Origin of the sequence: Sinomonas atrocyanea (genome assembly GCF_030812675.1) — a bacterium.
GTDB classification, from domain to species: Bacteria; Actinomycetota; Actinomycetes; order Actinomycetales; family Micrococcaceae; genus Sinomonas; species Sinomonas atrocyanea_B.
The window spans coordinates 1-57,161 of record NZ_JAUSTE010000007.1; the positions used below are offsets into that span (position 1 = coordinate 1).

The 57,161-nt window shown below is 71.4% G+C and carries 49 protein-coding genes and 1 pseudogene (1 of these 50 running past the window's edge); 30 read left to right on the plus strand and 20 right to left on the minus strand.

All coding sequences use genetic code 11. The features are described from left to right. Positions 1-142 precede the first annotated feature (142 nt). The 4 genes from J2W20_RS10955 (at position 143) to J2W20_RS10970 (ending at position 4,015) form a co-directional block, all read left to right on the plus strand. Entirely contained in the window at positions 143-1,054 is a 912-nt protein-coding gene (locus J2W20_RS10955; RefSeq protein WP_307006628.1) for a sugar phosphate isomerase/epimerase family protein, read from the plus strand. 15 nt (positions 1,055-1,069) lie between these two features. Continuing rightward, positions 1,070-2,095: a Gfo/Idh/MocA family protein gene (locus tag J2W20_RS10960; protein WP_307006629.1), complete on the plus strand. Its 1,026-nt coding sequence runs from the start codon at positions 1,070-1,072 to the stop codon at positions 2,093-2,095. Further along, on the plus strand, positions 2,092-3,000 hold the full coding sequence (locus J2W20_RS10965) for a sugar phosphate isomerase/epimerase family protein (protein WP_307006630.1): 909 nt from the start codon (positions 2,092-2,094) through the stop codon (positions 2,998-3,000). The genes J2W20_RS10960 and J2W20_RS10965 overlap by 4 nt, the downstream gene beginning before the upstream one ends. A 139-nt stretch (positions 3,001-3,139) precedes the next feature. Further along, positions 3,140-4,015, plus strand: a complete 876-nt coding sequence (locus tag J2W20_RS10970) for a hypothetical protein (RefSeq protein WP_307006631.1) — start codon at positions 3,140-3,142, stop codon at positions 4,013-4,015. Positions 4,016-4,027: 12 nt separating this feature from the next. On the opposite strand, the gene iolB is transcribed toward J2W20_RS10970, so the two are convergent. Both iolB and J2W20_RS10980 read right to left on the minus strand, forming a co-directional pair. Further along, the gene (iolB, locus tag J2W20_RS10975) at positions 4,028-4,933 is read right to left on the minus strand and encodes a 5-deoxy-glucuronate isomerase (RefSeq protein ID WP_307006632.1); all 906 of its coding nucleotides are present in this window, start codon (positions 4,931-4,933) and stop codon (positions 4,028-4,030) included. Positions 4,934-4,962: 29 nt separating this feature from the next. Further along, on the minus strand, positions 4,963-5,703 hold the full coding sequence (locus tag J2W20_RS10980; RefSeq protein ID WP_307006633.1) for a GntR family transcriptional regulator: 741 nt from the start codon (positions 5,701-5,703) through the stop codon (positions 4,963-4,965). A 324-nt stretch (positions 5,704-6,027) separates the two neighbouring features. Here J2W20_RS10980 and J2W20_RS10985 point away from each other — a divergent pair, with 324 nt between their 5' ends. The 5 genes from J2W20_RS10985 (at position 6,028) to J2W20_RS11005 (ending at position 11,201) form a co-directional block, all read left to right on the plus strand. Then, positions 6,028-7,020 carry a substrate-binding domain-containing protein gene (locus J2W20_RS10985; RefSeq protein ID WP_307006634.1) on the plus strand — a complete coding sequence of 331 codons (993 nt, stop codon included), beginning with the start codon at positions 6,028-6,030 and terminating at the stop codon, positions 7,018-7,020. 66 nt (positions 7,021-7,086) lie between these two features. Continuing rightward, a complete protein-coding gene (locus tag J2W20_RS10990) occupies positions 7,087-8,145 on the plus strand; it encodes an ABC transporter permease (protein ID WP_307006635.1) in 1,059 nt (352 codons plus the stop codon). Positions 8,146-8,151: 6 nt separating this feature from the next. Further along, the gene (locus J2W20_RS10995) at positions 8,152-9,066 is read left to right on the plus strand and encodes an ATP-binding cassette domain-containing protein (protein WP_307006637.1); all 915 of its coding nucleotides are present in this window, start codon (positions 8,152-8,154) and stop codon (positions 9,064-9,066) included. 108 nt (positions 9,067-9,174) lie between these two features. Further along, the gene (locus J2W20_RS11000) at positions 9,175-10,179 is read left to right on the plus strand and encodes a Gfo/Idh/MocA family oxidoreductase (RefSeq protein WP_307006638.1); all 1,005 of its coding nucleotides are present in this window, start codon (positions 9,175-9,177) and stop codon (positions 10,177-10,179) included. After that, a complete protein-coding gene (locus tag J2W20_RS11005; RefSeq protein ID WP_307006639.1) occupies positions 10,176-11,201 on the plus strand; it encodes a Gfo/Idh/MocA family protein in 1,026 nt (341 codons plus the stop codon). The genes J2W20_RS11000 and J2W20_RS11005 overlap by 4 nt, the downstream gene beginning before the upstream one ends. A 32-nt stretch (positions 11,202-11,233) precedes the next feature. Here the strand turns inward: J2W20_RS11005 and J2W20_RS11010 are convergent, their stop codons facing one another. After that, positions 11,234-12,253 (minus strand): LacI family DNA-binding transcriptional regulator, encoded by a 1,020-nt coding sequence (locus tag J2W20_RS11010; protein ID WP_307006641.1) that lies wholly within the window; start codon positions 12,251-12,253, stop codon positions 11,234-11,236. 131 nt (positions 12,254-12,384) lie between these two features. Between J2W20_RS11010 and J2W20_RS11015 the strand changes: the two genes are divergently transcribed. Both J2W20_RS11015 and J2W20_RS11020 read left to right on the plus strand, forming a co-directional pair. After that, the gene (locus J2W20_RS11015) at positions 12,385-13,605 is read left to right on the plus strand and encodes a Gfo/Idh/MocA family protein (protein WP_307006642.1); all 1,221 of its coding nucleotides are present in this window, start codon (positions 12,385-12,387) and stop codon (positions 13,603-13,605) included. 25 nt (positions 13,606-13,630) lie between these two features. Continuing rightward, positions 13,631-14,650: a sugar phosphate isomerase/epimerase family protein gene (locus J2W20_RS11020; protein WP_307006644.1), complete on the plus strand. Its 1,020-nt coding sequence runs from the start codon at positions 13,631-13,633 to the stop codon at positions 14,648-14,650. Here J2W20_RS11020 and J2W20_RS11025 read toward each other — a convergent pair. After that, positions 14,647-15,645, minus strand: a complete 999-nt coding sequence (locus tag J2W20_RS11025) for a LacI family DNA-binding transcriptional regulator (RefSeq protein WP_307006646.1) — start codon at positions 15,643-15,645, stop codon at positions 14,647-14,649. The two genes, J2W20_RS11020 and J2W20_RS11025, sit on opposite strands and share 4 nt — an antisense overlap. Positions 15,646-15,799: 154 nt before the next feature. Here J2W20_RS11025 and J2W20_RS11030 point away from each other — a divergent pair, with 154 nt between their 5' ends. The 4 genes from J2W20_RS11030 (at position 15,800) to J2W20_RS11045 (ending at position 19,135) form a co-directional block, all read left to right on the plus strand. Beyond that, a complete protein-coding gene (locus J2W20_RS11030) occupies positions 15,800-16,918 on the plus strand; it encodes a Gfo/Idh/MocA family oxidoreductase (RefSeq protein WP_307006647.1) in 1,119 nt (372 codons plus the stop codon). Beyond that, the gene (locus J2W20_RS11035) at positions 16,915-17,682 is read left to right on the plus strand and encodes a TIM barrel protein (RefSeq protein ID WP_307006648.1); all 768 of its coding nucleotides are present in this window, start codon (positions 16,915-16,917) and stop codon (positions 17,680-17,682) included. Before J2W20_RS11030 ends, J2W20_RS11035 begins: the two co-directional genes overlap by 4 nt. Before the next feature lie 40 nt (positions 17,683-17,722). After that, a complete protein-coding gene (locus J2W20_RS11040) occupies positions 17,723-18,298 on the plus strand; it encodes an HhH-GPD-type base excision DNA repair protein (protein WP_307006649.1) in 576 nt (191 codons plus the stop codon). 342 nt (positions 18,299-18,640) lie between these two features. Continuing rightward, positions 18,641-19,135, plus strand: a complete 495-nt coding sequence (locus tag J2W20_RS11045) for an FBP domain-containing protein (protein ID WP_307006651.1) — start codon at positions 18,641-18,643, stop codon at positions 19,133-19,135. A 50-nt stretch (positions 19,136-19,185) separates the two neighbouring features. On the opposite strand, the gene J2W20_RS11050 is transcribed toward J2W20_RS11045, so the two are convergent. Both J2W20_RS11050 and J2W20_RS11055 read right to left on the minus strand, forming a co-directional pair. Continuing rightward, the gene (locus J2W20_RS11050) at positions 19,186-20,625 is read right to left on the minus strand and encodes an amino acid permease (RefSeq protein ID WP_307006652.1); all 1,440 of its coding nucleotides are present in this window, start codon (positions 20,623-20,625) and stop codon (positions 19,186-19,188) included. 99 nt (positions 20,626-20,724) lie between these two features. Beyond that, entirely contained in the window at positions 20,725-21,768 is a 1,044-nt protein-coding gene (locus J2W20_RS11055) for a LacI family DNA-binding transcriptional regulator (protein ID WP_307006653.1), read from the minus strand. A 106-nt stretch (positions 21,769-21,874) separates the two neighbouring features. On the opposite strand from J2W20_RS11055, the gene J2W20_RS11060 reads away from it, so the two are divergent. Next, on the plus strand, positions 21,875-22,912 hold the full coding sequence (locus J2W20_RS11060) for a Gfo/Idh/MocA family oxidoreductase (RefSeq protein ID WP_307006654.1): 1,038 nt from the start codon (positions 21,875-21,877) through the stop codon (positions 22,910-22,912). Between the two features lie 79 nt (positions 22,913-22,991). Here J2W20_RS11060 and J2W20_RS11065 read toward each other — a convergent pair whose 3' ends face one another. After that, entirely contained in the window at positions 22,992-24,557 is a 1,566-nt protein-coding gene (locus tag J2W20_RS11065; protein ID WP_307006655.1) for a CehA/McbA family metallohydrolase, read from the minus strand. Between the two features lie 86 nt (positions 24,558-24,643). Between J2W20_RS11065 and J2W20_RS11070 the strand changes: the two genes are divergently transcribed. Then, a complete protein-coding gene (locus J2W20_RS11070; RefSeq protein ID WP_307006656.1) occupies positions 24,644-25,768 on the plus strand; it encodes an LOG family protein in 1,125 nt (374 codons plus the stop codon). Between the two features lie 115 nt (positions 25,769-25,883). Here J2W20_RS11070 and J2W20_RS11075 read toward each other — a convergent pair whose 3' ends face one another. Together J2W20_RS11075 and J2W20_RS11080 are read right to left on the minus strand one after the other, a co-directional pair. After that, positions 25,884-27,209: an MFS transporter gene (locus J2W20_RS11075; RefSeq protein ID WP_307006657.1), complete on the minus strand. Its 1,326-nt coding sequence runs from the start codon at positions 27,207-27,209 to the stop codon at positions 25,884-25,886. Positions 27,210-27,247: 38 nt separating this feature from the next. Next, positions 27,248-28,273: an MBL fold metallo-hydrolase gene (locus J2W20_RS11080; protein ID WP_307006658.1), complete on the minus strand. Its 1,026-nt coding sequence runs from the start codon at positions 28,271-28,273 to the stop codon at positions 27,248-27,250. 105 nt (positions 28,274-28,378) lie between these two features. Here J2W20_RS11080 and J2W20_RS11085 point away from each other — a divergent pair, with 105 nt between their 5' ends. Next, positions 28,379-29,311 (plus strand): LysR family transcriptional regulator, encoded by a 933-nt coding sequence (locus tag J2W20_RS11085; RefSeq protein ID WP_307006659.1) that lies wholly within the window; start codon positions 28,379-28,381, stop codon positions 29,309-29,311. Positions 29,312-29,393: 82 nt separating this feature from the next. On the opposite strand, the gene J2W20_RS11090 is transcribed toward J2W20_RS11085, so the two are convergent. Continuing rightward, the gene (locus J2W20_RS11090; RefSeq protein WP_307006660.1) at positions 29,394-30,512 is read right to left on the minus strand and encodes a VIT1/CCC1 transporter family protein; all 1,119 of its coding nucleotides are present in this window, start codon (positions 30,510-30,512) and stop codon (positions 29,394-29,396) included. A 289-nt stretch (positions 30,513-30,801) separates the two neighbouring features. Here J2W20_RS11090 and J2W20_RS11095 point away from each other — a divergent pair, with 289 nt between their 5' ends. The 3 genes from J2W20_RS11095 to J2W20_RS11105 all read left to right on the plus strand — a co-directional run bounded on the left by J2W20_RS11095 (position 30,802) and on the right by J2W20_RS11105 (position 33,549). Next, the gene (locus tag J2W20_RS11095) at positions 30,802-31,377 is read left to right on the plus strand and encodes a cupin domain-containing protein (protein WP_307006661.1); all 576 of its coding nucleotides are present in this window, start codon (positions 30,802-30,804) and stop codon (positions 31,375-31,377) included. Positions 31,378-31,958: 581 nt separating this feature from the next. Continuing rightward, positions 31,959-32,693: a hypothetical protein gene (locus J2W20_RS11100; protein ID WP_307006662.1), complete on the plus strand. Its 735-nt coding sequence runs from the start codon at positions 31,959-31,961 to the stop codon at positions 32,691-32,693. 115 nt (positions 32,694-32,808) lie between these two features. After that, positions 32,809-33,549 (plus strand): hypothetical protein, encoded by a 741-nt coding sequence (locus J2W20_RS11105; protein WP_307006663.1) that lies wholly within the window; start codon positions 32,809-32,811, stop codon positions 33,547-33,549. A 29-nt stretch (positions 33,550-33,578) separates the two neighbouring features. On the opposite strand, the gene J2W20_RS11110 is transcribed toward J2W20_RS11105, so the two are convergent. Continuing rightward, the gene (locus J2W20_RS11110; protein WP_307006664.1) at positions 33,579-35,309 is read right to left on the minus strand and encodes an LssY C-terminal domain-containing protein; all 1,731 of its coding nucleotides are present in this window, start codon (positions 35,307-35,309) and stop codon (positions 33,579-33,581) included. 170 nt (positions 35,310-35,479) lie between these two features. On the opposite strand from J2W20_RS11110, the gene speB reads away from it, so the two are divergent. The 6 genes from speB to J2W20_RS11140 all read left to right on the plus strand — a co-directional run bounded on the left by speB (position 35,480) and on the right by J2W20_RS11140 (position 45,048). Continuing rightward, on the plus strand, positions 35,480-36,460 hold the full coding sequence (speB, locus tag J2W20_RS11115; RefSeq protein ID WP_307006666.1) for an agmatinase: 981 nt from the start codon (positions 35,480-35,482) through the stop codon (positions 36,458-36,460). Between the two features lie 119 nt (positions 36,461-36,579). Further along, a complete protein-coding gene (locus tag J2W20_RS11120; RefSeq protein WP_307006829.1) occupies positions 36,580-38,259 on the plus strand; it encodes a thiamine pyrophosphate-binding protein in 1,680 nt (559 codons plus the stop codon). Positions 38,260-38,505: 246 nt separating this feature from the next. Beyond that, a complete protein-coding gene (locus J2W20_RS11125) occupies positions 38,506-39,003 on the plus strand; it encodes a MarR family winged helix-turn-helix transcriptional regulator (protein ID WP_307006667.1) in 498 nt (165 codons plus the stop codon). 16 nt (positions 39,004-39,019) lie between these two features. Beyond that, positions 39,020-41,086 carry an MDR family MFS transporter gene (locus J2W20_RS11130; RefSeq protein WP_307006830.1) on the plus strand — a complete coding sequence of 689 codons (2,067 nt, stop codon included), beginning with the start codon at positions 39,020-39,022 and terminating at the stop codon, positions 41,084-41,086. 150 nt (positions 41,087-41,236) lie between these two features. Beyond that, positions 41,237-43,009, plus strand: a complete 1,773-nt coding sequence (locus tag J2W20_RS11135) for an ABC transporter ATP-binding protein (RefSeq protein WP_307006668.1) — start codon at positions 41,237-41,239, stop codon at positions 43,007-43,009. After that, complete coding sequence (locus J2W20_RS11140; protein WP_373458004.1) at positions 43,006-45,048, plus strand: ABC transporter ATP-binding protein; 2,043 nt, start codon at positions 43,006-43,008, stop codon at positions 45,046-45,048. The genes J2W20_RS11135 and J2W20_RS11140 overlap by 4 nt, the downstream gene beginning before the upstream one ends. A 325-nt stretch (positions 45,049-45,373) precedes the next feature. Here the strand turns inward: J2W20_RS11140 and J2W20_RS11145 are convergent, their stop codons facing one another. From J2W20_RS11145 to J2W20_RS11185, 9 genes and pseudogenes are all read right to left on the minus strand, one after another. Next, positions 45,374-46,123: an SDR family NAD(P)-dependent oxidoreductase gene (locus J2W20_RS11145; protein WP_307006669.1), complete on the minus strand. Its 750-nt coding sequence runs from the start codon at positions 46,121-46,123 to the stop codon at positions 45,374-45,376. Next, positions 46,124-46,903 carry an SDR family oxidoreductase gene (locus tag J2W20_RS11150; RefSeq protein WP_307006670.1) on the minus strand — a complete coding sequence of 260 codons (780 nt, stop codon included), beginning with the start codon at positions 46,901-46,903 and terminating at the stop codon, positions 46,124-46,126. Beyond that, complete coding sequence (locus J2W20_RS11155; protein ID WP_307006671.1) at positions 46,900-48,642, minus strand: FAD-dependent oxidoreductase; 1,743 nt, start codon at positions 48,640-48,642, stop codon at positions 46,900-46,902. Before J2W20_RS11155 ends, J2W20_RS11150 begins: the two co-directional genes overlap by 4 nt. Positions 48,643-48,660: 18 nt before the next feature. Continuing rightward, positions 48,661-50,040, minus strand: a pseudogene (locus J2W20_RS11160) (MFS transporter). Next, the gene (locus J2W20_RS11165) at positions 50,037-50,342 is read right to left on the minus strand and encodes a Dabb family protein (protein ID WP_307006672.1); all 306 of its coding nucleotides are present in this window, start codon (positions 50,340-50,342) and stop codon (positions 50,037-50,039) included. Before J2W20_RS11165 ends, J2W20_RS11160 begins: the two are co-directional and overlap by 4 nt. Next, positions 50,339-52,036: an FAD-dependent oxidoreductase gene (locus J2W20_RS11170; RefSeq protein ID WP_307006673.1), complete on the minus strand. Its 1,698-nt coding sequence runs from the start codon at positions 52,034-52,036 to the stop codon at positions 50,339-50,341. The genes J2W20_RS11165 and J2W20_RS11170 overlap by 4 nt, the downstream gene beginning before the upstream one ends. 102 nt (positions 52,037-52,138) lie before the next feature. After that, positions 52,139-52,918, minus strand: coding sequence for an IclR family transcriptional regulator (locus J2W20_RS11175; protein WP_307006674.1), 780 nt, complete (start codon positions 52,916-52,918; stop codon positions 52,139-52,141). A gap of 25 nt (positions 52,919-52,943) precedes the next feature. After that, the gene (locus tag J2W20_RS11180) at positions 52,944-53,390 is read right to left on the minus strand and encodes a pyridoxamine 5'-phosphate oxidase family protein (RefSeq protein ID WP_307006675.1); all 447 of its coding nucleotides are present in this window, start codon (positions 53,388-53,390) and stop codon (positions 52,944-52,946) included. A gap of 48 nt (positions 53,391-53,438) precedes the next feature. Continuing rightward, positions 53,439-54,860, minus strand: a complete 1,422-nt coding sequence (locus J2W20_RS11185; RefSeq protein WP_307006676.1) for an FAD-dependent oxidoreductase — start codon at positions 54,858-54,860, stop codon at positions 53,439-53,441. 245 nt (positions 54,861-55,105) lie between these two features. Between J2W20_RS11185 and J2W20_RS11190 the strand changes: the two genes are divergently transcribed. The 3 genes from J2W20_RS11190 to J2W20_RS11200 form a co-directional block, all read left to right on the plus strand. Continuing rightward, positions 55,106-55,570 (plus strand): acyl-CoA thioesterase, encoded by a 465-nt coding sequence (locus tag J2W20_RS11190; protein ID WP_307006677.1) that lies wholly within the window; start codon positions 55,106-55,108, stop codon positions 55,568-55,570. Between the two features lie 157 nt (positions 55,571-55,727). Beyond that, positions 55,728-56,555, plus strand: coding sequence for a DUF4190 domain-containing protein (locus tag J2W20_RS11195; RefSeq protein WP_307006678.1), 828 nt, complete (start codon positions 55,728-55,730; stop codon positions 56,553-56,555). A gap of 263 nt (positions 56,556-56,818) precedes the next feature. Further along, positions 56,819-57,161 carry the start of a pullulanase X25 domain-containing protein gene (locus J2W20_RS11200; protein WP_307006679.1) on the plus strand. The gene runs 485 nt beyond the window's last position, so the window shows 343 of its 828 coding nt (coding positions 1-343); its start codon is at positions 56,819-56,821; its stop codon lies beyond the right edge, outside the window.

The window sequence follows — 57,161 nt, forward strand, 5'->3', positions numbered from 1 at the left end:
ACAAGCACATCTACGGCGAAGAAGGCGTCGCCTTCTACACCCGCGCCAAAGTCATCACCCAGCGCTGGCCCGAACCCACCCACGCCTCCGACGCCACCTACAACTTCCCCTCCAACTGAGCGCAGCCGCGAGGAGCAGAGACATGACTGAGAACACGCTCATCATCGGCACGGCCCCCGACTCCTGGGGCGTCTGGTTCGCCGACGACCCGAAGCAGACCCCGTGGGAGCGCTTCCTCGACGAGGTGGCCGAGGCCGGCTACCAGTGGATCGAGCTCGGACCCTACGGCTACCTCCCCACCGACCCGTCCCGGCTCGCCGACGAGCTCAAGGCCCGCAACCTGAAGGTCTCCGCCGGCACGGTGTTCACCGCCTTCCACCGGGGACGGGACCAGTGGGAGGAGGCCTGGCAGCCTGCCCGCCAGGTCGCAGAGCTCACGGCCGCGATGGGCGGCGAGCACATCGTCGTCATCCCGGCCATGTGGCGCGACGACGTCACCGGCGAGGCCGTCGAGAACGAGGTCCTCACTCCCGAGCAGTGGGACTCCCTGTTCACAGGCCACGACGAGCTGGGCCGCCGCCTCGCCGAGCAGTTCGGCCTCAGGCAGCAGTTCCACTCGCACGCGGACTCCCACGTCCAGGCGCAGGCGGACATCGAGAGGCTGCTCGAGAACACCGACCCCGAGCTGCTCACCCTGTGCCTCGACACGGGACACGCGGAGTACGGCGGGGCGAGCAGCGTAGACCTCATCCGCAAGTACCCGGAGCGCATCGGCTACCTCCACCTGAAGCAGATCGATCCGGACGTCCTGGCGAAGGTGCGCGCCGAGAACATGACCTGGGCCGCCGCCAACACCGCCGGCGTCATGGCGGAGCCGCCGTCGGGCCTGCCCGACCTCCGCGAGGTCATCGAGGCCGTCGAGGCGCTCGACCGCCCGATCTTCGGCATCGTCGAGCAGGACATGTACCCCGTCGCGTTCGACGTCCCGCTCCCGATCGCCAAGCGCACCCGCAACTACCTCCTCTCGTGCGGCTCCCGCACGCGGGTTTCCTGAGAAAGGCACACCATCATGGCTGAGAACCTGCGCGTCGCCGTCATCGGCGCCGGCCGTATGGGCGCGGACCACATCCAGCGCCTGCACACGCGCATCCACGGCGCCGACGTGGCCGCCGTCGTCGACATCGACCTTGAGCGCGCGAACGCGGCGGTCGCCCACATTCCCGGTGCCCGCGCCTACGCCACCGCCGCGGAGGCCTACGAGGCCGGCGACGTGAACGCCGTCCTCATCGCCACGCCGGGCTTCCTCCACGAGCAGGCCCTCCTCGAAGCGCTCGAGCGGGACATCCCGATCCTGTGCGAGAAGCCGCTCACCCCTGACGCCGCGTCCGCGTGGAAGATCGTCGAGGCCGAGCAGAAGCTGGGCCGCCAGCGCATCCAGGTCGGCTTCATGCGCCGCTTCGACACCGAGTACGCCCAGCTCGGCGGCCTGGTCCGCTCGGAGGAGCTCGGCGAGCTGCTCATGCTCCACTGCCGGCACCGCAACCCCGACACCCCGCCGGGGTTCACCAACGAGATGCTCATCAACGACTCCGTGGTGCACGAGTTCGACGTGATCCGCTACCTCACCGGGGAGGAGATCACCTCCGTCCAGGTGCGTCTCGGCAAGGCCACGTCGAAGGCGCCCGCTGGCCAGCACGATCCGCAGCACGTCCTCATCGAGACCTCGTCCGGCGTGCTGGCCGACGTCGAGATCTACGTCAACGCCCAGTTCGGCTACCAGGTGGCCACCGAGGCGGCGTTCGAGGACGGAATCGTGGACATCGGCGGCGACTCCGGCCCCTACCTCCGGCGTTCGGGCCGGTGGGGCGGGCAGGTCACCCCGAGCTTCATCGAGCGCTTCGGCACGGCCTACGACGTCGAGGTCCAGTCTTGGGTCGACGCCGCGCTCCGGGGCGAGATCGGCGGTCCCTCGGCCTGGGACGGCTACGCGACGGCCGCCTGCTGCGAGGCGGGGGTCGAGGCACAGAAGAGCGGCGAGCGGGTCGCCGTCGTCCTCAACGAGAAGCCGGCGCTCTACGCGGGGGCCGCGCAGTGAAGCTCGCGCTCGACCCCACGCCGTTCCACTCGACGCACTCGCTGCTCGAGTTCCCGGCCCTCGCCGCCGAGCTCGGCTACGAGTACCTCCAGATGACCCCGCACCGGGACTTCATCCCGTTCTTCACCCACCCGAAGGCCGACGACGAGCTCGTCCGGCAGTTCCGCAAGGCCTGCGCCGACGCGGGCGTGCAGGTGGCCTCGGTCCTGCCGGTGCTGCGCTGGTCCGGCCCGGACGAGACGCTGCGCGAGGCGGCCGTGCGGTACTGGAAGCGCGCCATCCGGATCGCCGCGGACCTGGGCTGCACCCAGATGAACACCGAGTTCTCCGGGCGGCCGGAGAAGCCCGAGGAGTCCGAGGCCTGCTTCTACAAGTCCATGGAGGAGCTCCTTCCGGTCTTCGAGCGCGAGGGCGTCCACGTGGCGATCGATCCGCACCCGGACGACTTCGTCGAGGAGGGGCTGGCTGCGCTGCGCGTGATCCGCGGGCTCAACTCGCCGAACGTGGGCATGGTGTACGTCGCCTCGCACACCTTCCACATGAAGGACGAACCGCTGGAGATCATGCGCGCGGCCGGCGAGCGCCTGCGCGTGGTGCACGTCTCCGACACGATGGACCACCACGCCTCCCACGGCCTGCGCTACATCACGAACCCGCCGGGCAACGCCGTGCGCGTGCACCAGCACCTCAAGATCGGCGACGGCGACGTCAACTGGGACGGGTTCTTCGACGGCCTGGCCGAGGTCGGCTTCCTGGACCGGGAGGACACCGTCATGGTCTCGAGCGTCTTCGCTGAGAACGAGAACGCCGCCGAGGTCTCCCGCTACCAGCTCGCGCAGATGGCCGAGCGTTCCGCGCGGGCCCGCGCCGCGCGCACGGGGGAGCCGGCGCACGCGCGCGGGTAGTCCGCGCACACCCACTCGAAGGGCCAGGCCCGGGGCATCATCCCGGACCTGGCCCTTCTGCTGTCCCCGTCGTGGTTTGGGGGAGGCGCGGTATCGGGTAACGGCGCTGCCAAGGAACCGTATCGAGCGGAGGATGACCATGAACGGCATGAAGAAGAAGGCTCTGGGCACGGGGCTCGTGGGTGTGACGGCGCTGGCGCTGGCTGCCTGCACGGGCGGCGGAGGGACGTCGGCGAGCCCGAGCACGAGTGCGAGCGCCTCCGCGAGCCCGAGCGCGAAGGTCTACAGCGACTCGGACCTCCAGTCCCTGGTGTCGGGGCTGAAGGACTCGGACGGGAACGACCTCAAGCCCTACTCCAAGGACCAGGTCAACACGGGCAAGGACCTCGGGAAGGTGCTGCTCAGCACGGCGACGGTGGATCCGAGCGACTGCAAGTCCATCGCGACGGCCGGCCTGGTCAACAGCGTGGACAACGGCTCCGTGGCGGTGGCCATCTCTGACAGCCAGAAGCCGCGGACGGTCTCGGCGCAGTCCGGCTCGGAGGGCCCCGACTCGCAGCAGGTCCTGAAGGACATCGAAGGCAAGATGGGCACCTGCGCGAAGTTCACCGTCTCGGCGCTGGGCCAGAAGGTCACGGTCTCGAGCAAGCAGCTCCAGGCCACGACGGACGCCGCGGAGACGTTCGGCACGGTCAGCACCCGCGGCGACAACAGCTCGGACATGCTCATGCAGGTCTCGGGCGCCCAGGGCAGGCTCCTGGTCGTCGCGACCAAGAGCGGCGGCAACCTCGGCGACACCGACCAGCACGAGCTCGAGGGGCTCGTGAACGACGTCCTGCACAAGGCCACCGGGTCCTCGACGTCTTCGACGTCGAGCCCGTCCTCGAGCATGACGAGCTCCTCGTCGACGTCCACCGAGACCAGCAGCCCGAGCTCCTCGAGCACGTCCAGCAGCTCGGAGACCTCGGGCATGTCGTCGAGCCCGTCGTCGAGCGCGAGCCCCTCGGCGTCGTAGGCGGGCCGCTGCCTAGGACGTGAACGGCAGGCGCGGGTCCACCTGCTGGCCCTCCCACGTCGAGCGCACCCAGCCGTGGTGCGGGTCGTCGCTGATGAGCCAGTCGCGGACGCGGCCCGGGCCTGCCATCACGTTGAGGTAGTACAGGTCGTAGCCGGGGGCCGCCATCGCGGGCCCGTGCCAGCCGTAGGGGACGAGCACCACATCGCCGGTGCGCACCTCCGCCTGGACGTCGATGGGCCGCTCGTCGGAGGCATACACACGGGCGTACCCGACCGGGTCTTGGCCGGCGCCGTCCTGGTCGGCGGTGTCGGAGCCGGGAGCGAGGCGGGTCTCGAAGTAGTAGATCTCCTCGAGCGCCGTCTCGCCGTCCTTCTCCTCGTCGTGCTTGTGCGGGGGATAGGAGGACCAGTTGCCGGCGGGGGTGATGACCTCGCACACGATGAACCGGTCCGCCTCGAGCGCCGCCGGGGTCCCGAAGTTGTGCACCTGGCGCGAGCAGTTTCCGGCGCCGCGCAGCTCTACGGGGGTCTCCTCGGCGCGGACCAGCCGGGTCGGGTACTCCGCCTTGGCGGGGGCGAGCGCGACGGCGACCCTGCCGCCGTCGGCCGACGTAATGGTGACGGCTGTCCCGATCCCCGTGTAGAGCACGTCGCTGGGGCCCGCGAAGACCGAGGGGCGGCCGCGCAGGAGGTGGGGCTCGCCGTCGACCCTGACGTCGAAGGCGCCGGTGAGCGGGACCACGATCCGCTCCTCGTCGGCAGCGTCGAGGGCCACGCTCGCGCCGGGTGCGAGCTCTGCGACCTTGAGGCCTGTGTGCGCCCAGCCGCTGACGGCCGTGGAGGAGTCGTGCGCGCCGAGCGAGACCTGCCAGTCGCCGTCCTCCGCCGCGCCGAGGGGATAGACCCACTGTGCCATCTGGTTCCTTCCGTCGTGCCGGCCGCGCGTTACCGCTGGACCAGCGTCATCTCGAAGCTGTAGGAGTCGGCACGGTAGACGTGCCGGCCGGTCTCGACGCTGCGGCCCGTGTCGTCGACCGCGGTGCGCTCCATGGTCACGAGCGCCGAGCCGGGTGCCACCTCAAGCAGTTCGGCCTGGTGTTCGTCGGCCACCGCCGCGCCGATGCGCTGGTTGGCGAGCCGGAAGTTGACGCCCGCGTCCCGGAGGATCTGGTACATGCCGTGCTCCCGCAGGCCGACCTCGGTGAGCTCCGCGACGTCGTCCCGCACCCAGTTCTCCATGAGCGCGAGCGGCTTGTCGTCGACCGAGCGCAACCGGGTGAAGTGGTAGACGCCCACGCCCGCGGGCAGCTGCAGCGTCTCCTTGAGGTCCGGTTCGGCAGGCCCGTGGCGGAAGCTGAGCACCCTGGTAGCAGGTGACTTGCCGCCTCGGGACAGATCGTCCCAGAGGCTCGACAGCTCGAGGTGGCGCCTCACCTGGTTGGCGACCACCTGGGTCCCCACTCCGCGCTTGCGGACGAGCAGGCCCGCCCGGACGAGCTCGTCCATGGCCTTGCGCATGGTGGGACGGGACAGGTTGAGCTGGGACGCGAGCTCGATCTCGTTCTCGAGCTTCGAGCCGGGCTCCAGGGTCCCGCTGCGGATCATGGCCTCGATGCCCTGGACCACCTGGTGGTACAGCGGGACGGGCGATGACCGGTCGATGGCGATATTGAGCGTCGTTGCCATGACCCCTCCTTGGGTCCGGGCTCCCGGGGCCTCCCGTGGGAGAAAGGACTCCGGTCCGCATGTTTGTTTGATAGGACAAAATATCCACCCTGATCGTAGCACCCCGATCTGCGGAATGTCAGGCAAATCACGCCGTCTCTGTGGAAAGTCTCGCGATCCAGCTGAGCTGACAAAGGCGCTCGGAGCGGTCGTCGCGTGTGAGGAATTAGTGCATATGTGTGGACAAAGTATTGACATGGGTGATTTCCGTCACCCAAGATCGTCCCAAGCCCGGTCGCCGCGACGGAGTGTCAGCGGCGGGGCACGGATCGAAGGAGATTCCCTGTGACGAAGTACTCGTGGCGGCGCGCAGCACTCGCCGCCCTCGCCGTTCCCCTGCTCGCCCTCTCCGCCTGCTCCGGCGGCGGCAAGGCCCAGGACGCGAGCGGCAGCGGCGGCGGAGGCCAAGTTGCCTCGACGCCGAAGATCAAGGTCGCGCTCATCACACATGCTGCGGCGGGCGACACGTTCTGGGACATCGTGCGCAAGGGCGCCGAGGAGGCTGCTGCGAAGGACAACGTTGACCTGCAGTACCTCAACGACCCGGAGGCGGGCCGCCAGGCGCAGCTAGTCCAGCAGGCCATCGACCAGAAGGTCGATGGCATCGCGGTAACGCTCGCCACCCCGGATGCGCTCAAGGACGTCGTCAAGAAGGCGACGGACGCCGGCATCCCGGTCGTGAGCCTCAACGCCGGCGAGGACGTCTCAGCCCAGCTCGGCGCCTTCACGCACTTCGGCTCCAACGAGAAGCTCGCGGGCGAGGCCGTCGGTGCCAAGCTCGCCTCCGAGGGCTTCAAGCACCCCATCTGCGTCATCCAGCAGCAGGGTCATGTGGGCCTCGAGAACCGCTGCGCGGGCGTCAAGTCCAAGGTCGCCGGTACCGAGATCCTCTACGTCAACGGCCAGGACATGACCTCGGTCCAGTCCACGGCGACCGCGAAGCTCCAGGCCACGAAGGACGCCGATGTGATCATCGGCCTCGGCGCCCCGATCACCATCACGCTGCTGAAGTCCGTCTCGGACGCCGGCAGCTCCGCGAAGGTCGCCAGCTTCGACCTCAACGCGGAGCTCGCCCAGGACATTGTGGACGGCAAGGTCATCTTCACCGTTGACCAGCAGCCGTGGCTGCAGGGCTACATGTCGGTCGATGCGCTCTGGCAGAACAAGCGGGGCGGCTTCAAGATCGGAGGCGGACAGCCCGTGCTGACCGGTCCGACCATCGTGGACAAGTCCAACGCGTCCGACGTCCTCAAGTTCGCCCAGCAGGGCGTCCGCTAGAACCGGTACTGGGCCGCGCGGCGTGCGTACGGACGCCGCGCGGCCCGCCCACAAGGAGTCATTCCCATGGCAACAGCAACAGTGCCCTCGGCCCCGGCACCCGTGCCGGCAGCCGACGAGCGGCTTGGGCGCCGCAGTCCCTTCCAGAAGCTTCTGGGACGTCCAGAGGTCGGCGCGCTCGTCGGCGCCATCGTCCTGTTCATCTTCTTCTCCGCCGTCTCGAGCACGTTCCTCCAGCCCAACGCCTTCGCGACCGTGCTGTACGGGTCCTCCACCATCGGGATCATGGCTGTGGGCGTGTCACTGCTCATGATCGGCGGCGAGTTCGACCTCTCCGCCGGCGTCGCGGTGATCTCCTCGGCCCTGACCGCGTCGCTGTTCTCGTGGAACTTCGGCGTGAACGTCTGGGTGGGAGTGGTGCTGGCCCTGGTCGTCTCGCTCGGTATCGGGTTCATCAACGGGTGGATCCTGGTCAAGACCAAGCTGCCGTCCTTCATCGTCACCCTGGCGACGTTCCTGATGCTCACCGGTCTCAACCTGGCGCTCACCCGTGCCATCGGCGGAGCTGTGTCGTCTCCCTCCATCGCCCAGATGGACGGCTTCGGCGCGGCCAAGGCGATCTTCGCCTCGTCCGTCAGCATCGCGGGCGTGGACGTGAAGATCACCGTCTTCTATTGGGTGGTCCTGGTCGTCGTCGCCTCGTGGATCCTGCTGCGCACCCGCGTGGGGAACTGGATCTTCGCCGCGGGCGGGGACGCCAACGCCGCCCGCGCCGTCGGCGTGCCGGTCACGGCCACGAAGATCGGCCTCTTCATGGGAGTCGGATTCTGCGGCTGGATGCTGGGCATGCACAACCTCTTCGCCTTCGACGCGGTGCAGTCCGGCGAGGGCGTGGGCAACGAGTTCCTCTACATCATCGCGGCGGTGATCGGCGGATGCCTGCTCACGGGCGGATACGGCTCGGCCGTCGGCGGGGCCATCGGGGCCTTCATCTTCGGCATGGCCAACAAGGGCATCGTGTACGCGCAGTGGAACCCCGACTGGTTCAAGTTCTTCCTTGGCCTCATGCTCCTGCTGGCCACCATCGTGAACCTCATCGTCAAGCGCCGCGCAGAACTGAAGTAGGCAACCATGGCACAGCACGTCAGCAACAAGGAACTCCTCGCCGCTTCGGGGGAGACCGACCCGCTCACCGACAGAGCCGTGCACCTGCTGCGGCTGGACAAGATCGGCAAGCACTACGGCAACGTCATCGCACTGCGGGACGTGACCATGGCCGTGGACAACGGGCGCGTGACCTGCGTCCTGGGCGACAACGGCGCGGGCAAGTCCACGCTGATCAAGATCATCGCCGGCCTGCACCAGCACGATGAGGGCACCTTCACCATCATGGGCGAGGAGCGGAAGCTGAGCAGCCCGCGGGCGGCCCTGGACGCCGGAATCGCGGCGGTCTACCAGGACCTCGCCGTCGTCTCGCTCATGCCCATCTGGCGCAACTTCTTCCTCGGATCCGAGCTGACCACCGGGTTCGGCCCGTTCAAGCGCATGGACGTGAACCGGATGAAGGAGATCACCAAGAAGGAACTGGCGGACATGGGCATCGACCTGCGCGACGTCGAACAGCCCATCGGCCAGCTCTCCGGCGGCGAGCGCCAGTGCGTGGCCATCGCCAGGGCTGTCTACTTCGGCGCCAAGGTCCTCATCCTCGACGAGCCGACGGCCGCCCTCGGGGTGAAGCAGTCCGGCGTCGTCCTGCGCTACATCCTCCAGGCCCGCGACCGCGGGCTCGGAGTCATCTTCATCACCCACAACCCCCACCACGCCTACCCGGTCGGCGACCGGTTCCTGCTCCTCAAGCGCGGCCGCTCGATCGGCTACTACGACAAGAAGGACATCACGCTCGAGGAGCTCACCGCCCAGATGGCCGGCGGCGCCGAGCTCGCCGAGCTGGCCCACGAGCTCGAACAGCTCGGCGGCCACACTCAGGCGTTGAAGGAAGTCAAAGCCGAGGCCGCTGCCGTCGAGGCAGAGGCGCCCAAATCCTAGCCAGCTGAACGGCGCACGACGGCGCGGTGGGCACCCAGCCCGCCGCGCCGGCGTCGTGCGCTCGGCGAGCGGGCAGCCGGAGTACGCATGGACACCGAGAGGACCACTATGACCATCAGAGTTGGCGTCATCGGCGCCGGAATCATGGGCGCGGACCACGTGCGCAATCTCGCCGGCAGGATCGGCGGTGCCTCCGTTGCCCTCGTCGCGGACCTGGATGCTGGCCGTGCCGCGGCCGCGGCAGGCCCCGCGGGCGCGCGGACCACGGCCGACCCGAAGGCCCTCATCAAGGACCCGGACGTGGATGCCGTGGTGATCGCCTCCCACGACTCGACCCACGCCGAGCTCATCCTCGCGTGCCTCGACGCCCGCAAGCCCGTGCTGTGCGAGAAGCCGCTCGCGCCCACGGTCGAGGAAGGCCGCGCGGTGGTCGCGGCCGAGGAAGCCATGGCGGCAGAGCTCGGCCTGAGCCTTGTCTCCCTCGGCTTCATGCGCCGCTTCGACCCCGCCCACACCGAGCTCAGGCGCCGCCTCGCCGCCGGGGAACTCGGGGAGGTGCTCACGGCGCACTGCGTGAGCCGCAACGTCCGCTCCGCGCCGGATGCGACCGACGTCTCCGCCATCACGAACTCCGCGATCCACGAGCTGGACTCGATGCCGTGGCTCCTCGGCACCGACGTGGCCGAGGCGGCCTGGGTCAGCGGGCGCAAGGCCTCCGCCCTCGCGCCCGCTGGCCTCCAGGACCCGGCCTTCATGCTCCTGCGGATGGCAGACGGCGCCCTCGTGACCCTCGAGCTGTTCCTCAACGCCCAGTACGGCTACTCGACGCGGCTCGAGGTGGTGGGCGAGCGCGGCACGGCGAGCTTCACCGAGGCCCCGCTCCTCGAGCTCAGCCTCGACCGGCGCCGCGCCGCCGAGTACCCGGCCGACTGGCGGCCGCGCTTCGCCGACGCCTACCGGATCGAGCTCCAGGCGTGGATCGACTCCCTCCGGACGGCCGCGCCGTCGCCCCTCGCGAGCGCCCGCGACGGACTGCGCGCCTCCGAGATCGCTGCGGCCCTCGCGGCCTCGATCGACGCCGGCGGCGCGTTCGTCCCGGTGGTGTACGAGTGAGCGCCTTCGAGTTCCCTGCGCCCCGCGTGCCCGACCCAGCCGATGCGCCCTCGCTGCGGTGGGGCATTGCCGGGCCCGGCTGGATCGGTGAGCGCTTCACCGAGTCCCTCGCGCGCCACGGCTCGCAGCGCGTCACAGCGGTCGGCTCCCGCTCGCTCGGCCGCGCCGAGGCCTTCGCCGCCCCGCGCGGGCTGCGGGCACACGGCTCCTACGAGTCCCTTGCCGCGGATCCCGAGGTCGACGTCGTCTACGTCGCCGTCCCGCACACGGCCCACTTCGAGGTGGCCCTCGCCGCGCTCGAGGCCGGCAAGCACGTCCTCGTCGAGAAGCCCTTCGGGATCAACGCGGCAGAGGCCGAGAAGATCGCCGGCGCGGCGCGGGCACGCGGACTCTTCGCTGCCGAGGCGCTCTGGACCGTCTTCCTGCCCTCGTACGACGTGGCACGGCAGCTCATCCGCGAAGGCCGCCTGGGGTCGCTGACCGCCGTCATGGGCGACTACGGCGAGTACCTCCCGCCGAGCCACCGCGCGCACAGCCCCGCGCTCGCCGGCGGCCCCCTGCTGGACCTGGGCATCTACCTCATCGCCCTCGCGACCGACATCCTGGGCGAACCGGACCGGGTGCTCGGCATCGGCCAGGCCCTTCCGAACGGGGTCAACGGCCAGCTCTCCGCGATGCTCGGCTTCTCCGGCGGCGCGCAGGCCACGCTCGCCACGACGATGCTCGGGTACACGCCCGCCCAGCTGACGGTGCTCGGGGCCGAGGCTGCGATGACGTTCGACGGGCCGTTCAACTCGCCGGGCGGACTCACGGTGCGGACCGCCGATGGGGAATCCCACCGCTGGGACGGGGCTCCGGGGGACCACGTGGCCGGGCTGCACTCCCAGGCCGCCGCCGCGGCCCGGGCGATCGCGGCAGGGCAGACCGAGGTCGCCGAACGCCCGCACGAGGCGAGCATCCTCGCCCTCCGGGTGGCCGATGAACTCCGCCGTCAGACCGGGATCGTGTACCCCGGGGAGTAGCAGGAGGTTCGGAGCTGCACTGCTGACGGCCGTCAACGCGTCGTCGGGGGCCGGGCCGTGGAGCCGCGCACCACGAGGTCGGGGGCGAGGAGCTCGCGGTGCGGCGGTGCCGCGCGGTCGGCGAGGCGCGCCAGGAGAGCCCCGCCGGCGGCGGCCCCCACCTCGCGGGAGTGTCCGTCCACGCTCGTGAGCGCGAGGTACCTGTAGGCGGCCAAGGGCGAGTCGTCGTGGCCGACCACGGACACATCGTCCGGTACCGAGAGTCCCCGCTCGCGCAGCGCCGCGAGCGCGCCCACGGCCATGACGTCGTTTGCGGCGACGATTCCGGTCACCTCGGGACGCGCATCCAGGAGCGCACACGCCGCGGCGTAGCCGGCCGCCTCGGAGGTCGCGCCCCCGCCTGCGGCCGTCGGCTCGAGCCCCGCGGCCCGCATCGCCGCCTCGTACCCCCGGCGACGGGCCTCCCCGGGGCCGCCACGCCCGGCGAGGTGGGCGACCCGCCGGTGTCCCAGGCCGAGGAGGTGCTCCGTTGCCAGCCGCGCACCCAGCTCGTCGTCGCCCGCGACGACATCGAGGGCCGTTTCCAGCCCGAGGGCTCCGAGCTCTCGGGTCCCGGCAACGACGATCGGCACCTCCACGCCGTCGAGCATCCCGGCTGGCGGGTCCGCCGCGATGACGAGCGCGTCGACGTGCTGGGCCAGGAAACCCTCCACGGGGTTGCGCCCCGCGGCGTCGAGCTGGAGATCGGCGGCGCTCGCGGTGTACCCGGCCGGGTCGAGGACCGAGCGCAGGCCCGCGAGCAGCTCGACGAACCAGGGGTTGTGGAAATCGTCGATGAGGACTCCGACTGTCAGCGTGCGCTGGCTTGCGAGCGCGCTCGCGGCGCGGGACGGACGGTAGCCGAGCTCGTCGATGGCGGCCTCGACGGCCTCCCGGCGTGCATCGCTGACGTGGGGCGCCCCCCGCAGGACGAGCGAGACGAGCGACTTGGACACGCCTGCCCGCTGGGCCACGTCGTAGATCGTGGGGCGCTGGCTGGCATCTGTGGGCACGGCACCATCATGGCACCCCGCCGTCAGCAGAGGATCCCCATTGACAGGACAAAGTCGGGTTCCGTACTGTGATTTGGAGCGCTCCAATTTCCCGACTCCCGGCGCCGCCGGGCCCCTCGAAGGAGAGAACCATGAGCAAGCCCCTCGGCGTCGCCGTCATCGGCGCAGGCATGGCCGGCAAGGCCCACGCCGCCGCCTACCGCACCGCGAGCACCCTCTACAAGCCCACCCTCCCCGGGATCCGCCTCGTCTCGATCGGCGACGTGAATGCCGAGTTCGGCCAGGCCGCCGCAACCCGCTTCGGGTACGGCCGCCACGACTCCTCGTGGCAGGCCATCGCCGAGGCCGACGACATCGACGTGGTGAGCGTGGTCATCGCCAACTCGCTGCACCGCGAGGTGGTCGAGGGCCTCCTCGCGGCCGGCAAGCACGTCCTGTGCGAGAAGCCGCTGTCCGATTCCCTCGCCGACGCCCGCGCCATGGCTGACGCCGCCCGCGCCGCCGAGGAGCGTGGGGTCCTGGGCCGCATCGGCTTCACCTACCGGCGCACGCCCGGTATCGCGGCCATCCGCCAGCTCATCCAGGACGGCACCCTCGGCCGGCCGCTGCACTTCTCCGGCCGCTACTGGACCGACTACGGCTGCAGCCCGCAGGCCCCGATGAGCTGGCGCTACAAGGGCGGCCCGGGCTCGGGCGCGCTCGCGGACGTCGGCAGCCACCTCGCCTACGTGGGCGAGTTCCTCTGCGGGGACATCCGGTCGGTCTCCGGCGGCGAGCTCTCCACGGCGATCACGGAGCGCCCGCTCCCGCTGAGGGCCGTGATGGGCCACGACCACGCCGCCGTCTCGGACACCTTCGAGCCCGTGGAGAACGACGACGTCGCCTCCTTCTCCGCCGAGTTCGCCTCGTGCACGGGGTCGCTGTCCGTCTCCCGCGTCGCCGCGGGCCACGCCAACTCGCTCGTCTTCGAGGTCTTCTGCGAGAACGGCGCGGCCTCGTTCGACCAGCGCCGCCCCGCGGAGATCGGCCTCTTCCTGAACGAGGGCCCGTACGCGCAGAACGGCTACCGCCAGGTGATCCTGGGCCCCGACCACCCCTACATCGCCGGCGGCCTGGCCATGGATGCCCCGAGCGTGGGCTTCGGCCAGAACGACGCCTTCGGCTACCAGGCCCGCGCGTTCCTCGAGGAGGTCGCAGGGGTGGCCGAGGCCGAGTCGCTGCCGCGCTGCGCGACCTTCGACGAGGGCGTGCGCAACATGGAGATCCTCGGTGCCGTCGCCCAGTCCGCCGCCGAGGCCGGCCGCCGCGTCGAGGTGCCGTCCGCCGAGAAGCCCGCCGCCGTCGTGCGCTGAGAGACGACCCCAAGGAGAACTGATCATGAAGCTCGGCGTCTACAACGCGATCCTGCACGACCGCCCGCTGCCCGTGGCCCTCGAGGTCGTCGCAGGCCTCGGCCTCACGGGGATCGAGATCAACACCGGCGGCTTCCTGCCCGCCGTCCACGTGCCCACCTTCGACGACATCCTGGCCAGCGACGCGGCCCGGGACGACTACCTCGGCCTCTTCGAGGGCACCGGGGTGGGAATCGCGGGGCTGAACTGCAACGGCAACCCGCTGCACCCCAAGCCCGAGATCGGGCGCAAGCACGCGGAGGACATCCGCCGCTCCATCCGGCTCGCCGAGCGCCTGGGGCAGAACCGTGTGGTGACCATGTCCGGCCTGCCCGGGGGCGAGCCGGGCGCGACCGTGACCAACTGGGTCGTCAACGCGTGGAACTCTGCCGCCCTGGACGTCCTCGACTACCAGTGGGGGATCGCCGCGGACTTCTGGCGCGAGACGGACCGCCTCGCGGCGGACCACGGCGTCAAGGTGGCCCTCGAGCTGCACCCCCAGAACCTCGTGTTCAACACCGCCGATGTCTACAGGCTGGTCGAGCTGACGGGCGCGACCAACGTCGGCGTGGAGCTGGACGCCTCGCACCTGTTCTGGCAGCAGATGGACCCGGTGGCCGTGGTCCGCGAGCTCGGCTCCCTGGTGTTCCACGCCGCGGCGAAGGACGTGCGCGTCAACCCCGAGAACGCGAGGCTCTACGGCGTCCTGGACAACCGCTTCCGCCGGCTCTCCCCGGACGAGCCGCGCACCAACCTCGGCGGCGACGAGTGGGCCAATGAGTGGCCCAAGGACTCCGCGTGGGACTTCGTGGCCCTCGGCCGCGGGCACGACGCCGCGTTCTGGGCCGAGTTCCTCCGCGCCCTCCGGGAGGTGGACCCGGACATGAGGGTCAACATCGAGCACGAGGACGTCTCCCTGGGCCGGATCGAGGGGCTCGAGGTCGCCGCGGGCGTGCTGCTCGAGGCGACGCGGATGATCGGGGAGGGTGCCGCGGCGCGCGCCTAGCTGCGCGGGGCGACGGTGCTGGAGCGCACCGTGAGGGACGGTGGGACCAAGACCTGCTCGTGCCGCCCCTCAAGCGCCTCCCCAGCTGCGCGGACCGCGGCGGCGGCGAGGGCGTCCGGGTCCTGGCGCACGCTCGTGAGGCTCACATGGGCCAGGGCGGCCAGGCGGGAATCGTCGTAGCCAACGACTGAGAGGTCGTCGGGGACCCGCACCCCCTGCTCGCGGAGCCCGTGCAGCAGGCCCACCGCGAGCACGTCATTGAACGCGACGACGGCGGTGGGCCGGCTGGCCCGCTGGGCCGGATCGGCGAGCATCGCCGCCAGGCCCTCCGCCGCCTTCATGCCGTGCTCCTCCGTGGGGCCGCCTTCGAGCGCCAGGCGCGCCGTGCCGTCGTGCTCAAGGAGGGCCGCGTAGGCCTCGCGGCGGGCGCGCGCGCCCACTGCGGCGCCGCCGGTGATGTGGGCAATGCGCCGGTGCCCGAGCGAGCGCAGGTGCTCGACCGCGAGGCGCATCCCCGCGGCCTCGTCGGCGGCAACGCTCGCAAGGTGCGGGCTGCGCGACGGCTCGAGGACGGATACGGCCGGCACCGGCAGCGCCAGGAGGTCCGCCTCGCCGGTCTCCGGGGCGAGCACCAGGAGCGCCTCGACTCCGAGGTCGAGGAGATCGTCAATGGCCTCGGCCTCGGGCCTGCGGCCTCCGCGGGCGCTCAGGGCGACCCCGAACCCGGCCTCGGCCGCCGCGGGGTAGAGGGCCTCGACGAGCTCGCCGTGGAACGCGCCCTCGACCGCGAAGACGACTCCGAGCAGCCGGCTGCGTGCGCTGCGGAGGAGACGGGCGCGGGTGTCGGGCCGGTAGCCGAGGCGTTCCGCGGCGGCGAGGACGCGCTCGCGGGTGGCACCGCTCGCGCCCGGGGCGCTGCGCATGACGATGGAGACGAGCGCCCTGGAGACTCCGGCCTCGGCGGCGACGTCGGCCATGGTGGGGCGCTTGGCCACTGGTGCTCCTTCTTCCCGACGATGCTTCCTCCCACAGTACTAGATCGATCTAGACGCTGCGGGCAAAGCGTGGCAGACTGTCAGGGCGGCGCCTACTAGATCGATCTAGAAGCCGCACTCCACCGACCGTGCAGATCCCCCGGAGAGGAACCCCATGAGCTACGTCCCCGTCACCCCGACGCGTCCCGCGCCCGTCCGGATCGGCCTCATCGGCGCGGGCTGGATGGGTGCCTTCCACGCCCGCAGCCTTGCCGGCCGGATCCCCGGTGCCGCCCTCGCGGCCATCGCCGACCCCGCACTCGGGCCGGCCACGGAGCTCGCGGCCGAGCTCGGCGTCGGGAAGGTGACCGCAGACGCCGCCGACCTCTTCGCAGACCCTGAGATCGACGCCGTCCTCATCGCGGGCCCCATCCGATTCCACGCCCCGCTCTCGATCGCCGCAGCCCGCGCGGGGAAGCACGTCTTCTGCGAGAAGCCCGGCTCGACCACGCTCGAGGAACTCGCCGAGGTCGAGGCCGCGGTGGCCGAGGCGGGGGTGCACTGGCAGATCGGCTTCAACCGCCGCTATACCGCCGACTTCCTCGCGGCCCGCCGCGAGCTCGCCGCCGGGGCAGTCGGAACACCGCAGCTCCTGCGCTCCCTGACCCGCGATCCCGGCACCGGTTCGATTCCCAATGCCGCCCGCGTGCCGGAGTGGACCATGTTCCTCGAGACACTCATCCATGACTTCGACGCCCTCAACTGGATGAACCCCGGCGCCGAGCCGGCCAGCGTACATGTGCTGGCGGACGCCCTCGTGGAGCCCTCGCTCAAGGGGGCGGGCTTCATCGACACGGCGGTGGCCACGATCCGGTACAGCAACGGTGCGATCGCCGTCGCCGAGGCCAGCTTCTCAGCACTGTACGGCTACGACGTGCGCGGGGAGACCTTCGGTTCGGCCGGGATGGTCCAGGCCGGCCGCGCTACGGAGACCTCGGCCCGCCTCTTCACCTCCGACGGACTCGCCGCCGAGACCCCCCGGGTCAACATCGAGCTCTTCGCGGACGCCTACCGTGACGAGCTCGCGGACTTCGTGGCCCACGTGTCCGCACGCCGTGACGGCACCGCCGCCCCCGACCACGGTGTGCCGCTCACGCCCGGCCTCGCCGACGCGAGGCGCGCCCTCGCCGTCGCCCGCGCGTGCATAGAGTCGGTCCAGCGCGGGGCGCCGGCCGAGATTGCCGGTTCTGCCCCCGCAGGGACGGGCGACAGCGCTGGGGCGGCAGCGCGATGAGGCTTGCCGTCTGCGCCGAGATGGTGTTCACTGACCTGCCCTTCGTCGAGAGGGCCCGGCGGATCCACGAGGCCGGGTTCGACGTGGAGATCTGGGACTCCCGCAGCAAGGACCTCGCCGGCCTCGCGGCCACGGGCGCGCGGTTCTCGTCGATGACGGGCTACGTGACCGGGTCGCTCGTCGAGCCGGAGACGGCCGACCACGTGGTGGACACCGCGGAGTCCCTCATCCCGACGGCGCTCGAGCTCGGCGTCGAGCGCCTCGTGGTGCATCCGGCCGAGCTCGTGGACGGGCATGCGGCGCGGCCGCACTGGCGTTCTGACGGGACGATGTGGCTCACCGCCGCGAAGGCCCTCGGGCGCCTCGGCGAGCTGGGCGCCCGCCACGGCCTCACGTTCTGCCTGGAGAACCTCAACACGCTCCGCGACCACCCCGGGGTTCCCCTGGCGCGGGCCAAGGACACGCTCGCCCTCGTGCGCGCCGTGGACCATCCGAACGTCCGGCTGATGCTCGACCTGTACCACGCCCAGATCGGCGAAGGGAACCTCATCGAACTCGTGCGCGAGGCGATGCCGTGGATCGGCGAAGTCCAGGTCGCCGACGTCCCCGGCCGGTGCGAACCCGGCACGGGCGAGATCAACTACGCCGTGGTGCATCGGGCGCTCGCGGAGGCAGGCTACTCCGGCACGGTGGGGATGGAGGCCTACGCCTCCGGCGACTCCGAGGCGGCGCTCAGCGCCTTCGGGGCCGCATTCGGGCGCTGAACCGTTCGACCGCGCCGGGGCCCGGTGGGAGACTGGCGCCATGACCTTGCGCATCACCGGCGACGCCGCCGCCGACCGCCTGCTCACCGAGGACCCGCTCGCCCTGCTCATCGGCATGCTCCTGGACCAGCAGGTCCCCATGGAGACCGCGTTCGCCGGTCCCCTCAAGATCGCCGAGCGCGCGGGCACCCTGGACGCCGCCGCGCTCGCCCACACGAACCCGGACGAGTTCGCGGCGCTGTTCAAGGAGACCCCGGCCGTGCACCGCTTTCCCGGCTCGATGGCGGCCCGCGTCCAGGCGCTGTGCGCGGCGATCGAGCAGGACTGGGGCGGGGACGCGGCGGCCCTGTGGACCGAGGGCGCCCCCGACGGCGCCGAGGTGCTCAGGCGCCTGAAGAAGCTCCCGGGCTTCGGGGAGCAGAAGGCCAAGATCTTCCTGGCGCTGCTGGGCAAGCAGTACGGCTACGCCGGCGCGGGCTGGCGCGAGGCCTCCGCCCCCTACGGCGAGGACGGCTCCCACCGCAGCGTCGCGGACATCGTCTCCCCGGAGTCGCTGGCCAAGGTGCGCGAGTTCAAGCGCGCGCAGAAGGCCGCCGCGAAGACCCGGACGCCGTAGGCCGGGGCCCTGCGCCGCGTGGTAGCATCGTCGCGGCCGGGGGTCCCGGCCGCGACGAAACAGGCTCATCGAGGACGCGCCGGCCGGCGCCATGAGGGGAAGCAGACGTGATCGCTGCAGTGAGCGGGGTGGCCATGACGGCCTGCTGCGCACCCCTGCGCCCGTCTGCCTCCGCTGCCTGAACCAGGCTTCCTGAACCCGAGCCCGTAGGTGCCCGGCGCGCCGCCGCGTGCCGACCATCGGACGAGGGCACCCCACGGCACCCCGGACGGCAGACACCGCCCGTCATGCCCCGCTCCGACGAGCGCGGGCCCGAAGCGATGCCGCAAAGTGAGCCCTCCCATGCAAAAGACCACCCTGAACCAGATCCGTTCCTCCTTCATCAACGCCAGCCGGTCCGAGGCCGCCCGCCTCACCCCGCCGAAGGACTTCGACGAGCTCGACTGGGATGCCCTCGACGTCCTGGGCTGGCGCGACCCGAAGATGCCCCTGCGCGGCTACCTCGTGGTCCCGCAGCCCGGCGGCCGGATCGTCTCCGCCATGCTCCGCGCGCCCGAGGGCGGAGCACGCAAGAACCGTGCCGTGCTGTGCGACCTGTGCCGCTCGGTGGATGCCACGAATGACGTCCTGCTGTGGGTGGCCCGCCGCGCCGGCGCCTCGGGGCGCAACGGCAACACGGTCGGCACCCTCATCTGCGCCGACTTCGAGTGCAGCGCCAACGTGCGCGTCGCACCGCCTGCGGACCCCATCAACCCCGATCCGTCGCTCGTGGTGGCGAAGCGGGTCGAGGGCCTGGGCGCGCGGGCCGGCCTCTTCGTGGAGAAGGTGCGCGGCTAGGGGAGGGGACCCGCGCACGACGCCGGCCACCCGCCGTCGTGCGCGGACCCTCACCGCCCGCCCGGGGCACCCGCCTGGGCATGGCGCGGGCTGTCCGGATTGAGCAGCGAGTGCCGGCGGGAGTAGCCGAAGTAGATGGCGAGGCCTACCACGAGCCACACGGCGAACCGCACCCACGTCTCCCACGGCAGGGAGATGATGAGCCAGAGGGAGAACAGGACCCCGATCGCGGGCACCACCGGCATGAGCGGCGTGCGGAAGGACCGCGGGATCTCGGGGCTGCGGTAGCGCAGCACGATTACGGCCAGGCACACCACCACGAATGCGGACAGGATGCCGATGTTGGTCAGCTCGGCGACGGTGTTGATGGGCAGGACGCCGGCGAGGATGGCCGAGCCGAGACCCACGATCCATGTGACCCGGGTGGGGACGTGCCGCTTGGGATCGGTCCGGGCGAACCACTTCGGCAGCAGCCCGTCGCGGCTCATCGAGAACCACACGCGGGTGACGCCGAGCATGAACGTGAGCATCACCGTCAGGATCGAGATGATCGCGCCGACGGCGATCACGTCCGCGACCCCGGGGAGCCCCACCGCGGCGAACGCGCTGGCGAAGCCGGACTTCGGATCGATCTGCGTGTAGTTCTGCATCCCGGTGAGCACGAGGGTCGCGAGGACGTAGAGGACCATGGCGATCACGAGGGAGTAGATGATGGCCTTGGGCATGTGCCGGGTGGCGTCGCGCGACTCCTCGGCGGCGGTGCTCATCGCGTCGTAGCCGAACACGGCGAAGAACACCGTGGCCGCGCCGGTCATCACCCCGCCGAAGCCGAAGGGGAAGTAGGGGTGGTAGTTGGCGCTGTTGATGTGGAACACGCCGAGGACCACGATCACCACGACGAGCAGCACCTTCAGGGCCACGACCAGCAGCTCGAACCGGCCCGTGCTCTGGATGCCGCGGGTCAGGATCCACGCCGTGAGCAGGCACAGGATGATCGCGAAGACGTCCACCACGTGCCCCGGCCCGGTGCCGGGGGCGCCGAGCATCCACGCGGGCAGGTCGACGCCGAGCTGGCCCACGAGGAAGCCGAAGTACCCGGAGATGCCGATCGCGACCACGGCGACGATGGCCGTGTACTCGAGCAGGAGGTCCCAGCCGATGAACCACCCCACCACCTCGCCGAGGGCCGCGTACCCATAGGTGTAGGCCGAGCCGGCCTTGGGGATCATGCCGGCGAACTCGGCGTAGGAGAGGGCGGCGGCCGCGCTCGCGACGCCCGCGACGAGGAAGGAGATGAGCACGGCCGGACCGGCGGTCTGGTGCGCCACGGCTCCGGCGAGGGAGAAGATGCCGGCACCGATGATCCCGCCGACGCCGATCGCGGTCAGCTGCCAGAGGCCGAGGGTCCGCGACAGGTGCCCGATGCCGGCCTCCTCCTCGATGTCACCGATCGGCTTGCGCCGGAGGATGGACTGTCGTGAGCCTGACATCGCGGCCTCCTGGTGGTTGGCTCTCGATCCTCGGATGCTCCGCAGGGTACTCCTGTCGCGGGCTCCTGTCGCCGCCGGAACCGGGAGGATCCGCTGGGCTCACCCGAGGGCGGCGGGAAGGGCCCGGCGCACGACGGCGGCCGGCGGCGCGGTGCTCGAGCGCACCTTGAGCTCGGGGTCGAGGAGAGTGGCCGCGCCGCCGTCGGCGGCGGGGTCCGGCACGCCGCGGGCGGCGATCGTCTCGGCGAGGAGGGCGGCGGCGACCCGCCCGGCCTCCCGGCTGGCGTTGTCCACGCTCGTGAGGCCGACGGCGCGCAGGCGGGCGGCAGGGGTGTCGTCGTACCCGGCCAGCGAGAGGTCCTCCGGGACGTGCAGCCCGAGTTCCTCCGCCGCGGAGAGCGCGCCGAGGGCCGCCATATCGTTGACGGCGAAGATCGCGGTGGGGCGGGGGTCGGTTCGCAGGACCTCGAGCGCCGCGAGGCGTCCGGCCTCCTCGGTGCGGCCGGCGGCGACCGTGACCGCGTCGAGCCCCGCACGGCGCGCCTCGGCCTCGAAGCCCGCACGGCGGGCGTCGCCGACGGCGGTCCCCGGATCGGCCAGATGGGCAACCCTCGTGTGCCCGAGCTCCGCGAAGTGGCGGACCACGCGGCGTGCGCCCTCGCGGTCGTCGTTGGTCACGACGGCGGCTCCGGCCACCTGGGCCCGCGCCGCACCGACCTGGACCACGGGCAGCGGCCCGAGAGGCGGCAGGGCTTCCTCGGCGCCATCCAGCGTCCCCACGAGCACGAGGCCCTCGACCCGCAGCTCGAGGTAGCGCTCGGCGAGCCCGGCCCCCTCGAGGCGCCAGTCGCCGAGCAGCGGGCTCAGCCCGGCCGCGTGGAGGCCGCCGGAGAGGCCCTCCACGGCGGGGACGTACCAGGGATTCCGGAGGTCGTCGAGAATGAGGCCGACGATCCCGCTGCGGGCGGACCCCATGGCCCGGGCGGCGGCGTTGGGCCGGTAGCCCAGCTCCTCGGCGGCCTCGAGCACCGCGCGGCGCCTGGCCTCGCTCACGTACCCGGTGCCGCGGAGCGCCAGGGATGCGGCGGACTTCGAGACGCCTGCGCGCGCGGCGACGTCGAGGATCGTCACGGACTTGGCCAACCGGTACTCCTTCTTCCATGTCAGGACAAACCTTGACCCGAGGCCTTGGCTTCAGGGATACTCTAATCCTGTTGTTGGAACGTTCCCATACGCAAAGGAGTGTCGCATGAAGACCATCACCCTCGGGCTCGTCGGCGTCGGCCGCATCGGCGTCATGCACGCCCGCAATATCGCCGCCCTCGTGCGGCACTTCGCCGACCGCGGCGTAGACCTGCGCCTGGCCCTGACCGACGTTGCCGAGGAGCATGCCCGCAGCGTCGCCGCCGAGGTCCGCGCGGAGTTCGTGCCGGGCGGGGCGCCGAGCCTGATCGCCCATGGCGTCGACGCGCTCGTCATCGCGACCGGGACGCAGACGCACCCCGAGCTGATCCGCGCCGGGGTGGACGCCGGCATCCCGGTGTTCTGCGAGAAGCCGGTGGCGGGATCCGTGGCCGACTCCCTGCCGGTGCTCGAGTACATCGCGGCGAAGGGCGGCACGGTGCAGATCGGCCACCAGCGCCGCTTCGACGCCGGCTACCTCGAGGCCAGGCGGCGCTTCGACGCCGGGGAGATCGGCTGGATCCACTCGCTGCGCGCCATGACCGGGGACATGGTTCCCCCGTCGGTCGAGTTCATCGCCACCTCGGGCGGCCTCTTCCGCGACTGCTCCGTGCACGACTTCGACATCCTCCGCTGGCTCACCGGACGCGAGATCGTGGAGGTCTACGCCCGGGGCTCCAACAACGGCGACCCGGCAATCGGCGAGGTCGGGGACGTGGACACGGCGCTCGCCGTGGTGACGCTCGACGACGGCACCGTGGGCACCGTCTCGGCGACCCGCTACAACGGGGCGGGGCACGACGTGCGCCTCGAGATCCAGGGGTCGCAGTCCTCGGTCATGGTCGGCCTGGACGAGAAGACCGCGCTGCGCTCGACCGAGCCCGGCGCAGCGTTCCCCGGCGGGGAGACCCATAAGACCTTCGCCGAGCGGTTCGACGCTGCCTACCGTGCCGAGCTCGCGGCCTTCGTCGAGCTCGTCCTCGGCGAGCGTGAGAACCCCTGCACGCCCGAGGACGCCGTCGCCGCCTCGCGCGTGGCCGACGCTGCCCAGGAGTCCCTCGAGACGGGCGCCCCCGTAAAGGTGGCGGTGGCCGCGCGCGCCTGAGCGCGCCGCTGTCGGCGAGCACGACGTCGGCGGGCCGCCTCGCGCGGGGCCGGCCGCCGACGTCGTGCCTCCGGTGCCGCTACTTCGACCCGAGGAAGATCGGGTTCGTCAGTGCGGCCATCGGCCCGAGGGGGAGGTCCGGCCCCATCTCGGTGCCGCTGCCCGAGGTGCCGTCCCCCTTCGGGTGGCGGACCTCGACGCGCAGGTAGGCGGCGAGCTGCGGGGTCGTGACCCACGTGACCGTGCCCTGGCCCGAGGCCGGCAGGGTGACCTGCTGCGTCTGGCCCTCGTCCGTGATGAAGCGGACCACGCCGTTCGGGACCCCGCCGACGGTCGCCGTCACCGTGACCGGGGCGTCCGGGGCGACGTCGAGCCGCTCGCCGATGCCCGCCGTCTTCCCGCCGGACTTCACGGCGAGGTCGAGCGTGATGTCCGCCGACTGGGCAATCCAGGACCGGCCGCTGCGGATGCCCTCGAGGATCGCGTCGTGCGAGAGCGCCGCGGCGTTGACCACGTTGTGCGGCCAGCCGATGACCTGCGGGGAGCTGTGCGCGTCGGAGTTGCCCATGGCCGGAAGCCAGCGGCCGTTGGTGCGGACGGAGTGGATCAGCATCGAGTCCCACGTGCTGATCGACATCTCGTCGTCATGGGTCCAGGGGCCCGTCCAGACCTCGACCGCGTCCGCGTCGTCGTAGCCGAACTTCCAGCGGCATGCGACGTAGGGGCAGTACGGGTGGGCCGGGACCACCAGGCCGCCGCGGGAGTGGATGAGCTGCGCGGCGTCCTCGAAGCCCTTGTCCCGGGCGCGGTAGCGCCAGTCGATCCAGTCGCCGGGCGGGAGGCCGAGCGCGAGGTAGTGGCCGTTGCGGGTGGTGACCTCCTCGCCGGTGAGGATGAGGAGGTCGTTGCCCGCGAGCGGCCCCCACACCCCGTGCGAGGCGGGCGTGTTGTGGTCGGTGGAGATCATGAAGTCGAGGCGGGCGGCGCGGGCGCCGGCGGCCACCTCCTCCGGGGTCCGCTTGCCGTCCGAGTAGACGGTGTGCAGGTGGGCGTCGCCGCGGTACCAGCCCGCGCCCTTGCCGGCCACGGCCTGGGCCGGGTACTTCGGCTGGAAGGGCGCGCCGTCCGGGCCGTAGTCCAGGGTGACGGTGACCGAGTAGTCGAGCCCGGCCTCGGCGACCTGGTAGGGGCCGAGGGCGATGTTCCAGGTGCCCTTGCCGATCGGTCCGGGCAGGTAGCCGGGCGTGGCCTCGGCGGCGCTGATGAAGAACTCGGTGCGGAAGCCGCCGGACCAGCCCCGGAAGCCCTTGCCCTGGAGGCGGGTGCCCTGCTCGTCGAAGATGCCGATGTCGCACGAGTTGGAGAGCAGGCCCGGCGCCACCGTGGGCCTGCTGTACGTGTAGGAGACGCTGATCTTGTTCACGCCCGCGGGGACCTCCACGGGCAGGTACACGAAGTCGGCAGCACCCGGATTGAGGTGGCCGGTGATCGTCTTGGTCTTGCTCTTGCCGCTGTCCGCGGACGCGAAGGTCATCGGCGTCAGGGTCAGCGCCGCGCCCGCGAGCGCGGCGGCCAGGAAGCCCCGGCGCGAGGGGGAGAGGAGGGCAGGGGTGTCGCCGCTGTGGGCCTTGCAGGGGGAAGTCACCCGCGACATCGTGGTGGCCCGTACTTAACGGTAGGCAACGCGGAGAGGGCCGGGGCCTGAACACCGCGGGTGGATAGTCTGGCCCCATGAACGCCACGCCTGCGCTGGGCCCGATGCCCCGGACGCTCGAGGTCGAGTCGCTTGAGCGCTTCGACGCGCTCGTGGCGGCCGGTGCGACGGCGCTCGCCGGGTGGCACGTCCAGTCCGTGGACCTCACGGGGCGCTCGGACGTCCTCAAGCGTCTGGACCCCTCGGGGGCGATGTTCCTGGGGTGCCGCCTCCAGGACGGGATGGAGCAGTCGCTGCGCACCCGCGGAGCCCTCGTGTTCCCGATCCTGCCCGGCGTGCCGTTCGACCCCTACCGGCCCACCCTCTACACCGGGCCCGAGCTGTACGAGGGGGTCACCGCCCTGCCCTACGAGCAGACCCCGGACGCCCTCATCTACGCGTGGACCAAGCGGCAGGGGAGGGCCGGCGTCGAGTCCGCCATCTCGGCCGCCCTCCACGACCACCACATCGGCGATGCCCTCCAGGACGCCCTCGAGGGCGAGTTCGCGGGGCGCCGGATCGTGGGCGTCATGGGCGGCCACGTCGCCCCGCGAGGAAGCCGGACGTACGACGACGCCGCCCGCCTGGGGCGCGGGCTCGCCGCGGCGGGGCTCGTGGTCGCCACCGGGGGAGGGCCCGGCGCGATGGAGGCCGCGAACCTGGGCGCCTACCTCTCGGCCTTCCCGGAGGGCGCGCTGGACGCGGCGCTGCGGCAGATCGCCGTCGTGCCCCTGTTCCGTCCGTCCGTGAGCGCGTGGGCGCGGGCGGCCCTCGGCGTCCTCGGCGGTTTCCCCGGGGGTGCCGAGAACCTCGGGGTGCCCACGTGGTTCTACGGCCACGAGCCGCCGAACATGTTCGCGACCCACATCGCCAAGTACTTCGCGAACTCCGTCCGCGAGGCCGTGCTCCTGGAGAAGTGCACCGGCGGGGTGGTCTTCCTCCCCGGCGCGGCGGGGACCGTGCAGGAGGTCTTCCAGGACGCGTGCGAGAACTACTACGGCGCGGACGGGACGATTACCCCGATGGTCCTCGTCGGGGTGCGGCACTGGACCGAGGAGCTGCCCGCGTGGCCGCTGCTCGAGAGCCTGGCCCGTGGCCGCGGCATGGCCGCGCGCGTGCACCTGGTCGACTCGGTCGAGGAGGCGGTCGCGGTCCTGCGCTGACCACCGCCGGGCGCAGGGACATGACCCCTCAGCGCAGGGACATGACCCGTCACCCGGTAGACCGGTTGAGGGGTCATGTCCCTAGGTTGTGGGGTCATGTCCCTAGGTTGAGGGGTCAGTCGAGCTCGCGCCGGGTCCCCTCCGGGGTGGACAGCACGGCCACGAATGCGATGAGCAGGATCGCGACCCAGAACACTGCGACCGGCCACAGGGCGCCGCCCGCGGCGAGGATCAGGCCCGTGATGACCATGGGCGTGAAGCCGGCACCGAGCATCGAGGCGCTGTGGTAGGCCAGCGAGGCGCCCGTGTAGCGGTGCCGGGTGGGGAACTGCTCGGCGACGTACGCGGCGATGGGGCCGTAGAGGACGCCCTGGACGAGGCCGTTGCCGATCACGATGGCGAGGGCGAAGCCCCAGAGGGTGCCGTTGGTCATCAGCAGCACCGTCGGGTAGGCCGCGACGATGCCGAGCAGCGCGCCGAAGGCGAGCACGCGGCGTCGTCCGATGCGGTCGGAGAGGCGCGCCGAGACGAAGCACATCACGAGGGTCAGCACCGCCGCGGCGGCCTTGATGTTGAGCACGCCGTTCTTGTCGGCGCCCGACTCGACCGCCACGGAGACGCCCCACACCGTGGTCATGGCCTGGCAGACGTAGAAGGCGGTGGTAGCGGCGAGGCCGAGCAGGACGGCGCGCTTGGAGTGGCGGAGCACCTCCACGATCGGCACCCGGCGCTTCTCGCTGGCGGCCTCGAGACGCTGGAAGGCGGGAGTCTCCGAGACCTTGAGGCGGATCACGAGGCCCACGCCGATCAGGACGGCGGAGAGCAGGAACGGCACCCGCCAGCCCCAGACGAGGAACTGGCTGCCGGAGAGGGCGGCGAAGAGGGAGAGGCCCAGCGTGCCCAGGATCGCGCCGGCCGGGCCCCCCGCGTTGGCGAAGGAGGCGGCGAAGCCGCGGTGCTTCTGCGGCGCGTGCTCGATCGCCATCAGCGCGGCGCCGCCCCATTCGCCGCCCACCGCGACGCCCTGGATGAGGCGCAGCACCACGAGCGTGATGGGGGCGGCCATGCCGACCTGGGCGGTCGGGGGCAGCAGGCCGATGGCCACCGTGCCCGCGCCCATGACCACCATCGAGAGCACGAGCACCTTCTTGCGGCCCACGAGGTCACCGAAGTGGCCGAAGACCAGGCCGCCGAGCGGGCGCGCCACGTAGCCGACCGCGAGCGTCACGAAGGAGGCGAACAGCGCGAAGCCGGGGCCGAGGTTCGCGAAGAACACCTTGTCGAACACGAGCGAGGCGGCGGTCGCGTAGAGCATGAAGTCGTAGTACTCGATGGCACTGCCGATGAAGGACGAGGCCAGGATGCGGCGCATGTCCTTGGTGTTGAGCGTCCCGACGGGCGCGGCGGTCTGGGAGGCCATCGTGGTGCTTTCAGTGGTCACAGGGGAATCCTCATTCCAATGATGGGCTGCGGGCGGCGTCAGCGCTGACGGCCGAAGGGGACGACGTCGAGGTCCTTCGGGAGCACGAAGCGGCCGGAGAAGTGCTCGGCTGCCTCGGTCCACACGCTCTCGGGCGCGTGGCCGGGGACGAGGTGGTGCAGGGCGAGGGCCGCGGCGCCGGCGCCCTCGGCGGCCTTGGCCGCCTCGCGCACGCTCGTGTGGGACTTGTAGTGGTGGTCCCTGGCGGCGCGGGAGGCCTCGTCGGTCCGGTCCCCGTAGAGGGACTCGACCCAGTCGAAGTCGATGGCCTCGTGCAGGAGCAGGTCCGTGCCCTGCGCGAGGGTGATGAGGTTGGGGGTGAAGCACGTGTCCCCGGAGATCGTCACGGAGCCCTCGGCGGTGTCGAAGCGGAACGCGAACGCCGGTGCGATCGGCGGGTGCTCGACGAGGATCGCGGTGACGGCCACGAGCTCGTCGCGGTAGACCTCGAACGGGGCCATCTCGGGGGTCGCGTTGGTGTTCGGGTGGTAGCCGATGCCGTCCGGGATCTCGATGTCCTCGGCGCGGAACACCTCGAGCGGGCTGGGCTTGAGCGAGTCGAGGATGCGGTCGTTCAGGTCCGTCGCGTGCGCGGCCATGAGCGCCTCGAACATCTCCCGCGTCCCGGGGGTCGGGTTGTGCGGGGCGAGCGGGGCCGGAGGCACGACGGCGCGCGGGGACACCGGGGGCAGCTCGCCGCGGTTGCCGGGGCCGATGATGCGCACGGGGTCCGTCCCAGCGCGGTGCTGGAGGGCGTAGAGGCCGAAGATGCCGATCCCGGCGAGGTCGTAGACGTGGTCGGAGTGCAGATGGGTGATGAACAGGGCCCGCATCCCGGCGAGGTCGAGCCCGGACTGCGCGAGCCGGCGGCCGGCGCCCTGGCCGGCGTCGACGAGGTAGAACGCGTCCCCGACCACCACGGCGGTGGCGATGCCGGTGCGCTCGCCGGAGTCGGCGGCCGCCCACCAGCGCGGGCCGCCCGCGGTGCCGAGGGTGATGATGCGGGGGGCGAGGCTCGGGGCCATGGACGGAACTCCTGTGGGCTGGACGACTGGGTCTGGAATCCAGTGTGGCCAGCGCCACAGCTTTTGTATAATCAATCAATCCGCACAGAACGATCAGGATTGCTTATGTCCTCCGAATTCACCCTCCGTCAGCTCGAGTACTTCGTGGCGGTGCTCGACGCCGGCTCCGTCACCGAGGCGGCCCGGCGCAGCAGCATCTCCCAGGCCGCGGCCTCGATGGCGATCGGCCAGCTCGAGCGCGCCCTCGGCGTGGACCTGTTCGTGCGGGCCCGGTCCAAGCGGCTCGTGCCCACGGAGGCGGGGACCGCGCTCGGCCTGCGCGCGCGCCGGGTGCTCGACGAGGCCTCCGAGATCCCCGCGACCGTGCGGGCCGGGTGGGAGGAACTGCGGGGCCGGGTACGGCTCGGGTGCATGATCGCGATCAGTCCGCGCCTCGTGCCGAGGCTCCTGGCCGAGACCGCACGCCGGTGGCCGGAGATCGAGGTGGAGTTCGTCGAGGGCGCCGCAGAGGAGCTCCAGCGCGCGGTCGCCGAGGGCGAGCTCGACGCCGCGGTCGTCTACTCGCTGCAGGCGGTGCCCGGCGTGGACTTCGTGACCCTCGCCGAGTCGCGCCCGCACTTCCAGCTGGCCGAGGGCCACCCGCTCGCGGGGCGTGCGTCGCTGCGGTTCGCCGACCTCGCCGAGTACGACGCGGTCCTCTTCGATGTCCCCCCGAGCGCTGAGCGGGTCCTGGCCATGTTCGAGTCCGCGGGGGTGGCACCGCGGGTGCGGTGGCGCAGCGTCGTCTCGGAGACGATCCGCGCGATCGTCGCGAGCGGACTCGGCTACTCGGTGACCAACGTCTGGGAGGGAGTCGAGGAGCTGTTCCGCGCCAGCGGCGTGGTGCTCGTGCCCGTGGCGGACCCGACGCCGCACAACGCGGTGGTCGCCGCCGTCCCGCCCGGGCTGCGCCGGCCCCGCAGGGTCGACGCCGTCCTCGGCGCTGCCCGCACGGTCGCATCCCCGGGGCGGCCCTCGGGCGATCGCGTAGGGACATGACCGCTCAGGCTAGGGACATGACCCCTCAACCCGTGCAGGCGTTGAGGGGTCATGTCCCTGTGGTGAGCGGTCACGCGAGCCGCTAGCCGATGCCGACCCCGAAGAGGAACCCGAGGACGTACGTCACCGCGGCGGCGCCGAAGCCGATCGCGAGCTGGCGGAGGGCGCGGGTGAGCGGGGAGGCACCGGCGAGCAGGCCCACCACGGCGCCCGTGCCCAGGAGCGCGAGGCCCACGAGGGCGCCCGCCACCACGAGGGCCGGGATCCCCACCATGCCGAACAGGAACGGCAGGATCGGCACGACGGCGCCGGAGGCGAAGAAGCAGAAGCTCGCGCCCGCCGCGCCCCAGGCGGAGCCGATGGCCTCGTGCTCGTCCTCGGCGGTCTCTGCCTCGGGATGCAGGGACAGGCTCGGATCGCAGTCGCACGCGTAGTAGCCGAGGCGCTCGGCGGCGCGGTGCTCGGCAGCCTCCTGGCTCATGCCGCGCGCCTTGTAGACGAGGACGAGCTCGTTGGCGGTCAGATCGAGGTCCGGCGCGGCCGCGAGCGTGACCTGGGTGGGCCTCGACGCGGAGAGGAGCTCGCGCTGGGATCGCACGGAGATGAACTCGCCGGCGCCCATCGACAGCGCGCCCGCGAGCAGGCCGGCCACGCCGGAGAGCAGCACCACGTGGCTCGCGACCCCGGACGCGGCCATGCCCGCCACGAGGGAGAGGTTGCTGACGAGGCCGTCGTTGGCGCCGAACACCGCGGCGCGGAACATGCCGGACAGGCGCGTGCGGCCGCGGACCGCGAGGCCGCGGACCACCTCTTCGTGGATGCGCTCGTCCGCCGCCATGGCGGGCGTCGCCGAGGGGTCGGTGGCGTAGGGGGAGCGGCCCTCGGCGCGCTGGGCCATCGCGAGGACGAACACGCTGCCGAAGTGCCGGGCGAGGAAGCCCAGGAACTGGCTGCGGAGCGAGGCCGGACGCGGCCTGCCCACCTTGTCGCCGAGCAGGGCCAGCCAGTGCGCCTCGTGCCGGCGCTCGGCCTCGGCCAGGCCGAGGAGGATGTCGCGCTCCTCGCCCATGCGCCGGCTGGCGAGCGAGCGGTAGATCGCCGCCTCGGCCTTCTCGTCGGCCAGGTACTGGCGCCAGCGGCGGACATCGGCCGGGGTGGGCTCCGGGCGGTGGCCGGGCTCCTGGGGGGTGGTGGTGTGCATGGGTACTCCTGCGTGGACGGATGCTCGTGGCCCCGTTGCCCCCGCCACTGTAGACCCTTCGGGCCCGGATTTTCGGCCGGTGGCCCGGCATCCGGGAGTTCGGCGCACCGCAATCTGGTGGCGAGAACGACGCCGGGCGGTGCCGTCGTGCGCGAGGGGCGGCGGCGCCGTCGTGCGCGTCACCCCGCGGCGGAGGTGCCCAGCGGGCAACAGAAGTTGCTCTATGCTGGGGTACCGGAATGCAGCCCCGCCACCGCCGCGGGGGCCTGCCGCGCAGGAGAGAGAGCCGATGAAAGCACTGCCCGTCGAGCCGAGCAACGCCCCCGTGGCCATAGGCTCCCGCATCCGCGCGGCCCGGCAGTCCCAGCGCATGACCATCGAGCAGGTGGCCGACGCGACCGGCCTGACCAAGGGCTTCCTCTCGCGCGTAGAACGGGACCTGACCTCGCCGTCGGTCGCGTCGCTCGTGACGCTGTGCCAAGTCCTCTCGCTCTCGATCGGCGACCTCTTCGCCCAGCCGGAGACCCACCTGACGCGGGCCGCCGAGGCTCCGCGGATCTCGCTCGGCGGGGAAGGCATCGTCGAGAGGCTGCTCACGGCCCGCTCCGAGCGGCGCGTGCAGGTTCTCCAGGCGGACATCGAGCCCCGCGGCGCCGGCGAGTCGGAGCTGTATGCCGTGGACTGCGACGTGGACGTGCTCCACGTGGTGCGCGGCCGGATCGACCTGATCATGGCCAACGAGCGCTACTCCCTGGCCGCCGGGGACACCCTGACCTTCCCCGGGCGCGAGCCGCACACCTGGGTCAACCCCTCCGACGAGCCGGCGCGGCTCCTCTGGGTCCTCGTGCCCGCCGCCTCCCGCTGACCCGGGCCTGCCCGCCCCGTCAGGCCAGAATCTGGCCCGACCCCCTCCTTTTCGGGTACGCATCTCGTCGCGTTTCTCCCGTTTTGGGTACACGCTGCCGGTCGCAGCAGCGCCCCACGCCAGCAAGCGGACGACGCCCTCCGGTCGCCAGGCGCCGCCGGCGGGGCCAGCGCCGTGCGCGGCACCAGGACCCCGGGAGAGCCCTGTACCCGAAAGGGCCAGAAGGCGGCGAGCTGCGTACCCGAAACGGCCAGAGGGCGACGAGATGCGTACCCGAAACGGCCAGAGGGCGACGAGATGCGTACCCGAAATGGCAGACAAGCGGCGGGAGGGGGGAGAGGCGGAGGGGCGGGCGGCATGGCGGCGCGCTGGCGGCCGCGGGTCACAGTTTCCTCACGGCGGCCGCCCGGAAGTGTCGCCGGGTCACGGGAATATTTCAAATGAATGGATTTATCGACAAGGCCCTGTTGCCCGGACCCCGGCGGTGCCACGGTGGGCTGTGCGGGCGCACTCCCGCACCCGTCATCCGCACCCCTGATCCATACCGTCCGCCGCACCCACCGCCCCCGAGGTACACCGCCATGCCCGCCACCGTCCGCCCGCGCCGGCTTGCCGCGCGCAGCTCCGCTGCCCTCTCGGCCGCCGCCCTCTCCCTCGCCCTGTCCGGCTGCGCCAGCATGGCAACGACGGCCCCGCCGGCCCCGTCCCAGACGGGCGCGGCGCCGAGCGCCGCCGCCTCCCCGAGCCGGCTGCCGCCGTCGGCCGGCATCAGCAACAGCACCAGCACCGCGGCACGCCCGGCGGCGCTGGCGACCTACACGCTCCCCGGCGGGGCGGTGTCCTTCGACTACCCCCGCGGCTGGACGGTCGAGCTGTTCCATGCCGCCTCCGCATCCGTGCCCACGGCGACGGCGACCCTCGAGGACGCGGGCGGCCGGAAGATGGCCACCGTGTCCATCGCCGCGATCGGCGACGTCGTGGGCCACGCCGGCCCGCGCATGGTCTTCGAGTCGGTTGCCGTCCCCGGGCTCGCCGGGCTGCCGGGGGCCCCGGGGCACGCCTCGTTCTACCGCGTCGGGGCCGACCGGGACGCCCAGTTCGCGCTCGAGCTCACTGCAGGGGCGGTCATCCCCGGCGAGAACGCGCCCGGGAGCGCACCGGTGGGCCTGATCCGGACCCGGGACGGCATCCTGGCGGCAGCGGCCGTGTGGGACTCTCCGGTGCCCTTCGCCTCCGACGAGGCTGCCCGCGCCTGGTATTCCTCGGCCGTGGGCCGCGCGGTGCGGGATGTGCTGCTGAGCATCCGGGCGACGTGAGGCCGTGTGTGTATCGCTTCGGCAACGGCGTCTCCGGCCTCTGGCCAAACGGTGGCGCGGATGGAACAGTGGGCCTCGAGCGCTCGGCATCCATCGCGCTCAGGGGGATGACTCGATGCACTCCGCACCTCTTCGGGGGCGCCGGTGGCCTGCCGCGGCCCACACCGTCGTGGCGCTGCTCGCCGCCGGCGTCCTCGTCGGGTGCTCCGCCGGGCCGCCCCTCGCCGCGCCGCGGACGACGGCGGCCGGCCCCGCGCCGTCGTCGGCGTCACCGAGCGGGGCGTCGCCAAGCAGGGCGACCTCGGAGGCGGCGCCGGCGATCCACCGCTTCACCTCCCACCCGCTCTCCTTCCGGTACCCCTCCGACTGGTCCGTGGCGGCCGAGGTCCGCCCGATCGGCCCGGGGGGCGAGGTGCGGGAGACGGCGACCGTGCTCGACGGCGGCGGCCGCCGACTCCTCGACGTCTTCGTCAACTGGGCCCCCCAGGATGTGGGCACGGAGGTCACGCGCGCCGTCCTCGACGCCGAGCCCGTGCCCGGACTCGGCTCGGCGGCCGTGCACCCCGGCTACTACGCCTTCTACGCGGAGACCGAGGCGGGGGCCCTGGACCGGGCAGGGCGCCCCGCCGTCACCTACTCGATGACTCTCTCCCCGGGGCGGCCACTGGACGGCCCGGGCCAGCGGCACGGCGGCCCTTTCGACAGCACCGTCCAGATCGCCGCGGGGTACTCGGTCGGCGCCGATGCGAGCGCAGACCTCATGACCTTCGGCGACGCGGCCGAGGCGCTCGGCTGGCTCGGCTCGGAGGACGGGCAGCGGCTGAAGGCCGTCCTGATGAGCCTGACCGTGTACTAGCGCGGTGTGCTGGCGCTGTGTTCTGGCGCCTACCCCGCGGCGCCGGCGGGCAGGACCACGAGTTCGGCCTTGCCGTCGGTGAAGAACTCGTCGCCGCTCGCGTTGTGCCCCATCTGCGGGTCGGTGCGCTGGAAGAGGGTGCCGGGCAGCCCGAGGGAACCGGTGATGTAGGCCCGCTCGGCGTCGACCTGGGGATCGATGTGGTGGGTGGGCAGCTTCGCGGAGCCGGCGAGCTCGATGCCGTCGTCGAAGCTGGCCGTCGCCTCCCACACGTCCCGGCCGTCCGGCGCGGTGAACCCGGTCCGCCAGAAGCGGATATGGTGGCGCTGCCGCAGGGAGTTCGCGGCCGTGGCCTTCTGGAACGCAACGGTCTCGGGCTGGGCGTCCATGAACGCCGGCGTGACGGGGGCCGAGGCGTACTGGCCCCCCTGGAACCCGACGGCGAAGGCCCGCAGTGTGTTCGCGAGGGTCGAGGGGTCCGCCTGCTGCCACCCCGCCCGGGCGAAGGCCCGTGCCACCTGCTCCTCGGAGCCGACGAAGACGAAGCTGGCCGGCTCCATGCGGCCCCCCGTGAGCGTCTCGCTGTAGAGCGGCAGCCGGGAGAACGCCGCGGCATCCAGGGACGGGAGCGCCTGGGTGGGCTCGCGCACCGTGTGCTCCTGCGGGTGGACGAGGGCCGGCCCCAGCCCGATGGCGAAGGCGAGGGCGGCCGCCGGGGCCACGGCGACGGCCCGGCCCGGGATGCCCGGGCGGCGCCGGACCCTCCGGAGGGGGAAGCGGGCTGCGATCTCGAGGGCACCGACGGCGGCGGCGAGCAGGGCCGCTCCCAGGAGCATCCCGCCCCAGACATCGGAGACGTAGTGCACCCCGAGGTACACCCGGCTCATGGTCACGAGCAGCACCGCGAGGAGGTAGGCGGCGACCGTGAGGGTCCGCCCCCAGACCGAGCGGAGGGACCTGAACACGAGGTAGGCGATGATCCCGAACACGACCGTGGCCCGCACCGCGTGCCCGCTCGGGAAGCTCGGCGAGGTCTCGGTCACGAGCGCGAGCGCCGCGTCCGGGCGCGGCCGGCCGCCGATGTCCTTCGCGAGGGTGAACAGGAGCTCCTGCGCCGCCACGGTGGCCACCACGGCCGCCGCGAGGAGCCGCTCGCGCCGCCACCACAGGATGGCCACGGCGAAGACCGTCATCACGAGGACCGACTGGAAGCTCCCGAGCGCGGTGGCGACGGTGAACACGGCAGTCTCGCCCGGCGTGCGGACGGCCGGCATGAGGTGGGCGATCCGCGCGTCGACCTGCGTGAGCGGCCCGTGGGTCGCGACGGTGACCGCCAGTGCCAGGAACTCGGCGAGCGGCACGGCCGCGATCACTGCGGTCGCCGTGAGCCACAGGCCCGACGCCCGGTCCGGCCGGAACCTGTCCCGCAGCCACGGCAGGGGCCGCGCCTCGGAGCTGAGGGCCCGCACCACGTACTCGTTGGTGCGCAGCCCCGACCACGCCGACGCGGCGAGGGAGCGCATCACGGCCGAGGGTGCGGCGAGCGCGCGGACGATCGCGAACACGAAGACTGCCGCGAAGACCACCTCGAGGAAGACCGCCGCGAGGAAGAGCATGGGGGAGATGAACAGCGAGAGGGTGCGCACCGCGTAGAAGCAGGCCGCCATCAGCACGATCATGGCGGCCGCCACCGCGAGGTGCCGCCCGGGTCCGCGCGACGCGCGGCGGCGCTCCGGGAGGGTCTGCCGGTTCCCTGTCATGGCCCGATCCTTCCCCCGGGCGTCTAAGACGAATCTAAGAAACGCCCGGGGCGGCCCGGGGCGCGCCGCGGGAGGCCCCTGCTCGGGGCGGATCCGTAAACATCGGGTGCATATGAGACAACTTGTGCGGTAGGGTGGGGCCACGGTTCCCCCACTATGGAAGGCCTGCCTTGGAAGAGCTGCGCATCGAGGAGAACGGCAACCTCGGTCCCATCGATTCGTCCCGCGTCCCCCGCTTCGCCGGAGCGGCGACGTTCGCCCGCCTGCCCCGCCTCGACCAGGTGGCCCGCGCGGACGTCGCCGTCGTGGGCGTGCCGTTCGACGCCGGCGTCTCCTACCGCCCGGGAGCCCGCTTCGGCGCCAACCATGTCCGCGAGGCGAGCCGCCTGCTGCGCCCGTACAACCCGGCGCTGGACGCCTCGCCGTTCGCCAACGCCCAGGTGGCCGACGCCGGCGACATGGCGGTGAACCCGTTCAACATCCACGAGGCGATCGAATCGATCCAGCAGGACGCGCTGGACCTGACGGCCGACGGCGCGCGCCTCCTCACGCTCGGCGGCGACCACACGATCGCCCTCCCGCTCCTGCGGGCCGCGTCCGAGCGGGCGGGGGAGCCCGTGGCGCTCCTGCACTTCGACGCCCACCTCGACACGTGGGACACCTACTTCGGCGCCGAGTACACGCACGGCACCCCGTTCCGCCGCGCGGTCGAGGAGGGCATCCTCGACACCGAGGCGATCTCCCACGTCGGCACCCGCGGCCCGCTGTACGGCAAGCGCGATCTCGAGGACGACCGCCGCTTCGGATTCGGGATCGTGACCTCCTCGGACGTCTACTACCAGGGTGTGCGCGAGGTCGTCGCCAAGCTGCGCGAGCGCATCGGCGCCCGCCCGCTCTACGTCTCCGTGGACATCGACGTCCTGGACCCGGCCCACGCCCCCGGCACCGGCACCCCCGAGGCCGGCGGGATCACGAGCCGCGAGCTCCTCGAGATCCTGCGCGGGCTGCGCGGCCTCAACCTCGTCGGCGCCGACGTCGTCGAGGTCGCCCCCGCCTACGACCACGCCGAGATGACCGCCGTGGCTGCGAGCCACGTCGCCTACGACCTGGTGACCCTCATGAGCGAGCTCCCCGCCGGCGGTGCCCGGTGAGCCCCGTCGAGTCGCCCTGGACGGGCGAGGCCCAGGCGCTGCAGGCGGCCGGGGCGCGGGAACTGCAGGCCCGGGAAGCATCCGGCGCGGCGGAGGCGGAGGGCGAGGAGGCCGGCGTCGTGCGCGGGGCCGGGCCCCGCAACGGCGGCGACCTCGTGGTCGAGACACTTGAGGCGCTCGGCGCGAAGACCGTGTTCGGCATCCCCGGGCAGCACGCGCTCGGCCTGTTCGACGCGATGGGCCGGGGGAGCCTCTCCTTCGTCTCGAGCCGCGTGGAGAACAACTCCGCCTTCGCGGCGGACGGCTACTCGCGCGCCACGGGCGAGGTCGGGGTCCTCTTCCTCTCGACCGGCCCGGGCGCCCTGACCTCCCTCGCGGGCCTGCAGGAGGCCTACGCGACCGGCGTGCCGATGGTCGTCATCGCCAGCCAGATCCCGCTCGAGGGCCTCGGCGCGCGCCGCAAGGGCATGCTCCACCAGCTCGACGACCAGAAGGCCTCGGCTGCGAACGTCACCAAGAGCCAGCGCCTCATCCAGCATGCCTCCGGCATCCCCTCGGCCATCCAGGACGCCTGGACGGACGCGATCTCCTCGCCGCAGGGACCCGTGTGGGTCGAGATCCCGCAGAACGTGCTCCTCGATCCGGTCATGGTCCCGCCCGTCGAGGACGCCGTCGCCGAGGCTGCGGACAACCCTCCCCGGGTCGAGCTGGTCCGCGAGGCCGTCGCGTGGCTCCGCGGGGCGCGCCGGCCGGCGATCATCGCCGGCGGCGGGACCCGGCGCGGGCACGCCGAGGCTTCCTTGCGCCGCCTCGCCGAGCTGCTGCGGGCGCCGGTGATCTGCACCCCGGGCGGCAAGGGGGCCTTCCCGTGGGAGCACCCGCTCTCGCTCCAGTCCTGGATCGAGGACCGGCACATGACCGAGGTCCTCGAGGACGCGGACGTGCTCGTGGTGGTCGGCTCCTCCCTCGGCGAGGTCACCTCCAACTACTTCACGTTCGAGCCCCGCGGCCGGATCATCCAGATCGACGCCGAGCCGCGGGTGCTCGAGTCCAACCGGCCGGGCCTGGGCATCCGGGCCGACGCCGGGCAGGCACTTGCCGCGCTCGAGACCGCGCTCGCCGCGCCCCCAGCCGGCACCGCCGCCGGAGGCAGCGCGGCGCCGGACTGGCACGGGAGGGCGCCGGAGGAGGTCGTGGCCGAGGCGCTCGGGAAGGTCCGGGTGCGGCTCGAGTCGCAGGACCTGGCCAAGGAGCTGGCCTTCATGGCGGACGTCCGCGCCGCCGTGCCGGATGAGATGCAGACGTTCTGGGACATGACGATCTCCGCCTACTGGGCCTGGAGCTGCTGGGACTCCCGCGCCGGGCAGTTCCACTCCGCCCAGGGCGCTGGCGGGCTCGGGTTCGGCTTCCCCGCGGCGATCGGCGGGGCCGTCGGCCTGGCCACGCTCGGGCGGCCGGCCCGGGTCCTGGCCGTGTCCGGGGACGGCTCCGCGATGTACTCGATCGCCGAGCTGGCCACCGCGCGCCAGCACCACGTGCCGGTCACCTGGCTCATCGTGGACGACGGCGGCTACGGGATCCTGCGCGAGTACATGAACGACGCCTTCGGCAAGGCCACCGCGACCGAGCTCGCCCGGCCCGACTTCGTGGCGCTCGCCGAGTCGTTCGGCGTGCCCGCCCGGCGCGTGCCCGTGGAGGGCGTGCGGGAGGCGCTCGAGGAGAGCCTCGCCGCGGACGGGCCCAACGTCGTCGTGGTCGAGACGCTCCTGAAGATGTTCGCCCCGACCCACCTCGGCTAGCGCGGAGCGCCCGCCCACCCCGGCCCCGCCGGCCCCGCCCCGCTCCCTCCTGGAAGTCACCTTCTGGGGGTCACGTTCTGGGAGTCACCTCGAGTGACTCCCAGAACGTGACCCCCAGATGCGTCTCTCCCGCGCACGACGCCGGCCGCCCACCCCGTGTTGCTAAGGTCACCTACCGAATTAGTTTGCACAAGCAACCATCAGGCGTATAGTTGTTGCAAGCAATCAATTGAGGAGGGGCGGCCCATGCCTGTCGATCCCGGAACGGCGCGGGAACTCATCCACCGCGTCTTCGACCTCCAGCGGGTGGTCCGCTGCCTGTCGACCTCCGAGCTCAAGCACGGAGAGCTCGGCGTCGCCTCGCAGGGTGTCCTGCGCGTGATCGGCGAGCACGGCGGCCGCGCCGTGGACCTCGCCGGGAAGCTCGGCGTGAGTGCCCCGGTGCTCAGCCGGCACCTCGCCGAGCTCGAGGGCCTCGGCCTGGTCGAGCGGCGCCGCGACCCGGAGGATCGGCGCGCCCAGCTCGTCGGGCTCACGCAGCATGGCTGCGAGGTCCTCGAGGAGATCGAGGAACACCGCATCGAGCGGCTCCAGAGCTACCTCGCTGACTGGGACGAGGGCCGCGCCGCGGCCGCCGTCGCCGCCATCGGCCAGCTCTCCGACGCCCTGCGCTCCGGCTCCGGCCACCGCCCCGCCCCGACCACCACACCTACCGACAAGGAGGAAGCCCTTGCAGCCCGCTGACGCGGCGGCTCCGCAGATGAGCCACAAGCAGATCCTCGAGGCCCTCACCGGCCTCCTGGCAGCATTCTTCACCGCGATCCTCTCCTCGACGATCGTGGCGAACGCTCTGCCGACCATCATGGCGGACCTCAAGGGCACGCAGACCGACTTCGCCTGGGTGATCACGGCGGCGCTGCTCGCCAACGCGGTCACCACCCCGATCTGGGGCAAGCTCGCGGACCTGTTCAACAAGAAGCTCCTGACCCAGCTGAACATCGTGGTGTTCGTGGCCGGCTCCGTCCTGGCCGGCTTCTCCCAGAACATCCCGTGGCTCCTCTCCGCCCGCGTGATCCAGGGCATCGGCATGGGCGGCCTCACCGCCATGGCCATGGCGATCATCGGCACCATGATCCCGCCGCGCGACCGGGGCAAGTACAACGGCTACATGGGAGCCGTCATGGCCGTCGGCACCGCGGGCGGCCCGCTCCTGGGCGGGTTCATCGTCGACTCCTCGCTCGGCTGGCGCTGGACCTTCTTCGTGTGCGTGCCGCTCGCCGTCATCGCCCTCTTCCTGATCCAGGCCACGCTGAAGATCAAGCACGTCAAGCGGGTGGCGAAGATCGACTGGCTCGGCACGCTGCTCCTGACTGCCTCGGTGAGCACCCTGCTCATCTGGGTCTCGTTCGCCGGCCAGCCGGACTACTACGACTGGTGGAGCTGGCAGACGGCCGTCATGGTGGGCGGCTCCGTGCTCGCGCTCATCCTCCTGGTCGTCGTGGAGTCCCGCGTGGCGATGCCGATCATCCCGCTCAAGATCGTGGCCAACCGCACCACCGCGCTCAGCATCATCGCCTCCGCCGCGATCGGCGTCTCGATGTTCGCCTCGTCCTCGTTCATCGGCCAGTACTACCAGGTGGCCCGCGGCGCCACGCCGACCGAGGCGGGCCTGCTGACCCTGCCCATGATCGCCGGCAACTTCCTCGGCTCGGTGGTCTCGGGCCAGCTCATCTCCCGCTTCGGCAAGTGGAAGCGCTTCCTGATCCTCGGCTCGCTGCTCATCGTCGCCGGCATGGGCCTGCTCGGCACGATCGACCACACCACGGACCTGTGGCGCGCCGGCGTGTACACGTTCGTCCTCGGCCTCGGCCTCGGCATGACGATGCAGAACCTCGTCCTCGGCGTCCAGAACACCGTCCAGGCCAAGGACATCGGCACCGCGAGCGCCACGGTCGCGTTCTTCCGCTCAGTCTTCGGCGCGGTGGGCGTCTCGGTGCTCGGCGCCGTGCTCAACAACCGCTCGGAGGAGCTCATCACCGGCGGCCTCGCGGCCAAGGGCATCCACGCCCCCGCCGGGGGCGGCGGCACGAGCCTGGACCTGAGCGACATGCCTGCCCCCATCGCGGACATCGTCCGCGGCGCGTTCGGCGATGCCTCCGCCCGGTCGTTCCTCATCGCCGGGATCATCGGCATCGTGGCGTTCATCGCGATCCTCTTCATCAAGGAGGTCCCGCTGCGCCGCACGGTGGACATCGTCAAGCCCTCCCAGGCCGGCGCCGCCCCCGGAACGGATCCGGCCACCGCCGCGCTCCCGTCCGTCGCCCCGATCGGAGCGCACGACGCCGCGGTCTCGCCCGAGGCGACCGGCTCGCCGTCGTCCGTCCCCGCCGCAGGAGGGGGCGAGCCCGTGGACGCGGGCCGGCCGTCCGCCTCCGCGGCGCGTCGGGCCGCGATCCGCGAGGTCCTCGCGGGCGCCGAGGGAGAGGGCACTGCCCTCGACACGGAGCTGCAGCTGCTGCTCGCCGAGGCGGTCCCCGCCGCGGGCCGGGCCGCCGCGCCGGCCGCGGCCGGAACGCTCGAGGCGCTGCAGGAGACCCAGCGCATCCTGGCGCGCCAGCAGGCCCAGCTCGCCTCGCTCATGGAGCGCCTCGCCGACCAGCTCGACGAGCAGCAGCGGCTCGCCGCCGAGCAGGGCGCGACCGCGAAGGCACAGGGGGAGACCGCCGCCCAGCTCGCCCAGCTCCAGCAGGAGCTCGCCGCCGAGCGGCAGCTGCAGAAGGAGGCGGCGCTCTACCTCGCCACGCGGGGGCGCCACAGCGCCAACTGACCGGCGCCGGAACACCTCAGGCAGCCTGCGGACATCCTCTGTCCGCAGGCTGCCTGATTAGTCCTCAAGGTGGATGCCCGCGGGCGCGCGCGAGGCCTACTCTGGACACGCCCCGCCCGGCACCGGCGGGGCCCGACCGCAAGGACCTCGATGCTCCTCACCCTCATCCGGCGCTACGGCGCCCGCTACTGGCCCTCGATCGCCGCCGTGGTGGTCTTCCAGCTCGCGACGACGATGGCCACCCTGTACCTGCCCAGCATCAACGCCCAGATCATCGACCAGGGCGTCGCCAAGGGGGACACGGACTACATCTGGCGCCAGGGCGCCCTCATGCTGGGCATCGCCTTCGTCCAGGTCCTCACCGCCATCGCCGCGGTGTACTTCGGCTCCAGGACAGCCATGGCGTTCGGCCGTGACCTGCGCCGGGGCGTCTTCCGCAGGGTGACCTCGTACTCAGCCCAGGACCTCCAGCGCTTCGGCGCCCCCACCCTCATCACGCGCGGCACCAATGACGTCCAGCAGGTCCAGATGGTCATGCTCATGGGCCTGAACTTCATGGTCTCGGCCCCGATCATGTGCGTGGGCGGCATCATCATGGCCCTCAACGAGGACGCCGGCCTGTCCTGGCTCGTGTGGGTCTCGGTGGGCGTGCTGTTCGCGGTCGTCGGCTTCCTCGTCTACCTGCTCATGCCGCTCTTCCGGAAGATGCAGTCCCGGATCGACGCGATCAACGGTGTGCTGCGCGAGCAGATCATCGGCATCCGGGTGGTCCGTGCGTTCGTGCGCGAGCGGTTCGAGGAGGAGCGGTTCGCGGGGGCCAACCGGGCCCTGACGGACATCTCGCTCAGGGTCGGGCAGATCTTCGTGCTGATGTTCCCGATCATCATGCTGCTGCTCCAGGCGGCCACCGCCGCGGTCCTGTTCTTCGGCGGCCACCGCGTCGACTCCGGGGACATGCAGGTCGGCTCGCTCACGGCCTTCATGCAGTACCTGCTGCAGATCCTCATGGCGGTGATGATGGGCACCTTCATGGCCATGATGATTCCCCGCGCCACGGTGTGCGCAGACCGCATCGGCGAGGTCCTCGGCGTCGAGCCCTCCATGGCCGAGCCGGCCGAGGCGACCGTGCCCGAGAAGGCCGAGGGCGTCGTCGAGTTCCGCAACGTCTCCTTCGCCTACCCCGGCGCCGAGGCGCCCGTGCTCAGCGGGATCTCGTTCATCGCGCGTCCGGGACAGACGGTGGCGGTCATCGGGTCGACGGGCTCGGGCAAGACCACCCTGCTGAACCTCATCCCGCGCCTTTACGACGCTGCCGAGGGCGAGGTCCTGCTCGACGGCGTGCCGCTGGCCCGGATGCCGCGGCGCGAGATCACCTCCCGCGTGGCGATGGTCCCGCAGCGGCCCTACCTGTTCTCCGGCACCATAGCGCACAACCTGCGCTTCGGCAAGGAGACGGCGTCCGACGACGAGCTCTGGGAGGCGCTCGAGGTCGCACAGGGGGCGGAGTTCGTCCGTGCCAAGGCGAAGGGGCTCGAGTCGCCGATCTCGCAGGGCGGCACGAACGTCTCCGGCGGCCAGCGGCAGCGGCTCTGCATCGCCCGCGCGCTGGTGGCCCAGCCCAACGTGTACCTCTTCGACGACTCGTTCTCGGCCCTGGACGTCGCGACCGAGGCGCGGCTGCGGCGCGCGCTCAAGGAGCGGATGCACGGGGCGACCATGATCGTCGTCGCCCAGCGGGTCTCCACCATCATGGGCGCCGACCAGATCCTGGTCCTCGACGGCGGGAAGATCGTGGACCGCGGAACGCACGAGGAGCTGCTGGAGACCTCGCCGACGTACCAGGAGATCGTCCAGTCGCAGATCAGCGCCGAGGAAGTCGAGAGCGTCGCGGGCGCCGCGGGAGCCACGGGGGAGCAGGCATGAGCCAGGACAGCACGGGGGCGGCCGCGCCGGCCGTCGATCCGGAGGAGACGGAGGCGGAGGAGACCGCCGCGCCCGCCGGCGGCCACGGGGGCGGCGGCTTCGGCCAGCAGATGCCCACGCAGAAGGCCAAGGACTTCCGCGGGACGGCCCAGCGGCTCCTCGGCCTGATCCGCTCGGAGATGGGCTGGATGGCCGTGGTGGTCGTCTTCATCATCGTCTCCGTGGTCCTGTCCGTGATCGCCCCGAAGATCCTCGGCAAGGCCATGGACGTCATCTTCGCGGGCGTGATCGGCAAGCAGATGCCGGCCGGGGTGACGAAGGACCAGGTGATCCAGGGCCTGCACGCGCAGGGGCAGAACAACTTCGCCGACATGCTCTCGGCCATGAACCTCGTGCCGGGGCAGGGGATCGACTTCAGCGCGCTGACGCTCCTCATCGCCGTCATCCTGGTCATGTACTTCGTGGCGAGCCTGTTCATGTGGGCGCAGGGGTTCATCCTCAACCGCGTGGTGATGCGGATCGTGTACCGCCTCCGCCGGGACGTCGAGGCCAAGCTCAACCGGCTGCCCCTGGGGTACTTCGACACCCGGCAGCGCGGGGACCTGCTCTCCCGGGTCACGAACGACGTGGACAACGTCCAGCAGGCGCTCCAGCAGGCGTTCTCGCAGCTGCTCTCCTCGATCCTCCAGGTACTGGGCATCATCGTGATGATGTTCATCGTCTCGTGGGAGCTTGCCCTCATCGCCCTCGTGGCGCTGCCGCTCTCCGCGGTCGTGACGGGCGTGATCGGGACGCGCAGCCAGAAGCTCTTCAAGGCGCAGTGGAGGGACACGGGCATCCTCAACGGGCACATCGAGGAGTCCTTCTCCGGCCACGAGCTGGCCATCCTGTTCGGCCGCGAGAAGGAGATGGTCGAGGGCTTCGACGGCAAGAACGAGGATCTCTACCGTGCGTCCTTCGGTGCCCAGTTCGTCTCCGGCATGATGTTCCCGATCATGAACTGGATCAGCTACCTCGCCTACGTGGGGATCGCCGTGGTCGGCGGCCTGCGGGTGGCGGCCGGGCAGATGACCCTCGGCGACGCGACGGCGTTCATCCAGTACTCCCGGCAGTTCACCCAGCCGCTCGGCCAGATCGCGGGAATGGCCAACATGCTGCAGTCCGGGGTGGCCTCCGCGGAGCGTGTGTTCGAGCTGCTCGACGCGGAGGAGCAGGAGCCCGAGACGGCCACGCGCCATCTGCGGGCTGCGACGGACGGCCACGTGGACTTCGAGCACGTCTCGTTCTCCTACTCGCCGGACAAGCCGCTCATCGAGGACCTGTCCCTGACCGCGGAGCCCGGGCATACGGTGGCGATTGTCGGTCCGACCGGCGCGGGCAAGACCACGCTCGTGAACCTCGTCATGCGGTTCTACGAGATCTCCGCAGGACGGATCCTCTTCGACGGCGTGGACATCCGCGACCTCTCCCGCGATGAGCTGCGCTCCAAGGTGGGCATGGTGCTCCAGGACGCGTGGCTGTTCGGCGGCACGATCTACGACAACATCCGCTACGGCAACCTCGAGGCGACCGAGGAGCAGGTCATGGCCGCGGCGAAGGCCACGTACGTGGACCGGTTCGTGCGGTCCCTGCCGGAGGGCTACAACACCGTGATCGACGAGGAGGGCACGAACATCGCCGCGGGCGAGAAGCAGCTCATCACGATTGCCCGCGCGTTCGTGGCCAACCCGTCGCTGCTCATCCTCGATGAGGCCACCTCGTCGGTGGACACCCGCACCGAGCTGCTCGTGCAGAAGGCCATGGCGGCCCTCAGGACGGACCGGACCTCGTTCGTGATCGCGCACCGGCTCTCCACGATCCGCGACGCCGACACGATCTTGGTCATGGAGAACGGCAAGATCGTCGAGCAGGGCCGGCACGAGGAGCTCCTCGCGCGCGGCGGGGCGTACCACCGGCTCTACATGAGCCAGTTCGCCGGGGCGACCGACGTCGAGGCGGAGGAGGCGGCGGCCTCCGCCGGGGCAGCCCCCCGCACCTGACGCCTCGCTCCCCGCCCGCCCCCTCACAGCCCCGACTCACCTGACCCGCCCCGCTCCCGTTTCGGGTACGCATCTCGTCGCCTTCTGGCCCTTCCGGATACGAGGGTGCGTACCCGGAAGGCGCTTTGGGCGACGAGATGCGTACCCGAGAGCAGGGCCGGTGCCGATGCCCACGGCGGTTGACGGGATGGCCGGGATGGGCCGTGGGTGAGAGACGCACTCCAGGACAACAGCGAGGACGGCCCAGAGCCCGGTCCCGCAGGAGGAACCCGTGCACAAAGGACGCCCGCGGCTCCGTGGCGCCCGGCGCAGTGCCCGGGCTTCCCTACACCGCGGTGTAGCCGCCGTCGACGGCGAGGATCGCGCCTACGACGAACGAGGCAGCGTCCGAGGCGAGGAACGCGATCGCCTCGGCAACCTCTACGGGCCGCGCCAGCCGGCCGAGGGGCTGCTTCGCGGCCATCCCCGCGCGAACGTCCTCGGGCAGCCCGGCCACGAGCGGCGTGTCGGCGTATCCCGGCGCGACGGCGTTGACCCGGATCCCGCTTGCCGCGTACGTCACGGCCGCGGACCGGGTCAGGTTCGCCACGGCCGCCTTGGCGGCGGAGTAGGACGAACTGTTGGGCTGTCCCACGGTGCCCAGGATCGAGGAAACGTTCACGATGGCCCCGGACCCGGCCGCTGACATGTGCCGCAGGGCGTGCTTGCCGCACAGCGCCACGCCGGTCAGGTCGATCTCGATCACGCGGCGCCACGCGGCGACGTCGAGCTCGTGCAGCGGCGCCTTCGGCTCGGCGACCCCCGCGTTGGCCACCAACACGTCGAGGGAGCCGAATTCGGCGGCCGCGCGGTCCATGAGCGCGGCCACCGAATCCTCGTCCGTCACGTCCGTCCGGACGAACAGCGCGCGGTGACCGCCGTCGCGGAGGGATCGCGCGACGTCGCCCGCTCCCTCCGCGACGTCGCCGATCACGACGGCGGCGCCCCGCTCGGCGAGCAGGCACGCCGTCGCCTCCCCGATGCCCGACGCCGCGCCGGTCACGACCGCCGTCTTCCCGACGAAAGTGCCGTGCACCTACGCGTCCTGGCGCAGGTTGTTGCCGGCCGTCTCGCCGCCGTCAATCGCCAGGTTCGCCCCGGTCATGAAGCGCGACTCGTCTGAGGCGAGGAACAGGATGAGCTCCGAGATCTCGTCGACCTCGGCGGCGCGCCCGAGCGGAATCTGGTCGAAGCCGCGCTTGAGCCCGGCGGTCATGGGCGTGTTGACCGAGCCCGGGTGCACCGAGTTGACCCGGATGCCGTACGGGCCGAGGTCCAAGGCGCTCGTCTTCGTGAGCCCCTGGACGCCCCACTTCGCGGCGGCGTACGCCGCGCGGTTCTTGAACCCGACGAGCCCCGCGATCGAGGAGATGTTGATGATCGACCCGCCCTCGGCCTTCATCACGGGCACCGCCGCCTTCATGCCGAGGAAGTTCCCGGTCAGGTCGATGTCGATCGTCCTGCGCCACTCGTCGACGTCGGCGTCCTCGACGCTGCCCCGCGTGAAGATGCCGGCGTTGTTGACCAGGATGTCCAGCCTCCCGAAGCGCTCGACGGCGTCCTCCACCGCGCGTTGCCAGCTCTCGTGGTCGGTGACGTCGAGGTGGACTGAGTGGGCAACGTCGTCGCCGGCCGCAGCGCCGAACTCCGTGTTGATCTGCTCCGCGAGAAGCTTCCCCACGTCGTCGAGCAGGTCTCCGATGACCACCTTCGCGCCGTGCGCCGCGAGGGTGCGTGCGTGCGAGGCGCCCATGCCGCGCGCCGCTCCGGAGATGAGCGCGACCTTGCCGGCGACCCGGGCCGACACGGTGCTCATCGGGCGGCCTCCTCGATGATGTCGAGCCCGCGCTTGACACCCCGCGAGGCGGCGAGCCGGGCCACATCCCGGCCGGCCCGGTATCCGAACACCAGGGCGGCGCCGATGTGCGAGCCGTATCCCGGGTAGCCGCCGCCGAACACGCTGCGTGCGGCGGCGCCGACCGCGAAGAGGCCCGGGATCGGGGTGCCCTCCTCGGTGACCACGACGTTGTCGGAGTCGACGGCGATGCCCGCGAACGTGCCCAGATCGCCCATCTGGATCTTGGCCGCGTAGTACGGGCCCGCCTCCAGGGGAGCGAGGTTGGGGTTGGGCTTGTGCTCCATGTCGCCGCGGAAGTGGTTGTACTCGGTCGAGCCCCGCCCGAAGGCCTGGTCCTCGCCGGCCCTCGCGCCCACGTTGAACTCGGCCACGGTCTGCGTCAGGCCCGCGGCATCGACGCCGATCTTGCCCGCGAGCTCCTCGAGCGTGTTCCCCTTGACCAGGTAGCCCATCTTGTAGAAGTAGCCGCGCGGCATGGGCCAGGGCTTCGCATAGCCGATGCCGTACTTGTGCATCGTCTTCTCGTCCGCGATGACCCAGCCGAACGTCTTCTCCTCTCCGGCGTTGTGGGCGATCATCCGGCCGCCGAAGTCGTGGTAGCTCAGGGCCTCGTTGCCGAACCGCCTCCCGTGGCGGTCCACCGCGATGAGGCCCGGCAGGCCGATCGCGCGCAGGTGCGGGAAGAGCCGCTCGCGGCCGTCGCGGAAGCGGAACACGGTCACGGGGGCCCACGAGCCCACGGAGGAGACGGCGTCGTCGATGCGGCCCCCGGCGGCGAGCGCCATCGTGGCGGCGTCCCCGCCGTGTCCCACGGTCGGCGTGAAGTGGTCGTCCCCGGCGGCGTCGTGCGGGAAGTACTTCTTGCGCAGCTCGGCGTTGCCCGAGAAGCCGCCGGCGGCGAGGATGACGCCGAGCTTGGCCTCGACGCGCACCGGGTGCTCGCCGCCGAGGACGGCGCCGGTGACCGCGCCGTCGTCGCCCCTCGTGAGCTCGGTGACGGGCGAGGACTTCCACATCCGCACGCCGGCGTCGCAGGCGCTCTTGACCATGAGCGTCATGAGGGCGTTGCCGTTCGAGCGGAGCACGGGACGGCGGTAGCGGGCGGCGTCGAACCACGTGCGCAGGAGCTTCTTCGCGACGTACACGAACGACTTGACCGACTGGTTCACGTGGAAGAACTCGTTGATGTCCGGGCCCACCTGCGGCATGTACCCGAACACCGTGTAGGAGGACATGTACGGCTGCATGAGCAGTCGCTTGTCGCCGAGGATGCGGGCGTCCGTGTCCTTCGGCAGGATGGCGCGGCCGCCGAGCCGCGCGCCCGGGAGGTCCATCTGGTAGTCGGGCGCCTTCTCCGGGTAGACGAACTCGACGTCGGTCTCCCGCTCGAAGAAGTCCAGCGCCTCGGGCACGGTGTCCAGGAACTGCGCGACGCCGTCGGCGTTGTAGGTGTCGGGGGCGAGGTTCTTGAGGTAGGTCTCGACCTCCTCGCGCGTGTCGCCCGCGGCCGTGCAGGCGCGGTTCCCGGGCACCCAGGCCCAGCCGGCCGAGATCGCCGTGGTGCCGCCGAAGTACTGCTCCTTCTCGGCGACGATCACGGTCAGGCCCTGGCTGGCCGCCTTGAGGGCTGCCGCCATGCCGGCGGCTCCGGATCCGACGACGAGGACGTCGCAGGCGATGGTCTTGTTCTGCATCATGGTGCTTTCCATTTCGTGTCAGTTGCCGGGCTTCGTCGCGGCCAGGTAGGGCTCGCCGAGCTCGTCGATCGGTGTGCGGGCGGTCTCGCGGGAGCTCACGGCGGCGATCACCGCGGCGAGTGCGCAGACCGCGCCGAAGATCGCCACAGGAACCCAGCCGGCGGGGCCCGAGGTCATGAGCAGGCCGCCGATCATCGGCCCGAAGCCAGCCACGAGGAGTCCGAGCTGGTTGCCCAGCGCCATGCCGGAGTAGCGGACCGGCGCAGCGAACAGCTCGGCGAAGAAGCCGGGCCAGATCCCGTTGAAGCCCGAGTAGAGCACGGTCATGAACGCGAAGCTCACGATGAACACGAGGACGAGGCTGCCCGTGCCGAGCGCCCAGAAGTATGCGAACAGCGCCCCCGTGCCCCCGAGCATTGCGGTGATCATGAGTGGCTTGCGGCCGATGCGATCCGAGAGGGCGGCGACGGCCGGCATGACGAGCATGGACAGCCCGATCGTCACCGCGTTGATCGTGAGGATCGCACCCTTGTCGAGGCCGCCGTGGGTGGTCGCGTAGGAGAGCCCGAAGACCGTGAAGATGGTCTGCATGACCGAGAAGATGGACATGAACAGGACCCGGAGCACGTCCGCGGCCTGGTAGCGCAGCACCTGGCCGAGCGGCAGCTTGCGGACTTCTCCTTCGTCCTTCGTCTCCTCGAAGACCGGCGTCTCTTCCAGGTGGGTACGGGCCCAGTAGGCGATCGCGAGGACCACGATCGAGCACCAGAACGGGACGCGCCAGCCCCATGACATGAGGTCGGCCTTGGGCAGCGCCGTGATCGGGACGAACACGAGGGTCGCGAGCACCATGCCGGACGCATAGCCGGTCATGACGAACGAGGTGAAGAAGCCCCGGCGGCCCTCCGGAGAGTGCTCGAGCGTGAGCGTCGAGGCACCCGCCGACTCCGCTCCCGCCTAGAAGCCCTGCAGGAGGCGGCCGAGGGTCAGGAGCACGGGGGCGAGGATCCCCACCGAGTTGTACGTCGGGAGGAAGCCGATGCCGAGCGAGGCCAGACCCATGAGCGAGAGCGTCACGAGCAGCACGTTGCGGCGCCCGAGGCGGTCACCGAAGTGGCCCATGACCATCCCGCCGAGCGGGCGGGCCACGTAGGCGACGCCGAACGTGGCGAACGCCGCGACGAGCCCCGCGGTCGGGTTGTCGGCGGGGAAGAACAGCGCCGGGAACACGAGCGCCGCTGCCGTGCCGTAGATGAAGAAGTCGTAGTACTCGAGCGTGGAGCCGAGGAAGGAGGCGAGGGCCGCCTTGCCCGGGGTCTTGCGGTGGTTGCCGGCGCCGGCGGAGTCGGCGGACGACGCCGCGTGGCTGGCCTGGGTGCGGGGAGCGACACTGCTCATGGGGTGTCCTTGGGGATCTCGAAGTCGACGGAGAGGATCTGCTCGCTGTTCGGGAAGGAGTACTCCTTCAGCGGCTCGTGCAGGGGATGGGTGTTGTACACCTCGATGTCGGCCACGGACTCGAAGTCCGCGACGATCGCGTAGTCGAAGGCCCGCTCGGAGCGGATCACGTCAGGCCCATGCGTAAGGGCGATGAGGCCGGGGATTCTGCCTCGCATCCGGTCCAGCCCGGCGGTCCACGCCTCGCGCTGGACGGCCGGGAAGTCCGGCTTGAACTTGAACAGGACGGCGTGGCGGATCATCGGGTCGCCCCCTCGAGGACGGCGTCGGCGAGTCCGTCCGCGGGTCCGGCGGCAGCACCGGCGTCGTGCGCGGCGGGCTCCCCGGCAATGGTGCGGCCGGCGAGGTAGCCCATGGTCATGAGGGGACCGAGCGTCGCGCCCGCGCCGGGGTAGCCCGCGGCGTAGGCGCTCTCGGTCACGTTGCCGACGGCGAACAGGCCCCGGATCGGGACACCGTCGACGTCGAGCACCTGTGCCCGCCCGTCGGTTGCAATGCCGCCGTTGGTGCCGAACGCGCCGTTGACAACCTCGAGGGCGTAGAACGGGCCGAGCTCGAGCGGGCCGAGCGAGGGGTTCGGCCAAGCGTTGCCGCCGTCGCCCCAATACTTGTCGTAGGCGGTCTCGCCGCGGTGGAAGTCGGGGTCCTCGCCCTTGACGGCGTACGCGTTGAAGCGCTCGACGGTCGCGACGAGGTTCTCCGCGGGGACACCGATCTTCGCCGCGAGCTCCTCGAGGGTGGCGCCCTCGATGAGGTAGTCCGGCGTGGGCTCGCCAGCGCGGTGGGCGAGGATGCCGTAGCGCTCGAGGTAGGACTGGTCGACGATGACGTGTGCCGGCGTGTTCAGCGTCGTGTTGTTGGGGGAGTCCCACGACTGCAGGCACCGGGCCAGGTCGTTGTAGTTCTGCGACTCATTCGCGAAGCGCTTGCCGTGCCGGTTGACCATGATCGAGCCGGGGCCCTGGCGCTCGAACCGCAGGAGCGTGCCGATCGGCTTACCGTCGCGGGTGTCGCCCGTGATGGACATCGGCGCCCACCACGCCTCGCGGGTGCCGCGCGTCTGGGCACCGATCCGCTGGGCCATGCGCAGGCCGTCGCCCTCGTTGGTGGGCGGGGAGCACATCGTGTAGAGGCGGCTGGCGAGCATCGAATCGGCGAGGGCACGGTTCCACTCGAACCCGCCGGTCGCGATGACAACGGCCTCGTTCGCGTCGATCTGCTCGCCGGAGTCGAGCTGGACGCCGGTCACGCGCCCGCCGCTGTAGATGAGCCGCTCGCCGCGTGCCTTGACCGCGACGTGGGCGCCCTCGCGGATCGAGGCCGCGAGCAGCATGGAGACGAGCGCCCGCCCCTTGGCAACGAGCCCGGCCTCTGCACGGGCGTCGAGCTCGTCCCAGGGGAAGCGCGTGAACGCGCCCCAGTCCTCGTACTCCTGCATCGTGAACGGCGCGCGGCCGTCGGAGCGCACGTGCGCGGCGAGGTCGCCGAGCAGGTCGGTGATGTAGGCCAGCTGCGGTTCGAGGGTTCGTCCGCCGTCCACGGAGCCCGGGAGGTCCTGCCGGTAGTCCGGGAAGTTGTCGAGATAGAGGAACCTCACACCGAGCTCCCGCTCGACGAAGCTGAGCATCGTATCGCCGTGGGTCACGGCGGCGGCCAGGAGCTCTTCGCGGCCGCGGCCCCTGGAGACGGCGCGGACGTAGTCGAGCGCCGTGGCCGGGGAGTCCTCGAAGCCCGCCTCGCGGGCATGGTGGTTGGCGGCGATCCAGAGCATGCCGCCCGAGATGGCGCTCGTGCCGCCGAGGAGGCTCGCCTTCTCGAGCACCACGACGGACTTGCCGGCGCGCGCCGCCGTGGCTGCTGCCGTGAGGGCTCCCGCGCCCGAGCCGAGCACGACGACGTCGTACGTGCCCCGCGGACTGCCGGTGAGGTACTTCATGGGACTCTCCTTCGAGCCGGTGGATTGGCTACTCATGAGAGTCCCTGAGGGCGATGTATTTCACATCACATCTTCCCGATCATCGGGAAAAGGTGATGTGCGTCAGAGGCTGCGGCGGATGGCGTCCCTCAGCGTGCCGTCCCAGCCGAGGGCGCGTGAGATGCCCCGCGCAGCCGTCCGGAGAGCGGTGATCGACGGTTGGACGGGACCATTCTCACGGGGGATCACCACGCTCAGGCCCGCGATCGCCGTCCCGTCCGCCGAGAAGACCGGTACCGCGACGCCCGTCGACTCGGGCACGATCGTCCCGGGCATGACGCAGTACCCGGAATGGCGCATCTCCGCGAGCATCCGCCGCAGCTCGTCAGGGTCCGTGACGGTGGCGTCCGTGAGCTTCGGCAGGCGGCGGAGGAACGTCTCCTGCGCCTCCGTGGGGCCGAACGCCGTCAGGATCAGGCCGGTGGACGTCGCGTGGATCGGCAGGCGCCCCGCGACGCGCGTGATGTTGATGGTTGAGTTGTTCGAACCGATCCGCTCGATGTACAGCACGTCCTGCTGGTCGATGACGCCGAGGGTCGTGTGATGCCCCACGACGGCCTGGACGTCCTCCATGAACGGCAGGGCGGCCTCCCGGAGCCCCAAGACCTTGGAGCCGCGGGAGACGAGTTCCCATAGCCGGGTCCCGAGGCGCAGCCGTTGCCCGTCCCGATCCAGCAGGGACTCGGCGAGCAGCTCGTCGACCATCCGGTACGCCGTGCTGCTCGGCAGAGCTGCCCTGCGGGCGAGCTCGGCCCCGCTCAGGGTCGGATGCTCGCTGTCGAAGGCCGCGATGACGCGCACCAGACGGTGGACCATCGAGTCGCCGGACGCGGAGTTCGCCATAGTGCCCCGGAGCCCTCCGGCCGGATCAGTAGTCCCGCGCGGTGGTCTCCTCGGGCTCCGCGCCGAGCTGGAAGTGGCGGCCCTCGATCGAGGTGGGCGCGATCTCCACGTACACGCTCTTGGACGTGGGAAGCCAGGTCTCGATGTTCGCGGCCTCGGCCTCGGCGATCTCGCCGGAGTGCTCGAGCACCCGGGCGGTGCCCTTGATGACCACGCTCCAGGCCTCGTCCTGCATGATGCCGTCCGCCTCGAAGGCGACCTGCGGGTGGATGGTCAGCTCCGCGAGCTTGGTGCCCGGAGTCGTCTTGAGGTACAGCTTTCCGCCCGAGGACCTGAAATTGATCGGCACGATGTCCAGCTCGCCCGCAGCGGCGGTGGCGAGCCGGCCGTGGCGGGCGTTGTCGAGGAGCTCCCAGCTCTCAGCATCCGTGAGGACACGGATCGGCTCGTCGTTGTCATGGTCGAACAGCATCGTTTTCCCTCTCTCCCCGGCCCTCGGCCGGACAACCGCGGCGACTAGTCAGACGATAGCGCCGAGCACCTCGTTGAATGCCTCCGATGACGACGGATGCGTGTACATGCGGTCCCGCAGTTCCTGGTAGGTGATGCCATGCTGCATGGCGAGTGACACCAGGTTGATGACCTCCTGCGAATCCACGCAGAGCAGCGTGGCACCGAGGATGTGGCCGGTCGTGCGATCGACCACGACCTTGATGAGTCCGCGTGGATCGCACACGATCTTGGGGCGCGGCATCGCCGCGATCTTCGCAACCTCCTTCGACGCCACGCCCACGTCCCAGCCGTGCGCGCCAGCCTGGGCCCGGGCCTGCTCCTCGGTGAGCCCGACCCGTGAGAGCGGCGGTGTGACGAACACGGTGGAGGGAACGGCACGGCGGTCGGCGAGTGACCGCGGGGCACCGCCGGCCACCTGCGAGAGCACGATCCTGTGGTCGTCGAGCGAGATGTACGTGTGCTGCAGACCCCCGTTGACATCGCCGAGCGCCCACACATCCGGCGCGCTCGTGCGCAGATGGTCGTCGACCACGACGGCGCCGTGCTCGTCGGTCTCGACGCCCGCCTTGTCCAGCCCCAGGCCCCCGGTCGCCGGTGCGCGGCCCACAGCGAGCAGGACCGCCTCGGCCTCGAGGTCGAGAGGACCCGAAGGGGTGGCGACGCTCACCCGGGCGGCGGCCGATCCGCCGTCGGCCGCGCCTCCGGCCGAGTCAGTGATCCCGACGACGTGCGCACCCTGCAGGAACCGCACACCGTCGCCGGCGAGGATTGAGGAGACGGCCTCGGCGACGTTGCGGTCCTCGCGCCTGAGCGGAATGGGGGAGCGGTCGACCACCGTGACCTCGGAGCCGAATGCGGCGTACATCGAGGCGAATTCGTAGGCGATGTATCCGCCGCCCACAATGACGAGGCGCCCGGGCAGGTTCGCCTCCGAGATGAGCTCGGTGGAGGTATGGACACGGGCGGAGATGATCTCGCCGCCCTCAGAGGCACCGGGGATGTCCGGCACCACGGGCAGCGACCCCGTGTTGAGGTAGAACCGGTGGGCCGTGAGCTCCAGCTCGTCGCCGCCCCCACTGAGGCGTAGACGCTTGGGCCCGACGAACTCGGCGCGGGCGGTGATGGCGGTGACGGTGTCGATGGTGTCGAGCATGGAGAAGTTCACCGCGCGCAGCTTCGCTGTGAGCTCGTCCTTGCGTGCGATCGAGTCCATGTAATGGGCGGCATCCCAGCCGTCGTGCCCGAGGTGCGACGAGTAGACCAATGCCTTGGTCGGCACGCAGCCGATGTTGATGCACGTGCCGCCGTACATCGTGTCCGACTGCTCGACCATGGCGACGCGGCGACCGGCGCGTCCGAGGACACCGGCGAGCGTCTTGCCGCCCTTCCCCCAGCCGATGACTACGTCGTCGAACTCGAGTACGTCCATGGACACCACGCTTCCCTGAGGATCTGCTCCCATCCTAGCGACGAGGTGCGCCGGGAACGGGGCTGGGGGCCGCGGCGCCCGTAACCGCGATTAAACGCACGCGTCACCCCCGCGCAAGATCGCCTCCGTAGGCTGGAACCAGCCGCGGGGACGGCGTCGGCGGGGCACGGAGCGCTCCGGACGCCGCCCGCGGCAGAGCAGGGCATGCCCCGGGGACACCGGAGGCGATGTGGTAGACCCGAGGAGTGAGCAGCGAGCGGCTTCGGGTCCTGGTCCCCATGCGATGGGGCGACATGGACGCGTATGGGCACATCAACAACGTCCAGATCGTCCGCATGCTCGAGGAGGCGCGGATCGCCGCCTTCGGCCCGCCGGGGGGCACAGGAGCGGCAGGTGTCGAGCCGCTCGTGCCGCTGTTCTCGGCGGTCCCGGACGGGACGCTCGCGCTCGTCGTCGAACACCGCGTCCGCTACGTGCGCCCGCTCGACTACCGCAACGTCCCCGCCGAGGTCGACGTGTGGGTGAGCGGGCTCAAGGCCGCCGCGCTGACCCTCGACTACCTCGTGCACGACCCCGTGGACGGGCACCAATGCGTACGGGCGACGACGCAGCTCGCCTTCGTGGAGGAGGCCACCGGCCGCCTCCTGCGGCTCACGGAGGACCAGCGCCGACGCCTCGAACCGTACGTGGGCGCCGGGCTCTTCAGATAGGCGCAGACTCCTTCCGGGAGGACGTCCGGCAGCCCGTGGCATCCCCCGCGCCGTGCTGCATGGGCCGGGCCCAGCCGCCATGGAATACTCATCGCGGCGCGCCTTGATGTCCTAGCGAGGGGTTGGGACAGCGCAGCCTGAATCCAGGGGGGATTCCATGACTCATCCTCAGTCACCCGAGCAGCCGTCGGCCCAGGGCTCGCACCCGCAGACCGGATCCGCGCCGCTTGGCGAGCCGGGATCGGGCGCTGCCGACGGCCGGCCCTACCCGCAGCCATATGGCCACCAGGGCCAGCCGTATCCGCCGTATGGCCAGCAGGGCCAGCCGTACCCGCCCCAGGGCCAGCCCTACGGCCAGCCGTACCCGCCCCAGGGCCAGCCCTACGGCCAGCCGTACCCGCAGCCGAGCAAGACGCTGGCGATCATCTCGATCGTGGCGGGCGGCCTCGCCGTGCTCTTCAGCCTCATTCCGTTGCTCGCCTGGCCGCTGGCCGCGGCGGCGATCGTGTGCGGGATCATCGCGCTCGTGAAAAAGGGCGGCGGAAGGGGCCTGTCGATTGCCGGCATCATCCTCGGAGGGGTGGGTACGGTCATCGCGCTGATCGTCTTCATCGTCGCGATGGCCTTTGTGTCGTCTGTGGAGAAGACCTCCGGCAAGAGCCTCGGCGAGCTCCAGTCCTCGCTTGCTTCGGCGAGCGCCGCGGCCAACGCCGAGCACACGATCCAGTACAAGGTCACGACCAATGGCAAGGCCAAGGTCAGCTACTCGGATGCCGCGGGCACGAGCGACGAGGACATCGCCGCGCCGTGGACCAAGGACTACAAGGACAGCGGTTTCGTGCTCGCCTCGGTCTCGGTGATGGCCGACGGCGATGCCGACACCGCACAGGTGGCGTGCGAGATCCTCATCGACGGCAAGACCGTCTCGAAGAAGAGCGACGCGGGGGCCTACGCTTCCGCCTACTGCTCCGGCAGCGCACGCTGACCACCTGCGCTGCCCGCCCCCGGCTGCTGTCCGGCGGGCGGGCGGCGCCCCGGTAGACTTGCACCGGCAGACTCGAGCCGGCGGGCCACGCGCAGGACGCATGGACGTAACCCCGGCGAAACCAGGACATGCCACGGTGGGGCGCAGCTGCTGTACGGCGCGTCACACTCGGTCACCGACAAGGCGACCCAGGAGTAACCGGCCAGCATGGACATGGAGTGCGGCATGGGCTCCGCCGGAAACGCAAGGAACAAGGGGAAGCAATGGCGAGGAACGCGAACGCGGCAGAGAAGCTCGACCTCCGTCTCAAGGCGGTGCTGGACGGGCTGGCGGAGGCGGCATTCACTGATCAGACGGCCGACGCCCGCGAGGTCCTGACCGCGGCGGTCGCGGCAGTGCCGTTCGACGAGCACGAGGCGACCCTTCTCTCCGGCGGCATCCCGCGCGGCCACAAGGCGCTCACCACCGCCACGGCCAAGCTCGTCAAGGCCGGCTGGATGGTCAAGGGACGCAGCGGCTGGGCGATCACCGAGGACGGCCTCCGCGCCACGGTCGCCTTCCCGACGGCGCAGGCCCTCGCGGCCGCGCTCGCGGACGGCACGCCGG

Coding starts and splice junctions, on each gene's coding strand:
- J2W20_RS10955 (WP_307006628.1), top strand. CDS start 143: ATGACTGAGAACACGCTCATCATCGGCACGGCCCCCGACTCCTGGGGC.
- J2W20_RS11095 (WP_307006661.1), top strand. CDS start 30,802: ATGAAAGCACTGCCCGTCGAGCCGAGCAACGCCCCCGTGGCCATAGGC.
- J2W20_RS11125 (WP_307006667.1), top strand. CDS start 38,506: ATGCCTGTCGATCCCGGAACGGCGCGGGAACTCATCCACCGCGTCTTC.
- J2W20_RS11090 (WP_307006660.1), bottom strand. CDS start 30,512: ATGCACACCACCACCCCCCAGGAGCCCGGCCACCGCCCGGAGCCCACC.
- J2W20_RS11030 (WP_307006647.1), top strand. CDS start 15,800: ATGAGCTACGTCCCCGTCACCCCGACGCGTCCCGCGCCCGTCCGGATC.
- J2W20_RS11110 (WP_307006664.1), bottom strand. CDS start 35,309: ATGACAGGGAACCGGCAGACCCTCCCGGAGCGCCGCCGCGCGTCGCGC.
- J2W20_RS11085 (WP_307006659.1), top strand. CDS start 28,379: ATGTCCTCCGAATTCACCCTCCGTCAGCTCGAGTACTTCGTGGCGGTG.
- J2W20_RS10970 (WP_307006631.1), top strand. CDS start 3,140: ATGAACGGCATGAAGAAGAAGGCTCTGGGCACGGGGCTCGTGGGTGTG.
- J2W20_RS11035 (WP_307006648.1), top strand. CDS start 16,915: ATGAGGCTTGCCGTCTGCGCCGAGATGGTGTTCACTGACCTGCCCTTC.
- J2W20_RS11155 (WP_307006671.1), bottom strand. CDS start 48,642: ATGATGCAGAACAAGACCATCGCCTGCGACGTCCTCGTCGTCGGATCC.
- J2W20_RS11040 (WP_307006649.1), top strand. CDS start 17,723: ATGACCTTGCGCATCACCGGCGACGCCGCCGCCGACCGCCTGCTCACC.
- J2W20_RS11195 (WP_307006678.1), top strand. CDS start 55,728: ATGACTCATCCTCAGTCACCCGAGCAGCCGTCGGCCCAGGGCTCGCAC.
- J2W20_RS11140 (WP_373458004.1), top strand. CDS start 43,006: ATGAGCCAGGACAGCACGGGGGCGGCCGCGCCGGCCGTCGATCCGGAG.
- J2W20_RS10995 (WP_307006637.1), top strand. CDS start 8,152: ATGGCACAGCACGTCAGCAACAAGGAACTCCTCGCCGCTTCGGGGGAG.
- iolB (WP_307006632.1), bottom strand. CDS start 4,933: ATGGCACAGTGGGTCTATCCCCTCGGCGCGGCGGAGGACGGCGACTGG.
- J2W20_RS11150 (WP_307006670.1), bottom strand. CDS start 46,903: ATGAGCACCGTGTCGGCCCGGGTCGCCGGCAAGGTCGCGCTCATCTCC.
- J2W20_RS11000 (WP_307006638.1), top strand. CDS start 9,175: ATGACCATCAGAGTTGGCGTCATCGGCGCCGGAATCATGGGCGCGGAC.
- J2W20_RS11170 (WP_307006673.1), bottom strand. CDS start 52,036: ATGAAGTACCTCACCGGCAGTCCGCGGGGCACGTACGACGTCGTCGTG.
- J2W20_RS10960 (WP_307006629.1), top strand. CDS start 1,070: ATGGCTGAGAACCTGCGCGTCGCCGTCATCGGCGCCGGCCGTATGGGC.
- J2W20_RS11185 (WP_307006676.1), bottom strand. CDS start 54,860: ATGGACGTACTCGAGTTCGACGACGTAGTCATCGGCTGGGGGAAGGGC.
- J2W20_RS11180 (WP_307006675.1), bottom strand. CDS start 53,390: ATGCTGTTCGACCATGACAACGACGAGCCGATCCGTGTCCTCACGGAT.
- J2W20_RS10980 (WP_307006633.1), bottom strand. CDS start 5,703: ATGGCAACGACGCTCAATATCGCCATCGACCGGTCATCGCCCGTCCCG.
- J2W20_RS11165 (WP_307006672.1), bottom strand. CDS start 50,342: ATGATCCGCCACGCCGTCCTGTTCAAGTTCAAGCCGGACTTCCCGGCC.
- J2W20_RS11100 (WP_307006662.1), top strand. CDS start 31,959: ATGCCCGCCACCGTCCGCCCGCGCCGGCTTGCCGCGCGCAGCTCCGCT.
- J2W20_RS11105 (WP_307006663.1), top strand. CDS start 32,809: ATGCACTCCGCACCTCTTCGGGGGCGCCGGTGGCCTGCCGCGGCCCAC.
- J2W20_RS11130 (WP_307006830.1), top strand. CDS start 39,020: ATGAGCCACAAGCAGATCCTCGAGGCCCTCACCGGCCTCCTGGCAGCA.
- J2W20_RS11020 (WP_307006644.1), top strand. CDS start 13,631: ATGAAGCTCGGCGTCTACAACGCGATCCTGCACGACCGCCCGCTGCCC.
- J2W20_RS11050 (WP_307006652.1), bottom strand. CDS start 20,625: ATGTCAGGCTCACGACAGTCCATCCTCCGGCGCAAGCCGATCGGTGAC.
- J2W20_RS11070 (WP_307006656.1), top strand. CDS start 24,644: ATGAACGCCACGCCTGCGCTGGGCCCGATGCCCCGGACGCTCGAGGTC.
- J2W20_RS11060 (WP_307006654.1), top strand. CDS start 21,875: ATGAAGACCATCACCCTCGGGCTCGTCGGCGTCGGCCGCATCGGCGTC.
- J2W20_RS11015 (WP_307006642.1), top strand. CDS start 12,385: ATGAGCAAGCCCCTCGGCGTCGCCGTCATCGGCGCAGGCATGGCCGGC.
- J2W20_RS11080 (WP_307006658.1), bottom strand. CDS start 28,273: ATGGCCCCGAGCCTCGCCCCCCGCATCATCACCCTCGGCACCGCGGGC.
- J2W20_RS11045 (WP_307006651.1), top strand. CDS start 18,641: ATGCAAAAGACCACCCTGAACCAGATCCGTTCCTCCTTCATCAACGCC.
- J2W20_RS11175 (WP_307006674.1), bottom strand. CDS start 52,918: ATGGCGAACTCCGCGTCCGGCGACTCGATGGTCCACCGTCTGGTGCGC.
- J2W20_RS11135 (WP_307006668.1), top strand. CDS start 41,237: ATGCTCCTCACCCTCATCCGGCGCTACGGCGCCCGCTACTGGCCCTCG.
- J2W20_RS10990 (WP_307006635.1), top strand. CDS start 7,087: ATGGCAACAGCAACAGTGCCCTCGGCCCCGGCACCCGTGCCGGCAGCC.